This is a genomic window from Salipiger bermudensis, assembly GCF_020171625.1.
In the GTDB taxonomy this organism is placed as follows: Bacteria; Pseudomonadota; Alphaproteobacteria; order Rhodobacterales; family Rhodobacteraceae; genus Salipiger; species Salipiger bermudensis_B.
This window is the reverse complement of record NZ_JAIUZY010000005.1, coordinates 448,235-504,714: the sequence shown is the minus strand read 5'-3', so window position 1 is coordinate 504,714 and position 56,480 is coordinate 448,235. Positions and strand designations below refer to the sequence as shown.

The following is a 56,480-nucleotide window of genomic DNA, read 5'->3' as shown; positions in this document are numbered from 1 at the left end:
TGACCATCAGCCGGTAATTGAACCCGGCGGGCGGCGGATCGGTGACGAAGGGAAGCGCGATGCAGTTCCAGCCGAACGGGACCTCGGCGTTGGTGTTCTTCCAGATCCCCGGCAAGAGCTTCAGCGGCCCGAGGTCATCGTCGAAGGGTTTGGCGATCTCGATATGGCGAGTCTTCGCACGGCTCACGGCCTCTGCATTCAACATGGCTAAATTCCTCGAATAAATTGTGACGTCAAAAAATAAGCGGCGGGCAGAGCGAAAATGGGGGCCGCCGCCGTGGGTGTTTCTATCATAAAAATACAATTTCAGATAGAGACCACTAAACCATAGGCTGTGTCTCGCCGTCCCACAGGCGCCGCACGGCCCGGCGCAGACCGCCACGATCGCTGCGTCCTCACGCGCAAACGGGTTGCCGCAGCGGGAAAAGCGTTTCATATCCCGTGGCATGGCCAAGCAGCTCGATTATCATACCCTGCGCGAGATCTTCACCCGCTTTCACGAGGCCGAGCCCGAGCCCAAGGGCGAGCTCGACCACGTCAACGCCTACACGCTGGTGGTGGCGGTCGCGCTCTCCGCTCAGGCCACCGATGCCGGCGTCAACAAGGCAACGCGCGAGTTGTTCAAGATCGCCGACACGCCCGAGAAGATGCTCGCGCTCGGCGAAGAGGGCGTGATCGAGCACATCAAGACCATCGGCCTCTACCGCAACAAGGCCAAGAACGTCATCAAGCTGTCGAAGATCCTGCACGAGCAGTATGGCGGCGAGGTGCCGTGCTCGCGCGCCGCGCTCGAGAGCCTGCCCGGCGTCGGACGCAAGACCGCCAACGTTGTGTTAAACATGTGGTGGCATTACCCGGCGCAGGCGGTCGACACCCATATCTTCCGCGTCGGCAACCGCTCGGGCATCTGCCCCGGCAAAGATGTGGTGGCCGTGGAGCGCGCCATCGAAGACAACATTCCCGTGGATTTCCAGCATCACGCGCATCACTGGCTGATCCTGCACGGGCGATACACCTGCGTCGCGCGCAAGCCGAAATGTCAGGCCTGCCTGATCCGCGACCTCTGCCAGTTCGAGGACAAGACCGTATGACCCTGACCCCGCAGCATCCGACCAAGAAGTACCAGGTTCTTGGCATCGGCAACGCCATCGTCGACGTGCTGACCCGCTCGGATGACAGTTTCCTCGAGATGATGGGGATCGAGAAGGGCATCATGCAGCTGGTCGAGCGCGAGCGCGCCGAACAGCTTTACGGCGCCATGGAGAACCGCGTTCAGGCGGCCGGCGGCTCGGTGGCTAACTCTCTGGCGGGGCTTGGCAATCTCGGTCTGCGCACGGGCTTTTTCGGACGCGTGCGCGACGACGCGCTGGGGCGCTTCTACGCGGATGCGATGGAGAAGGGCGGCACCGATTTCGTCAACCCGCCGGTCGCGGGCGGCGAGCTGCCGACCTCGCGCTCGATGATCTTCGTCTCGCCCGACGGCGAGCGCTCGATGAACACCTATCTCGGCATCTCGGCCGAGCTTGGCCCCGAGGACGTCGCCGAGGAGATCGCCGGCCAGGCAGAGATCATCTTCCTCGAGGGGTATCTCTACGACAAGCCCAAGGGCAAGGAGGCGTTCCTGCGCGCCGCCCGCACCTGCCGCAAGGCCGGCGGCCTTGCCGGGATCGCGATCTCGGACCCGTTCTGCGTCGAACGCCACCGCGAGGACTTCCTGAGCCTGATCGCCAACGAGATGGATTATGTCATCGGCAACGAGGCCGAGATCCGCTCGCTCTATCAGGACGACAATCTCGACAAGGACCTCGCGCGGGTCGCCGAGGTCTGCCCGCTGGTGGTCTGCACCCGCTCGGGCGATGGCGTGAGCATCGTCAAGGATGGCGTGCGCACCGACGTGCCGGTCACGAAGGTGGTTCCGGTCGACGCCACCGGCGCGGGCGACCAGTTCGCCGCCGGCTTCCTGTACGGTCTCGCCACCGGCGCCGACATGGCAACCGCGGGCCGCATGGGCACCGTGGCCGCCTCCGAGGTCATCAGCCATATGGGGCCCCGCCCGGAGGCCGACCTGAAAGCCCTGTTTCGGAAGAACAACCTGATCTAAGGCGCTTTTTACGACCGGTTCACGCGGAGGCGCTTCGCTGAATCAACCTCTGGCTGTACCATCGCCCTATTGGACATCCCCTGTAGAGCGAGTGTTGCCATGTTTGTTATCCTGCGCGACGAAAACGCCCCGCTTCGCAATCGCGCCCCGCGCCACGCGGCCCCGCCGAGCGCGCCGGGCTTCGGGACCGGCAGCCTCGATGCGCCGATGGCGTCTCCGGTCCCGCCGGCACCCAAGCTCGAATGCGCCGAGCTGAGCGCACGGGATCTGCGTGACGTGAGCCGCGACCCGGGCGTGACCGCGGTGGCCCGCGAGATGCCGACCCGGCTGATCGAGCCGCAGCCGCTCGACGAGGTGCGCGCCGAGGAGGCCGAGGCGGCATGGGGAATCGCGGCGGTCGGCGCGGACGTGACGGCCTTCACCGGCGCCGGGGTGCGCGTGGCGGTGCTCGATACCGGCATCGACATTGGCCACCCGGCCTTTGCCGGTGTCTCCCTCCACACCCGCGATTTCGCCGGCTCGGGCATCGAGGATGCCAACGGCCACGGCACCCATTGCGCCGGCACGGTGTTCGGGCGCGATGTCGACGGCACCCGCATCGGCGTCGCGCGCGGCGTCACCGATGCGCTGATCGGCAAGGTTCTGGGTGACGACGGCAGCGGCACGTCGGACATGCTGTTTCGGGCGATCAAGTGGGCCTCTGACGAGCAGGCGCAGGTGATTTCCATGTCGCTCGGCTTCGACTTTCCGGGCCTTGTCGAGCGCCTTGTCGATCAGGGCTGGCCGACGCTGCTGGCGGGGTCCGCCGCGCTCGAGGCCTACCGCCAGAACCTGCGCATGTTCGATGCGCTGATGGACATGCTGCGCGCGCAGGCGGCGTTCTCGGGCGGCACGGTGGTCTGTGCCGCCGCCGGCAACGAGAGCCGGCGCAACATCGATCCGGAGTTCGAGGTTTCGGCCTCGCTGCCGGCCGCCGCCTTTGGCGTGGTCTCGGTGGGCGCGCTGGGACAGGGACCCGCCGGGCTGAACGTCGCCTCATTCTCGAACACCAACCCGACCGTGTCTGGCCCCGGGGTCAACGTGATCTCTGCGGCGATCGGCGGCGGGCTGCGGCCGCTCAACGGCACCTCGATGGCCTGCCCGCACGTGGCCGGCATCGCGGCGCTGTGGTGGGAGGCGCAGCGCGCCTCGGGCAACCCCGCCTTTGCCGGGGCGGTGCAGGCGCGGCTGCTGGCGACCTGCACCACCGCCCCCATCGACCCGGCGACCGATGCGCTGGATCGCGGCCAGGGGCTGGTGCAGGCGCCCGCCATGGCCATCGGCTAGGCGCGGGACAAGGGCGCCTCAGTGCGCCTCGGCCCAGCTTTTGCCCTGCCCGGCATCGACCACCAGCGGCACGTCGAGCTTCACCACCGGCTCGGCGGCGCCCTCCATGACCGTACGCGCGGCTGCGATGAGATCGTCCTCGGCGCCCTTCTCGACCTCGAAGATCAGTTCGTCATGCACCTGCAGCAGCATGGTCGCGGGTAGCGTCTCGATGGCCTCGGGCATCCGGATCATCGCGCGCCGGATGATGTCGGCGGCGGTGCCCTGGATCGGGGCGTTGATCGCGGCGCGCTTGGCAAAGCCCGCGCGCGGGCCCTTGGCGGCGATCTCGGGGGTGTGGATCACCCGGCCGAACAGTGTCTCGACGCGCTTGTGCTCCTTGGCGAAGGCCACGGTGTCGTCCATGTAGGTCCGGATACCCGGGAAGCGCTCGAAATAGCGGTCGATGAAGCCCTGTGCCTCGCTGCGCGGGATGCGCAGGTTGCGCGCCAGACCGAAGCCCGAGATGCCGTAGATGACACCGAAGTTGATTGCCTTGGCCTGCCGGCGGATCTCCGAGGTCATCTCGTCCATCGGCACGTTGAACATCTCGGACGCGGTCATGGCGTGGATGTCCTGACCGTCGCGGAAGGCCTGCTTGAGCGCATCGATATCGGCCATGTGGGCGAGGATGCGCAGCTCGATCTGCGAATAGTCGAGCGCCACGATGGTCTTGCCCTCGGGCGCGACGAAGGCCTCGCGGATGCGCCGCCCTTCCTCGGACCGCACCGGGATGTTCTGCAGGTTCGGATCGGTCGAGGACAGGCGCCCGGTGTTGGCCCCCGAGATCACGTAGGAGGTGTGAACCCGGCCCGTCTCCTTGTTGATGTGCTCCTGCAGGGCGTCGGTATAGGTCGACTTGAGCTTCGAGAGCTGGCGCCAGTCGAGCACCCGCGCCGGCAGCTCGTGCTCGGTGGCGAGATCCTCGAGCACGTCGGCGCCGGTGGCATAGGCGCCGGTCTTGCCCTTCTTGCCGCCCTCGAGGCCCATCTTGTCGAACAGGATCTCGCCAAGCTGCTTGGGGCTGCCCACGTTGAAGCTCTCGCCGGCCAGCTCGTGGATCTCGGCCTCGAGCGCCGCCATCTTCTGGCTGAAGGCGTTCGACATGCGCGAGAGCGTGTCACGGTCTACCTGCACGCCGGCCATCTCCATCTCGGCCAGCACCGGCACCAGCGGGCGCTCCATGGTCTCGTAGACCCGGGTGACGTGGTTGCGGTGCAGCTGCGGCTTGAGCAGGGTCCAGAGCCGCAGGGTGATGTCGGCATCCTCGGCGGCGTATTTGACCGCGTCCTCGATCGGCACCTGATCGAAGGTCTTCATCTTCTTGCCGGAGCCGAGAAGATCCTTGATCGGGATCGGCGTGTGCGACAGGTAGCGCTCCGAGAGCGCGTCCATGCCATGGCCGTGCAGGCCGGCATTCATCGCGTAGGACATCAGCATGGTGTCGTCGATCGGCGCGATCCGCACGCCGTAGCGGGCAAAGATCTTGGCGTCGTATTTCATGTTCTGCCCGATCTTCATCACCGCCGGGTCCTCGAGCAGCGGCTTGAGCAGATCCAGCGCCGCCTGCATCGGCATCTGCCCCTCGGCGAGATCACCGTCCCCGAACAGGCCGCCATCGCTGTCGCCGCGATGCGCCAGCGGGATGTAGCAGGCCTCGCCCGGTTCGGTGCAGAGCGAGATGCCGACGAGGTCGCAGGCCATCTCGTTGAGCCCCGTGGTCTCGGTGTCGACCGCGACCCAGCCGCGCTGGTGCGCCGCCGCGATGAACGGTGCGAGATCCTCGGCGGACTTCACCCAGAGGTAGTTGTCCGGCGTGATCGCCGGCATCTCGGGCGCGCCCTCCTCCGGCGGGTTGGCGCCTTCGGGGGCGGTATCGGGGATCACCGGCGCCTCGGCATCGAGCGAGTCCGCGATGCGTTTGGTGAGGCTGCGGAACTCCATCTCGGCGAGGAAGCCCAGCAGCACCTCCGGGTCGGGGTCCCTGACCTCGAGATCGTCGAGGCCGAAGTCCAGCGGAGTCTCGGCGTCGAGCTGCACCAGCCGCTTCGACAGCTCGATCTGCTCGCGCTTCTCGATCAGGGTCTGGCGGCGTTTCGGCTGCTTGATCTCCTCCGCCCGGTCGAGCAGCTCCTCGAGCGAGCCGAACTCGTTGATCAGCAAGGCGGCGGTCTTGATGCCGATGCCGGGCGCGCCCGGCACGTTGTCGACCGAATCGCCGGCCAGTGCCTGCACGTCGACCACACGGTCGGGATAGACGCCGAACTTCTCCAGCACGCCGTCGCGGTCGATGCGGCGGTTCTTCATGGCGTCGAGCATCTCGACCCCGTCGCCCACGAGCTGCATCAGGTCCTTGTCGGAACTGATGATCGTCACCCGCCCGCCGGCCTCGCGCGCCTGCCGCGCCAGCGTGGCGATGATGTCGTCGGCCTCAAAGCCCTCGAGCTCCTTGCAGGCGATGTTGAACGCCTCGGTGGCGCGCCGGGTCAGCGGGATCTGCGGCCGCAGATCCTCGGGCATGGCCTCGCGGTTGGCCTTGTAGAGATCGTAGAGATCGTTGCGGAAGGTGTGGCTGCCCTTGTCGAAGATCACTGCGACATGGGTCGGCGCCTCGGGGCCGGCGTTGTCCTCGACGTATTTCTGCAGCATGTTGCAGAAGCCCGAGACCGCGCCGATGGGCAGCCCGTCGGACTTGCGCGTCAGCGGCGGCAGGGCGTGATAGGCCCGGAAGATGAAAGCCGATCCATCGATCAGATGCAGGTGGCAGCCCTTGCCGAACTGGGTCATGGTCGCGTCTCCCTTGGCCGTGCGCCCGCTTGGTTTGCCACGGGCGCGCCCCGGCTTCCAGCGGTTATGCGGATCGGCGCGGCGCGCGCGCGGGCCTTGCCCGTGTCACGCCGGTAGATGTTCCTCCAAAAGAAGAAATGAGGGGGCGCTGCCCCCTCTTGGCCTGCGGCCAATTCACCCCCGAGGTATTTTTGAACCAAAGAAGCCAGAAGCGCCGCGCCCCCGGCTTCTCTTCGTCAAAAATACTCCCGCCGGAGGCAGGCCGACCGGTGCCGACAGGGCGCGTTCGGGCAAAGGCGCCGAGGGCTCCGGAGGCCGGCGCCGGCTCAGCCGCTGCCGATCAGCACGCCCGCGGTCAGCACCAGCGCGCCGCCGAGCACCACCTGCATCGACGCCCGCAGGAACGGCGTCTCCATGAACTTGTTCTGGATCCATGCAATCGCCCAAAGCTCGATGAAGACGATGATCCACGCGATGCTCGTGGCGGTCCAGAAATGCGGAATCAGGTAGGGCAGCGCGTGGCCGAGCCCGCCCACCGTGGTCATCACCCCCGACGCGATGCCGCGCTTGAGCGGCGAGCCGCGGCCCGACAGTTCGCCATCATCCGATGCCGCCTCGGTAAACCCCATTGAAATCCCCGCCCCCACCGAGGCCGCGAGCCCGACGAGGAAGGTCGTCCAGGTGTCCTGCGTGGCAAAGGCCGTCGCGAAGATCGGCGCCAGCGTCGAGACCGAGCCGTCCATCAGGCCCGCCAGGCCCGGCTGCACCCATGTCAGCACGAATTGCCGGTGCGCGAGCCGGTCCTCGTCGCTGCGGCTGTCGCTGTCGAGGTTCTCCGCGGTCAGCGCGGCGGCGCGGCTCTCATGGCCCGCCTCGGCGGCGGCGAGGTCGCCAAGCAGCTTGCGCGTTCCGGCGTCGGAGCTGCGATTCGCGGCCTCGAGATAGAACCGCGCCGCATCGCGCTCCATGACCTCGGCCTCCTCGCGGATGCGCTCGAGACCGAGGTTCTGCATCAGCCAGACCGGGCGGCGGGCGTAAAACCCCGCCACGTGCTCGCGCCGGATGAGCGGGATCACCTCGCCGAAGCGGATGCGGTGCGCCGAGATCAGCGCCTGTCGGTGGCCGTCCTCCTCCACCGCCATGCCGTCGAACACCCGTGCGCTGTCGGGGAAATCGGCGCGCAGCATCTCGGCGTAGCTGCGGTAGATCCGGGCGTCGTCCTCCTCGGACGAAATCGCCAGCGCGAGCACTTCCTGCTCGCTGAGATCCTTGAACTGGCGACGCTGGGTGAAGAAACGCATGGAAGAGCCTCACTTTGGAATGATTCTAAAGTAATCGAAAGCAGGCCGGATGCAATGCCCTTCCGCAGGCCCGGTGCGCTGCCTATCGCTGCAGGCCCCGGCGGGGGGGCCGCGCCAAGCTTGCCGGATCTGAACCCCGGGGGTTATGATCCATATCACCAGAGGAGACATTGGATGCCGGGCAACACGGCAAACGTCCGGCGCGGGCGCAAGTACGACCAGGTTTTGGAGGGCGCGCGCGAGATCTTCCTGCGCGACGGCTTCGAGGGCGCGAGCGTCGACGAGATCGCCAGGGCCGCCGGGGTGTCGAAGGCCACGCTCTACAGCTACTTTCCCGACAAGCGCCTGCTTTTCATGGAGATGGCGACCGCCCAGTGCGAGGCACAAGGGGCCGAGGTTCTGGTCGCGCTCGACAGAGACAAGCCGCCACGGGTCGTGCTGCCCTATATCGGTCGCGGTGTCCTCGACTTCCTGCTGTCGGACCTTGGCCAGAAGGTGTTCCGGATCTGCGCCGCCGAAGCCGACCGCTTCCCGGAGCTCGGCGCGCAGTTCTACGAGTGCGGCCCCCTGCTCGTCCGGCGCGAGCTGCACTCCTATCTCGCCGCCGCGATGGCGCGGGGAGAGGTCGAGATCGACGATCTCGGCCTTGCCGCCGAGCAGTTCATCGAGCTCTGCAAGGCCGATCTCTGGATCAAGCGGCTGTTCGGCATCCGGGACCAGTTCGCCGAGGACGAGATCACCCGCGTGATCGAGGCCGCGGTCGACACCTTCATGGCGCGCTTCGGCCCGTCCTGAGCCTCCCGCGCCGCCGTGGCGGTCCCGGTCACCGGCGCCGGGGCGTCAGTCCAGCCGGCGCACCAGAAGCTGGTTGCCCGGCCCGCGCTGGGTCTCGAACACCTTCAGATCCGAGACGAGGTCCGACAGCTTGCGCTTGCCGTAGCTGCGGGTGTCGAAATCGGGGTTCGCCGCGGTGATGAACTGGCCGAGCTGACCCAGCGTGTACCAGTCATCCTCCTGCTCGATGGCGTCCATCGCGGTGAAGATGAGGTTGCGCGCCTCCTCAAGCTTGCCGGTGGCGCGCGGCGTGCGATCCCCGGTCTTCTGCTCCGGCGCGCCGTCGAGGTTCTCGAGGAAGATGAACCGCTTGCAGGCCTTGCGGAAGGCGTCCGGCGTCTTCTGCATCCCCATGCCGTAGACGTCGAGGCCCTGCTCGCGGATTCGGCTGGCAAGGCGGGTGAAGTCGCTGTCGGAGCTGACCACCACGAAGCCGTCGAAGCGGCCGGTGTGCATCAGGTCCATGGCATCGATCACCAGCGAAATGTCGGAAGAGTTCTTGCCCACGGTGTTGGCGGGCGAGTGATGCGGCACCAGACCGAACTCGGCCGAGATCTTCGACCAGCCCGAGATCTGCTGGCTGGCGAAATCGCCGTAGACGCGCCGCACGCTGGCCTCGCCCAGCGAAGCGATCTCGTCGAAGATCGCCTTGGCGTATTTCGGAGAGGTGTTGTCGGCGTCGATCAGGACGGCGAGGAGGCGGGTGTCTTCGGCCACGGAAAATGCTCCTGAAATCAGTCCGTTTCGAGAGCCTTATACATGACCAGCGCGTCGACATAACCCTTTTCGGGGTGATGGAAGGCATCGGGCAGCCGACCGACGATCTCGAAGCCCGCACGCTGCCAGATGTCCACCGCGCGGGTGTTGGAGGAGATCACGAAGTTGAACTGCATGGCGCGGAAGCCGAGGCTGCGGGCGGTGTCGAGCGCGTGGGCCAGCATGGCACGGGCCACCCCCCTGCCGGACCGCGCCGGATCGGTGGCGAAGCCGCAATTGCAGACATGGCTGCCGCCGCCCTTCTGGTTGCGCACGATGTAGTAGCTGCCCGCCACGGCGCCATCGACCAGCGCCGAGAACACCCGGCGCTCGGGGCCGCACCAGTAGGCCAGCGCCTCGGCGCGCGGGATGTCGGCATCGATGGCATAGGTCTCGCCGGCCCGGAACACCGGCTCGAGGATGCGCCACAGCGCCGCGTCGTCGCCGGGAAGATACGGACGGATCGCCACCTCGGTCATCAGTAGCCGCCGTCGGTCTCGATATGGATGGTGTCACCGCAATGCTTGCAATGCACCGCGTCGGCATCATGCAGCGACAGGCCGCACGTGCGGCAGGTCTCGCGTACCTTGACGGGCCGGAACAGCACCTGCGCCAGCCGCAGGAACAGTGTCACGCCGCAGATCATCACCACCACCGAGATCATCCGGCCCAGCGATCCGGTCAGGGTGATGTCGCCGAAGCCCGTGGTGGTCAGCGCGGTGACGGTGAAATAGAGCGCGTCGGCATAGTTCTCGATCTGCGGGTTGGTGCGGTGCTGGGTGGCATAGACCAGCCCGGTCATGATGAAGATGAAGACCAGAAGATTGAGGCTTGCGCTGATCACGTCCTGATAGCGGCGGAAGAAGGGGAAATCCTCGCGCAGCCGCCGGAACAGCTGGTAGGTGTGCAGGAAGCGCAGGGTCCGCACCACCCGCAGGAAGCCCAGCCCCTCGCCGGCGAGCGGTGCGAGGAACGAGACGATCGAGACCATGTCGGCCAGCGTGACCGGACGGATCAGGAAGCGGAGCTTCTGCGGCTCGATCGCCAGCCGGGCGAGGAAATCCGCGAGGAAGACCACTCCGAACAGCATGTCGAACATCCCGACGACGCGGCCATGACTGCCGAACGAGGTGGCGACCACGTAAAGGATCGTGCCGATGTCGAAGGCCAGCACAGCGTAGCGGAAGCGGTGCGCCCGGTCGCTGTCGCCCTCGTAGAGCTCTCGCAAAGTGTCGACCGCCCGATTGGCCATGCCATTCAAATCCCTACCGCTTGTCCCCGCTATACCCATGCGGACGGGCACGGGGCAAGGCGCGTCATGGCAGGCGGCCCGGCGCGCGTGGCACGCGGGCGGCATTCGCTTCTGCGCGCGTGACACGCAGGCGGGAGGGAATCGGACCCGCGCACAGAACGCGCGGGTATCAAATCTGTCGGGAGGTCAGAACCGCTCGAGCAGACGCTCGAGATAGTCGAGCTCTTCCTGCGGGCGCTCGCCCTCGCCGGAGCGGCGGCGGATCTCGTCGAGCAACTCACGGGCGCGGCGGTAGACGTCTTCGTCCTGCACCATGCTCTCGTCGGTGCCGATATTGCCGTTGGCGCCGGCGTTGCGCCCCAGCGGGTCGCGCTGCTGGCCGGGCTCTCCGCCCTGCTGCTGCCCCTGCTGGCCGGGGCTCTGGCTCTGCTGCTGTTGCTGCGCCATCGCCTCGCCAAGGCTGCGCATTCCTTCTCGCAGCGCCTCCATCGCCTGGCTCTGCTGGTCGATGGCCCCGGCAAGATCGTCGCCACGCAGCGCCTCTTCGGCGCCGTCCATCGCCTCCTCGGCGCGGCGCAGCGCCTCGCGCGCGGCCTCGCCCGGATCGGTGCCGGCCCCGGGCAGGTTCTGGCGCTGGCGGTTCAGCTCGTCGCGCAGCTGCTGCTGGCGGCTGGCGAGGCTGTCCTCGAGCGACTGTTCGCCGCCCTGCCCCTGCTGACCTTGCTGCGGCCCCTGGCCCTGCCCCTGCTGCTGACCATCCTGACCCTGTTGGCCCTGCTGCCCCTGCGGCTCACCCTGCTGGCCCGGCTGCCCCTGCTGACCTTGGTTGAACTGGTCCTGCAACTCACGGAAGGCCTCGTCCGACAGACCCTGCTGCTCGCGCAGCGTCTCACCCAGACCTTCCATCGCCTGCTCCCCCGGAGACTGCCCCTGCTGCCCCTGGGTGACCTGCATGTTCTCCATCATCTCCTGAAGCTGGCGCAGGGCTTCCTGCGCCTCGGCCATGCGGCCCTCCTCCATCAGCTCCTGGATCCGGTCCATCATCCGCTGCAGATCGTTCTGGCTCATCTCCATGCTGTCCTGGGACTGCGCCATTTCGGGGTTCTGCTCGGACTGCTCCTGCGCCTGCCGCGAGAGCTGCCTGAGGTAGTCGTCCGTCGCGTCGCGCAGCTCCTGCATCAGCTCGGCGATCTCCTGCTCCGAGGCGCCGTTCTTCATCGCCTCGTTGAGCCGCTCCTGTGCCCGCTCGAGGCGTTCCAGCGCCGAAGCCAGATCGCCCTCCTCGAGGAGGATGGCGAGGTCCCACATCGCCTTGGCGATCTCGGCCTGCTGGTCCTCGCCCAGCGACGGCCCCGCCGCCTCGAGCTGGCGCAGGATGGTGCGCAGCCGCAGATAAGGCACCGCCGAGCGGAAGACCTCGTCGGGCAGGTGGCTGACGGCACGAATGATGCGGGTGATCTCGGGGATGTTGTCGCGGGTCCAGAGCAGCGCCTGGCGCTGCTCGATCACCGCCGCGGCCATCGGATCGAAGAAGCGCCGCCCCGGCAGGGTGATGGTCTCGACCTCGGATTGCCCGGTCTGGCCAGCCTCGTCCTCGACGCTGATGGTCAGGCGCACCGGCAGGTTGGCCCAGGGGTGCTCCGAGAAGTTCTCGACCAGCGTCTCGGTGAAGTCGGACCGGTCGCCGGCGATGGGCATCGGCAGCGGCACCTCGATGGCGGGGCGCGCTTCCGGCTCGGCGGAAAGCAGGTAGTCGCGCTCGACCGCGTCGAGGGCCAGCTCGATCCGCGCATGGCCCGCCACCACGCCATAATCGTCGCTGGCGGCAAAGGGGATCTGCGCCTCGCCCTCGTAGCTCGAGGAGATCTCGCCGTCGCGGCGCACGCTGGGGGCGGCATCGGCGGTGACGCTGACCTCCCAGGCCCGGCCCCCGGGGCCGTCGATCGCCAGCCGTCCCGACTGCAGCACGGCGAAATCCTGCGCCGTCTCCTGCGCCGCCTCGTCCGAGAGCGCCCGGCCCGAGACGCTTTCATCGACCGACAGCGCGCCCACCTCGCCATACATGCGCAGGGTGATCTGCGCGCCCTCGGGCACGCTCAGCCCCGGCGCGGTGATGTCGTTGAGATAGACCGACGGCAGGCGGGTGTAGCCCGGCGGCTCCATCCAGCCCTCCCACGCCGGCCCGGCGGCCAGATCGACGCCGCTCGGCCCCATCGCGGTCACCGACGAGACCCGCAGGAAAGAGCCGAAGACCAGCGCCGCGGCAAAGGCCAGAAGCGCCACGTAGCGCAATGCGAAGGGATCGGCCCTGGCGACCCGAAGGTCGGGCTCCACCGCTTTCGCCTCGGCCAGCCGCGCCCGCATCCGTTCCTGGTGCGCCCGCCAGACCGCCTGCGAGCCGGTGTCCGCCGCCCCGATCGCCTGATCGTCGAGCGCCGCCTGGATCGGATTGCCGCGCAGGCTGCCGTCGAGCCGCGCCATCGCCTCGATCCGCGAGGGCCACACCAGCATCCGCGCGCCGCGCCAGACCGCCCAGCCCAGGGCCGCCACGAACACGGCGCCCGCGGCCCAGACCCATTCCACCGGCACGAGATCCTGCACCCCCAGCATCAGCAGCCCCAGCGCCGCGATCAGCAGCGACCAGAGCGGCCAGAAGGCACGGGTGATGCGCTCCGCGCCCATCCCCCAGAGGGTGAGACGCAGCGGCCACTTGATGGGTTTCAGGATGTCCGGCGGCGATCCCGTCTCGGGCATGGAGGTCTCCTGCGGTCGGGACTGCAGGAGGGATGCCCTACAGCCACTCCGGAAGGCTATCGCGGTTTATGATTTCGTCAAAGCTCGGTCTCCGGCGGATGACAGCGAATTGATCGCCCTTCACCAGAACCTCCGGAATCAGCGCCCGCGTGTTGTACTCCGAAGACATCACCGCACCGTAAGCGCCGGCAGAGCGAAACGCCACGAGATCGCCCGCCCCCAGCGCCGGCATCATCCGGCCCTTGGCGAAGGTGTCGCCGGATTCGCAGACCGGGCCGACGATGTCGAACGGGCGCTGCTCCAGCCCGGCCTCGGGTTCGATGACCGGCACGATGTCGTGATGCGCCTCGTACATGGCCGGGCGGATCAGGTCGTTCATCGCCGCGTCAAGGATCAGGAAATCCCGCCCCTCGCCCTGCTTGAGATAGATCACCTCCGACACCAGGATGCCGGCATTGCCGACGATCAGCCGGCCCGGCTCGATCTCGATCTCGCAACCCAGATGGCCCAGCTCGCGCTCGATCATGGCGCCGTATTCCACCGGCAGGGGCGGCGCCTCGTTGCTGCGGGTGTAGGGAATCCCCAGCCCGCCGCCAAGGTCGAGCCGGGTGATCTCGTGCCCGTCGCCGCGCAACGCCTCGGTGAGCTCGGCGACCTTGCGATAGGCCATGGCGAAGGGCTCGAGCTCGGTGAGCTGCGAGCCGATATGCACGTCGATGCCAACGACCTTCAGCCCCGGCAGCGCCGCGGCCTCGGCATAGACCTCGCGCGCCCGGGCGATCGGGATGCCGAACTTGTTCTCGCTCTTGCCGGTGGCGATCTTGGCATGGGTCTTGGCGTCGACGTCGGGGTTCACCCGCACGGTGACCGGCGCCACCAGACCCAGCTCCGAGGCCACTTCCGAGATCACCCGCATCTCGGGCTCGCTCTCGATGTTGAACTGGCGCAGCCCGCCCTCGAGCGCGGTGCGGATCTCGGCGCGGGTCTTGCCCACGCCCGAGAACACGATGCGCTCGCCGGGCACGCCGGCGGCTTTCGCCCGGGCGTACTCGCCGCCCGAGACCACGTCCATCCCGGCGCCGGCCTCGGCCAGCGTCTTCAGGATGGCCTGGTTCGACGCCGCCTTCATGGCATAGCAGACAAGGTGCGGCCCCCAGGCCAGCGCCTCGTCGAACAGCCGGAAATGGCGCAGCAGCGTGGCGCTGGAATAGACATAGACCGGCGTGCCAACCGCGGCGGCGATCTCGGCCACCGGCACGTCCTCGGCATAGAGCTGCCCGTCACGATAGAGAAAATGGTCCATACCGGCCTCCTGCACTACACGCGCCGCCATAGCGCAGCCCGCACGCTTTCACCAGCCCCGGCCACGCCCCCGGCGCGCCCCCTCCGCCCCGCACAGCAACCCTGGCTTCTCTACGTCCCAAATACTCAAAATCCCGGCCGCACCACACGCGGCGCCCCAAGGCAGAGGCGTCACGCCCGCCACGGCCGCCGCGCCGGAGGCCAAAGGCCGCCGGCAAGACGACCTGCGCGCGCCCCGCAGGGCGCGCTCCGCAGCCTCAGACGGGCCGCGAGCGCAGCCAGAGATACAGCGGCAAGCCGCAGCTCACGCCGATCAGGAACGTGGCGGGAACCGCCCAGAGCGCCTCCCAGTTGCGCCGCACCGCGACCTCGGCCAGCACCCAGAGCGTCAGCACCGTGGCGCTGATCATCAGATCCCAGGTCAGGCCGGTGGTGGCGGCGTTGGCGAACCACGCGTCGATCAGGCTGCCGGGCGACCAGCCGTTCCGCGCCAGCCACGACACGAGATAGACCATCGGGTGCACCGCGCCCCAGAGCGCAAGTGCCAGCCAGAGGTGCCGCAGCCGCAGGCTCACCGGTTGGAGATCCCCACCGATGCGGTGCCCGAGATCGACACGCCCGGCGGCGGGGTCTCGGGCTCCGGCTCGGGCGCGATCGGTGCGCCGTCGGCGCCGCAGGCGGCAAGCACGGCGACGAGCCCGAGGCTCAGGATGACACGGCTCATGCAAGGATCTCCTTCCAGCGGGCCACCTGCTCGCGCACGCGCACAGGGGCGGTGCCGCCATGACTCAGGCGGCTCGCCACCGAGTTATGCACACCAAGAACGTCATAGATACCCCCGGTGATCGCACCGCTCACCGACTGCATCTCCTCGAGCGTCAGGTCCGGCAGGTCGCAGCCCTTGGCCTCGGCCATCGCCACCAGCGAGCCGGTGACGTGATGGGCGTCGCGGAACGGCAAGCCGGTCTCACGCACCAGCCAGTCGGCAAGGTCGGTCGCGGTCGAGAAACCCGCCGAGGCCGCCGCCTCGAGGGTGTCGACATTGGCCGACATGTCCTTGACCATGCCTTCCATCGCGGCCAGCGCAAGCATCAGGTTGTCGGCAGCGTCGAAGACCTGTTCCTTGTCTTCCTGCATGTCCTTGGAATAGGCCAGCGGCAGGCCCTTCATCACCGTCATCAGCGCCACGTTGGCGCCGAAGATGCGGCCGATCTTGGCGCGGATCAGCTCGGCGGCGTCGGGGTTCTTCTTCTGCGGCATGATCGAGGAGCCGGTGGAGAACCGGTCCGACAGCGTCACGAAGCGGAACTGGGCCGAGGACCAGATCACCAGCTCCTCTGCAAAGCGCGACAGGTGCATGGCGCAGATGCTCGCGGTGCTCAGGAAGTCGAGCGCGAAATCGCGGTCGGAGACCGCGTCGAGCGAGTTCTCGGTCGGCCGGTCGAACCCCAGCGCCTCGGCGGTCATGTGGCGGTCGATGGCAAAGCCGGTTCCGGCCAGCGCCGCCGCGCCCAGAGGGCATTCGTTCATCCGCTTGCGCGCGTCGCGCACCCGGGAGAGGTCGCGGGCGAACATCTCGACATAGGCCAGCATGTGGTGGCCCCAGGTCACCGGCTGCGCGGTCTGCAGGTGGGTGAAGCCCGGCATCACCCACGCGGCACCCGCCTCGGCCTGGTCGACCAGCGCCCGGATCAGCGCCAGCAGCCCCTGCTCGAACGCGTCGAACTGGTCGCGGGTCCAGAGTTTGAAATCGGTCGCCACCTGGTCGTTGCGGGAGCGCGCGGTGTGCAGGCGGCCTGCCGGCTCGCCGACGATCTCCTTGAGCCGGGCCTCCACGTTCATGTGGATGTCCTCGAGCGCGGTGGAGAATTCGAACCGCCCCTCCTCGATCTCTGACAGTACCGTGAGCAGACCTTCCCGAATGGTCTCGGCATCGCTATCACTGATGATGCCCGTGGCGGCCAGCATGGCGGCATGGGCCCGAGATCCGGCGATATCCTGCGCCGCGAGCCGCTTGTCGAACCCGATCGAGGCGTTGATCGCCTCCATGATCGCGTCTGGACCAGCGGCAAAGCGGCCGCCCCACATCTGGTTCGAGGACTTGTCGGACATGGCATCACTCCGGGAGGGATCATGAGAAAACTGGCGCTTGCGCTCCTCTATACCGCCACCGCGGCGCTTGCAAATCCGGCGCTTGCCGATCCCAGCGCCGCCGAGGCGCTGCGCGACGGCGACATGAAGAAGCTGAACTTCCACTCCGAGGCCAAGCCCTCCGGGACGGCCGCCTTCGAGACCTTCGGCGGGGAGCCCCTCGCGTTGTCGGACTGGCAGGGCAAATGGGTGCTGGTGAACTTCTGGGCCACTTGGTGCGCGCCCTGCCGCAAGGAGATGCCGGCGCTGGCGGCGCTGCAGGACGCGCTTGGCGGCGAGCGCTTCGAGGTCGTGACCATCGCCACCGGGCGCAACCCGCCGCCGGCGATGGAGGCGTTCTTCGAGGAGATCGGCGTCGACAGCCTGCCGCTGCACCGCGATCCCGGCTCGGCGCTGGCGCGCGAGATGGGCGTGCTCGGCCTGCCGATCACGGTGATCCTGAACCCCGAGGGCGAAGAGGTCGCGCGGCTGCGCGGCGACGCGGACTGGGATTCCGAAAGCGCCCATGCGGTGATCGGCGCGCTGATCGGCCCGGAGAGCTGACGGCTGGCGCGGGCAGTGCGGGATATGCTTCGGCCCGCCCGCCCCCACGGGCGCCGAGTGACCGTCAAAAGACCATCGCGGGCGCGCCGGATGCGCCGCCTCAGCGACAGTAGGAGCCGCTGCGGTAGCGCGCGGTGTCGAAATGCAGGTGGTCTCGGTGATAGCCGTCCGAGCCCGGCCCGAGCACCGTGCCGAACCGCCCGCAGGCGGTGCGGTGCATCTGCTTCAGCGCGCGCCCCTTCGCCCCACCGCCCCAGTCGCGCAGCACGCTGATCTCGGAGCCGTCGCGCAGCATGACGCCCGCGATGTCGATGGCGCGGCCCTTGCCGTGTTCGCTGACCTTGCCGCCGGGGCGGTTGTTGCGGGTCCGGCAGGCGTAATGCGCCGCCACCCGCAGCCCCGCGACGCCGCCGCCCTGGCTGCCGACGGCGGGCTTCAGCCCCTCCTCGATCCAGCGCTTCAGGGTCCTGGCGGTGGTGCAGTCCACCAGCGCCTGCTGGCTCAGCGAGACCCCAGCGACCGACCGCAGCTTCACCGCGTTGTCGATGCCGCAGGCGGGAATACGGCCCGGAACGAAGCCCACCTCCTGCCCCTGGATCGCCAGATCGCCGCAGACCGCGCCGCGGGCGCGCTCCCGCCGCCGTGCCATCGCCTTTTCGACCAGCGCTTTCGGCCGCACCAGCGGCCGCACCGACAGCGCAATGGCCTGCGGTGAGCGCGCCGCAAAGGCCTTGACCAGAGCGCTGCCTGCGGTGGACACGTCGGGCGTGACTGCCGGCTCCTCGACAGCGCGCGGGTCCTGCGCCGGCGCGGCGGCGGGCGCCGACGGGCGCGCCTCCGGCCGGAGGCGCGACAGCGTGCCATCGGGCGCGGCGGTGACGACGACGGAAGGCCTGGGCGCCGGAGCCGCCTGCGCGACGGCCTGCCGGGCCAGCGGGCGCGGCGAGTGGTCGGGAGCGGAGGCCGGGGCCTGCGACGCAAGTGTCAGAAGACAGATCAGCGTCCCGAGGCCCCGCATCCTCATTCCTTCCGGATCCGGCCGAAGTCCGGCGCGTCGGTGTCCTGCCCGGCCTGCAGGATGCCGCGCCGGATCTCGCGCGTATGGGTGAAGTAGTCGAACAACGTGTCGCCGTCGCCGGTGCGGATCGCCCGTTGCAGGGCGAAAAGCTCTTCGGTGAAGCGGCCGAGGATCTCGAGCGAGGCTTCCTTGTTGGTCAGGAAGACGTCGCGCCACATGGTCGGGTCCGAGGCCGCGATGCGGGTGAAATCCCGGAAGCCCGCGGCGGAGAACTTGATCACCTCCTGGTCCGAGACCCGGCGCAGATCGTCGGCGACGCCCACCATGGTGTAGGCGATGAGGTGCGGCACGTGGCTCACCACGGCGCAGACGAGATCATGATGCGCCGGCTCCATGCGCTGGGTGTTGGCGCCCAGCGCCTGCCAGTAGGTCTCGAGCGCGGCGGTGGCCTCCTCCGAGGCGTCCTGCGGCACGATCAGGCACCAGCGGTTGTCGTAGAGCGAGGCAAAGCCCGATTCGGGGCCGGAATGCTCGGTGCCCGCCATCGGGTGGGCCGGAACGAAGTGCACGCCCTCGGGGATGTGCGGGCCGACCTCGTCGATCACCGCCTTCTTGACCGAGCCCACGTCGGTCACGGTGGCACCGGGCTTGAGATGCGGCGCGATGGCCTCGGCGACGGCGCCCATGGCGCCCACCGGCACCGCCAGAACGATCAGGTCAGCATCCTTCACCGCCTCTTCGGCGCTGTCGCAGACCGTGTCGCACAGGCCGATGCGGCGCGCGGTCTCGCGCGTTTCGCTGCTGCGGGCATAGCCCGACACATGCGCCGTCATGCCGGCCCGCTTCATCGCCCAGTACATCGAGGACGCGATCAGGCCGAGGCCGATCAGGGCGACCTTGCCGTAGCTCATCGGGCACCTGCCTTGAACAGCCCGATGCAATGCGCCACCCGGCGGCACGACGCCTCGTCGCCGACGGTGATGCGCAGCGCCGCCGGCAGCTTGTAGCCGGTGACCCGGCGCACGATGACGCCCTGGCTCTGCAGGTAGGTGTCGCAGGCCGCGGCTTCGTCGGGGCTGGTGAAGCGCGCCAGCACGAAATTCGCCGTCGAGGAATCCGAGGGCACGCCATGCTCGGCCAGCGCCTCGGCCAGCCAGGCGCGCAGGCGGGAATTGTCCTCGCGACTCTTCTCCACATGCGCGGTGTCGCGGATCGCCGCCTCGGCGGCGACGAGCGCCACGTTCGACAGGTTGAAGGGCTGGCGGATGCGGGTCAGCACGTCGATGATCTGTTTCGGCCCGTAGCCCCAGCCGACGCGCATTCCGCCCAGCCCGTAGAGCTTGGAGAAGGTGCGGGTCATCACCACATTGCCGCGCGATTCGACGAGCTGCGCGCCGCCATCGTAGCCCTCGACATATTCGGCATAGGCACCGTCGAGCACGAGGATCGCCTGCGGCGGCAGGTTCTCGGCCAGACGCTCGATCTCGGCCAGACCGATCATCGTGCCGGTCGGGTTGTTGGGGTTGGCGATGAACACCAGCTTGGTGCGGTCGTTGCAGGCGGCGAGGATGTTGTCGACCGAGACCACGCGCTCGGTCTCGGCCACCTCGACCGGTGTCGCGCCGACCGCGTGGGCGAGGATCCTGTACATCGCGAAGCCATGCTCGGTGTGGATCACCTCGTCGCCCTCGCCGGCATAGGCGTGGCACAGGAACTGCAGCACCTCGTCGGAGCCCACGCCGCAGATGATGCGGTCGGCATCGAGCCCGTGCACCTCGGCGATGGCGGCGCGCAGCTCGGCATGGTCGGTCGAGGGGTAGCGATGCATCTCGTGGACGACGCGCTTCACCGCCTCCTGCGCGGCGGGAGACGGGCCGAACGGGTTCTCGTTCGAGCTCAGCTTGACGACGTTCGACACGCCCGCGACGCTGGATTTCCCGCCCTCGTAGAGCGCGATGTCCATGATCCCGGGCTGCGGTTCGATACCAGCCATGATGCCACCTTACAGATACTGCCGCGCCCTTCTAGCCCGCGCCATGCGCCATGGCCAGCCTAGACCAGAGCTGCGGCGCGGTGCCGCAAAATCTTTGGCCAAAGATTTTGACTTCGTCGGGGGGCGCGAAGAATTTTCGTCCAAAAATTCTTGGGCGGCGGGATCACACCACGACGGCGCGGCGCTCCTGCTCGCCGACCTCGAAGACCCGCTTGTAGCGCGCGATCTCGCTCTCGGGGCCCATCGCCTTGTTGGGGTTGTCCGACAGTTTCACCGTGGGCCGGCCATTGGCGCTGACCGCCTTGCACACGAGGCTGAACGGCGCCAGCCGGTCATCGGGCGTGAGGCCGCGGAAATCATTGGTCAGCAGCGTGCCCCAGCCGAACGAGACCCGCACCCGGCCCGCGAACTTGCGGGACAGCTCGAGGATCTTGTCCTCGTCGAGCCCGTCCGAGAAGATCACCAGCTTCTGGGTCGGATCCTCGCCGCGGGTCTTCCACCACGCGATCGCCGTTTCAGCGCCGCGCTCGGGGTCGCCGCTGTCGATGCGGATGCCGGTCCATCCCGCCAGCCAGTCCGGGGCGCGCTCGAGGAACCCCTCGGTGCCGTAGGTGTCGGGCAGGATGATGCGCAGGTTGCCCTCGTGCTCGTCGTGCCAGTCGGCCAGCACGTCATAGGGCGCGCGGGCCAGCGCCGCGTCATCCTCGGCCAGCGCGGCATAGACCATCGGCAGCTCGTGCGCGTTGGTACCGATGGCCTCGAGATCGCGGTTCTTCGCGATCAGGCAGTTCGAGGTGCCGGTGAAGCGATCGCCCAGCCCTTCGCTCATCGCCTGCACGCACCAGTCCTGCCAGAGGAAGCTGTGCCGGCGGCGGGTGCCGAAATCGGCGATCTTGAGGCCGGGCTGGTCGCGCAGGCGCTCGATCTTCTCCCAGAGCTTGGCGGTGGCGCGGGCATAGAGCACCTGAAGCTCGAATTTCTTCATGTCGTCGAGCACGGCGCGGCTGCGCAGTTCCATCAGCACCGCCAGCGCCGGGATCTCCCACAGCATGACCTCGGGCCACGAGCCCTCGAAGGTCAGCTCGTACTGGTCCCCGACGCGCTCGAGGAAATAGGGCGGCAGGCGCAGGTTCTCGAACCACTCCATGAAGTCGGGGCGGAACATCTGGCGCTTGCCGTAAAACGTGTTGCCGCGCAGCCAGGTGCTCTCGCCCCGGGTCAGCGACAGCGAGCGGATGTGGTCGAGCTGCTCGCGCAGTTCCCCCTCGTCGATCAGCTTGGCGAGCGGCACGTGGTGCGAGCGGTTGATCAGGCTGAAGGTCACCTGCACGTCGGGGCGGTTGTGAAACACCGACTGGCACATCAGCAGCTTGTAGAAATCGGTGTCGATCAACGAGCGGACGATCGGGTCGATCTTCCACTTATGGTTCCAGACTCGGGTGGCGATTTCCACGGGCGTTTCCTCGTTCGCAACGTCGACGCCCCTGATACGCCATCCTTGGCGAGGGGGCCAAGCGCTTTCTCGGACGGGATTTTCCGCCCCGAAAGCCGGTTCAGGCCAGCGTGACGCCGGCCTCCTGCATCCCTTTGCGCGCCGCCGCCAGCGAGCCGTCGAGATCGATGCCGCGGCAGGCGGCTTCGTGCACCGTCACCTCGAAGCCGAGCCTCGCGGCATCGAGTGCCGAGAAGTTGACGCAGAAATCGGTCGCCAGCCCCACCAGCGTCAGCCGCTCGATGCCGCGCGTGCGCAGGTAGCCCTCGAGCCCGGTCGGGGTCTCGTGGTCGTTCTCGAAGAAGGCCGAATAGCTGTCGATGCCGGCGCGAAAGCCCTTGCGGATGATCAGCTCGGCGCGGTCGGTGGCGAGCTGCGGGTGGAACGCTGCGCCCATCGAGCCCTGCACGCAATGGTCGGGCCAGAGCACCTGCGGACCGTAGGGCATCTCGGTCATCTCGAGCGGCACCTTGCCCGGGTGCTGGCTGGCAAAGGAGGAATGCCCCGCCGGGTGCCAGTCCTGGGTCAGGATCACCGCGTCGAACTCGGCCATCATGGCGTTGATCGGGGCGACGATCTCGTCTCCCCCGGTCACGGCGAGCGCGCCCCCGGGGCAGAAGTCGTTCTGGACATCGATCACGACGAGCGCGTGCATGGCGGAGACTCCCTTTGGTTTCGGGCCGACCCTGACCCCGCCCGGAGGCAGGGTCAAGGCGGGCCGATGCCCTCACTCCACCCCCCGCGACGGCGCGTTTTGTCCTTCGAAGGGAGGTGCCACCGCGCCCCGGACGACCTTGGCGCCGCCCCCTCTGGCCCTGCCAGCCCGGGCCGAGCGCGGCGACGCGTCACCTCGCATGTGACAGACGCGTGGATCGCCTCGGTTTTCGCCGGGAACCCCGCCGTTTGTCCGGACCCGCCTGCGCGGGCGGGGGCGCGCCATCCTGTCCGCTTGCGCGCGACACGGGCTTGGGCCTATGTCTGCGCCCATGTTTACCGTCTGCGCCCTCTACCACTTCACCCGCTTCGACGATCCGGACGCGCTGCGCGCGCCGCTGCTCGAGCTCTGCCGCGCCCGGCAGGTCACCGGCACGCTTCTGCTCGCCGGCGAAGGCATCAACGGCACCATCGCCGGGCCCCGTGACGGCATCGACGCGGTGCTGGCGCATCTGCGCGCCCTGCCCGGCTGCGAGGCGCTCGAGTGGAAACTCTCGACGGCGCAGGAGCGCCCCTTCGCGCGGATGAAGGTCCGGCTGAAGCGCGAGATCGTCACCATGGGGCAGCCCGATGTCGATCCCCGCGCCCGGGTCGGCCATTATGTCGAGCCCGCCGACTGGAACGCGCTGATCCGCGCGCCGGATGTGGCGGTGATCGACACCCGCAACGACTACGAGGTCGCCATCGGCACCTTCGAGGGCGCGGTCGATCCGCAAACCGAGAGCTTCCGCGATTTCCCGGAATGGTGGGAGAAGAACAAGGATCGCTTTCACAACAAGCGCATCGCGATGTTCTGCACCGGCGGGATCCGCTGCGAGAAATCCACCAACTGGCTGATGAGCCAGGGGGTCGAGGAGGTCTACCACCTCAAGGGCGGGATCCTGAAATACCTCGAGGAGGTGCCGGCGGAGGACAGCAGCTGGCAGGGCAGCTGCTTCGTCTTCGACGGGCGCGTCTCGGTCGAGCATGGTCTGCGCGAGGGGCCGCACCTGCTGTGCCACGCCTGCCGCCGCCCGATCCTGCCCGCGGATCGCGCGCGCCCCGAGTACGAGCACGGCGTCTCCTGCCATCTTTGCATCGACGAGACGTCGGACGAGGACAAGGCCCGCTTCCGCGAACGCCAGAAACAGATCGCGCTGGCCCGCGCCCGAGGCGAGCGCCACCTGCACGCGGATGTGCCCGACGACGCGCCCGAGTTCTGAGCCTGCGACGCTAGAAGTAGCTGCGCACCAGCGCCCCGGCGAGCAGTGACCAGCCATCGGCGATCACGAAGAAGGCGAGCTTGAACGGCAGCGACACGATCGCCGGCGGCACCATCATCATGCCCATCGACATCAGGATCGCGGCCACCACGAGGTCGATGATCAGGAACGGCAGGAAGATCAGGAAGCCGACCTGGAAGGCGCGCGCGATCTCGGACAGCATGAAGCTGGGGATCAGCAGCGACAGCGGCGCTTCGGGCCGCAGTGTCTCGCCCGAAGCATCGGGGCGCAGGTCGGCCATGCTCGCGAAGGTGGAGACGTCGGTGCGCCCGGCCATGAAGCCGCGGAACGGCCCCAGCGTGCGCGCCACACCCTCTTCGACGCTGATCTCCTCGTCGATCAGCGGCCTGAGACCGTCCTGCCAGGCGGCGGTGAAGGTCGGCTCCATGACGAAATAGGTGAGGAACAGCGCCAGGCTGACGATCAGCATGTTGGGCGGCGACTGTTGCAGCCCAACCGCCTGCCGCAGGATCGCGAGCACGGTCACGAGGAAAGGAAAGCAGGTCACCATGATCGCGATGCCGGGCGCGAGGCTCAGCAGCGTGATCAGCGCGATGAGCTGGAGCGAGGTCGCGGTGAGCGAGCCGCCTTCGCCGAGGTCGAGCCGCAGCTCTTGCGCCGTGGCTGCGCCGGCGAAGGCGATGAAGATCAGCGCCGAAAGGGCCGCGCGCCGCATCCTTCAGGTCGGGCTCCGGAAATCCACGACCTCGGTCAGCCGCACCGCGAGCTGCCCGTTCTCGCCGCCATCGACCACCTCGAGCGCGCCGATGCCGATCAGCCGGTCGCCGACATAGAGCTCGACCGGATCCTCGAGCCGCTTGTCCAACGTCAGCACCGAGCCGGCACCGAGCTTGAGAAGGTCCCGCACCAGCGGTCTGGCCCGCCCGACCGAGACGGTGATTTCGATCGGCACGGCGGTGAAGGGCGTTGCCCCCTCAGGGCGTGCGGTTTCGCTCTGCTCAGCCATGCGCGGCCTTCCTCCGGTTGTCCTGCACGAATCCCTGCACCGCCTCGGCGACCTCGCGGGCGAGACCTCCGAGGTCGACCTGTGTCTCGCTGTCGCCGAAGCGGATGTCGGCCTGGCCCTCGGCCAGCGTCGGATCCTCGACAACGCTCAGCGGGAAGCCGAAATCCTCTTCGATCAAGGGCGCCACGGCCTCTTGCCCGCCCGGCGCCACCGCGATGACCACGTCGAGCCGGCCGATGTCGGCGGCCATGGCGCGAAGCTGTTCGCTCAGGTGCAGCCCGAGCGTCTGGTGAATCGTGGCCGGGAGCAGCTTGGCGACGACCTCTTCCAGCAGCGGCGAGATGGCGTGCAGAACCTGATTGCAGGCTTCGTGGTAGGTGAAGGACAAATCCTGCAGGTTCTGCGCGAAATCGCTCGAGATACGCGACTGGTCGTCGGTCTGGGCCTTGATCGCGTCGTCCCAGCCGGCGCGATAGCCGCCATCGAACCCTTCGAGCTTCGCGGCCTCGAGGGCGCCATCGTCCGGCACCGCGACCGCAGGGCCGGCGCCCGCCCGCGGTGCGCCGAAATCCTCCAGAAATGCCGCCAGTCCGGTCATTGCACCTCCTCCGCGCGATCTTCGCTGTCGTCGAGCCAGCTGCGCAGGATCTCGACCGTCTCGCTCTTGCGCTCTTCGATCAGGCCGCGCAGGCGGTCGACCGGGTCTTCCTCGGCCGGGCTGTCGAAATCGACCATGCCCATGCCGCCGAAATCGCCGCCGCCGCCCAGCGCCGGCAGTCCGCCGAAATCATCGTCCTCGATCTCGCCATCGAGCGCCACCCCGCCCGCCTCGCTCGCGCCTCCGGGCAGTGCCAGCGCGCCGTCACTCGCGCCGGGGAGCGCCGCCTGCGCCGGAGCGGCGAGGATCGGGCGCACCACGAACAGCCCGAGGATCAGCGCCACCATCGCGAGCACCCCGATCTGGATCAGCGTCATCGGATCGAGCGACATGGAGAACCACCCCGGCTCGACCGGGCCGGTGCCCAGCCCTTCGGGCCGTTCGAACGGCATCGAGCGGATGGTGATCGCGTCGCCGCGCGCCTCCTCAAAGCCGACCGCCGAGGCGACCAGATCGCGCAGCGCCGCAAGCTCCTCCTCGGGCAACGGCACGAACTCTTCCGCGCCGTCGGCGCCCGGGGCCAGTGTGCCGTTCACCAGCACGGCCACGGTCAGGCGCTTGATGGCACCGGGCACGCGGGTGACCTCGCGCATGGTTTCGGAAACCTCGTAATTCACCCGCTCGCGCGTTTCACTGCTCTGGCTTTGCGAGCTGTCGCCGCCGCCGGCCTCGCCATCCGGCAGGTTGGAGGCGACCGTCACATCGCCGCCGCCGCTGTCCTGGGAACTGCTGCTCTCTTCCTCGGTATCGGTCGAGATCACCACCCGGCCTTCGGGATCGAACTGCCGCTGGCGGATGGTCTCGCTTTCGGTGACGGTGTCGACGCTGACCTCGACCACCGCATTGCCGAGGCCCACCCGCGCCTCGACCAGACGCTGCACCCGGTCGCGCAGCAGCGCGGCGCGATCCTCGGCCGTCGGCCCGGCGCCGCTGTCGTCCTCCGCCCCGATGAGACCGCCCTTGCCGTCGATCACTGCCACATCCTCGGGCATCAGACCCGGCACCGCCGAGGCCACGAGGTATTTCAGCGCCCGGGCCTGCACCGGCGACAGAACGTCGCCATTGGTGGTGACCGAGATCGAGGCCGACGGCGAGACATCGCGCTGGAAGGGATTCGCGGTGGAATTGGCGATATGGACCCGCGCGGTGGCGATATGGGGGCTGGCAACGATGGTGCGCGCCAGTTCCCCTTCCTTGGCGCGCCAGTAGGCGGCATCGAACATCTGCGAGGTGGTGCCGAAGCCCGAGAGCCCGTCGAGCAGTTCGTAGCCTTGGTTGGAATTGGCCGGCAGCCCCTCGCTCGCCAGCGTCATGCGCAGGGAATCGCGCTGCATGTCCGGCACCAGGATCGCACCGCCGCGCACCTCGTAGGGTATGCCGCGCGCCTCCAGCGCCGCGACGACCTCGCCGGCGGCGCCTTGTTCAAGGCCGGCATAGAGCAGCGACATCGACGGCTGAGAGGCCATGCGGCCGAGCGCCAGCACCGCGGCGATGGTCGCCAGCGTCGCCGCGATCACCAGCACCCGCCGGCGCGCCCCCAAAGACCCCCAGATTGTCGCAAGCTGCTGCAAGACCATCCTCCGTTCCGACCGTTCTGCCCGGTGCGCTCATCTTTGGAGCATCAGACTTAACAATCGGTTAGTTCCTGTGCGGCTATACCCATGACGGATTGAAAGAGAGGTCCGTCATGACCGACGCCACGGCCGACGCCCCCGCCGAGGACGAGGGCACGCCGAAGAAAAAGGGATCGAAGCTGCCGATGCTGATCGGGTTGGTGCTGGCGCTTGCCGGCGGCGGCGGTGGGTTCTTTGCGGCCTGGTCCGGCCTGTTGCCGTTCGGGGGCGGCCATGCGCCGGCCGAGGCCGCCGATGGCGACGGCGCGCACGGCGAAGCCGGGGACCATGGCGGCGAGTCCGCGCTGCCGCTGCCCGGCGCCGACGTCGCGTTCGTCGAGCTGGAGCCGCTGGTCATCTCGATGGGCACGATGGCCGATCTGCACCACCTGCGGTTCCGCGCCAGCCTCGAGGTTCCGCCGCAATACGTGGCCGAGGTCGAAACCCTCGCACCGCGGGTGATCGACGTGCTTAACAGCTATCTCCGGGCGCTGCGCCCCTCCGATGTCGCGGCTCCGGGGGCGCTGATCCGCCTGCGCTCGCAGATGCTGCGGCGGATCCAGATGGTCGCGGGCGAGGACCGCATACACGACCTGCTGGTGATGGAATTCGTGCTGAACTGAAGGGGGACCGTATGAACCTGATCGCCGATATCCTACTTGCCGCCGGGGCGCTCGGCGCCGGCTTCTACTGCTTTGTCCTGTCGCGCCGCCTATCGCGCTTCACCAATCTCGAGAACGGCGTCGGCGGGGCCGTGGCGGTGCTGTCTGCGCAGGTCGACGATCTCACCCGCACGCTCGGAGAGGCGCAGGGCACGGCGGGCGAATCGACCGCCCGGCTCGAGTCGCTCACCGTGCGCGCAGAGGATGCCGCGAAACGGCTCGAACTGATGCTCGCTTCGTTGCATGACCTTCCGGAACAGCCCCCGCCGCCGCCCCGCAAGGACGAAGAGCCGAGGTTTGTCCGCCATACGGAGGGCTCGCGATGATGTTTGCCCGGAAGACACCCAAGGCGCCCCGGACCCGCCGCGGCATGGGCGTGCTCGCGGTGATCGGGGCGCTGCTGATCGCCTCGGCGCTGGCCCGCATCGGGATGCAGGCGGGGGCCGCGCTGGCGCTCGAAAACACCGAGCCCGCACCCGAGGCCGTCGCGATGCAGGATCCGACAATTGGCGCAGAGGCCGAGACTGCGTCTGCGGGCTGCCCGGTCGCTTCGGATATCGGGCCCATTCTCGAGGCGCTCAAGACCCGCGAAGACCGTGTGAGCAAGCGCGAATCGGATCTGCGGGCGCGGATGCAGGCCCTGTCGGTGGCAGAGGCCGAGATCGATCGCAGGATGAGCGCCATGGAAGACGCCGAGCGCCGCTTGCGCGAGACGCTGGCCATTGCCAAGACCGCCGCCGAGGAGGACGTGGCCCAGTTGACGCAGGTCTATGCCACGATGAAGCCCAAGCAGGCCGCGGCCCTGTTCGAGGAGATGGAGCCGGATTTCGCCGCCGGTTTCCTCGGGCGGATGCGCCCCGATGCGGCGGCGGCCATCATGGCCGGGCTCAGCCCGCAAAAGGCCTACACGATCAGCGTCATGCTGGCCGGACGCAACGCCGCGGCGCCTCGAGAATGAGGCGTACCGGCCCGGCATCGAAGGCGGCAGCGGCAACCGCGCTGTCGGGAAAGCAACAGATCGGCGGGTGGGTTCGCCGCAGGGGGTAAGACAATGCGGCTGGAGGCTTCGACCGAAAGCCGGGACATCCTGCGCCGCGACGCGCTCTCTGGGTGCGCGGCGCGCGCGGTCATCGGATGCGGCGGCTTGGAGGCGCCGGACGCCAGCCTGCAACCGCCATATCCCGGCACTGGCCAGACGAAGGCGCCCGGAAGGCCACCGCCCGCGTCGGACCCTCACTCCGGATCGACGTGGTGAGCCGCTCAAGACCGCTCCAACTGGCGGTGCCGGTCGCAAGCGCGGCACCACGCGTGGCGCGTTTCTCCCGGCAGGGAGGTTTGCTTCTGAACCATTGTCAGGCTGACCGAACGTCAAGGCCGTCGGGTTTGACCATTGTCCGCTGCCGGGTTACATTCCGGCGGTATTATATGTGCTTCCCACGCCATTGTGACAATTTCCTGTGGAAACACATCATTGCTTTCAGGTTGGGGGTGATGAGAATAGCCCCGCTGTCCTAATGAGATCCGAGTACTGCCCATGATTACCCGCCGCAACTTCGTCGCCAGCGCCACGGCCGGCCTCGCGCTCGCCACCGCAGCGCCCGCCCTCGCTTTCGAGGTCGAACCGAAATTCCGGCCCCAGCAGGTCGGCATCAAGAATACCCTGCCGCCGGGTCAGATCCTGATCCTGCCCCGCGCGCACTTCCTGTACTACGTCACCGCACCGGGTCAGGCGATCCGCTACGGCGTCGGCGTCGGTCGTGCCGGGCTCGAGTTCACGGGTGACGCGATCATCCAGGTGAAGAAGGAATGGCCGACCTGGCGCCCGACCAACGAGATGATCGAGCGCGAGCCGCAGGCCTACAGCAAGTTCATCGACAACGACTATGTCCAGCCCGGCGGCCCGGGCAACCCGCTCGGCGCCCGCGCGCTGTATCTGTTCCAGAACGGGCGCGACACATATTACCGCATCCACGGCACCACCGCGCCGGAAACGATCGGTCGCTCGGTCTCGAATGGCTGCATCCGCATGTTGAACGAGCACGTGATCGACCTCTACAACCGGGTGCCGGTCGGCACGCCGGTGACGGTGCTCTGACCGCCGAAGATCCGATCACGACGACCCTGCAAGCGGCGCGCCTTCGGGCGCGCCGTTTTGCGTTGTAGCACCTAGGGTTGTGCCCCTACTGAAATGGCTCGGATATGGCCGCGCCCGAGCCACATTCCAGCCGGATTTGCAGCGCTACATGCCCTTGCGCCAAGGTAATCAGTTCCAGTGTTCAAAGGGTGTCAAATGGCAGTAATCGGAATTCTCGTCGGCAGCATTCTTGGCCTGATCGGCGCCCTCACAAGCTGGCTCGCGCTTGATGTGCCCTTCAATTCCGCCGTCGTGCTCTACTTTGCCACCGCCCTCAGTTTCGGCCTGCTGCCGTCGCTCTCGACCGGTGCGCGCGGCGACGATGACGAACAGGCGCTTGCGGCGACCACGGCGCAGTAAGCCACTGTCCGGACGGCGCGCGGCCATGGTCGGCGAAGGTCAGTCGCCGCTATGAACCTGCGAAATCAGCTCTTCGACCGAGGGCCCCATCGCGTCGACGATCAGAGCCACGCCGTCGGCGTTTGGATGGATGCCGTCTCCCTGCATCATGCCCGCCGCATCCTGCGGCGTGCCACCCTCGGGCACGAGGCCACGGAAGAAATCCGGAAAATACAGCGTATCGTATTGTTCGGCGAGCTCGGGGTAGATCGCATCGAACCCCGCCTTGTAGTCGGCGCCATAGTTTCCGGGCGCGCTCATCCCCACCATCAGGACCTCGATCTCCTGCGCCTCGGCCACCTCGAGAATGCCGTCGAGATTGGCGCGCGCAGTCTCTGGTGGCAGCCCGCGCAGCAGGTCGTTGCCGCCCAGCGCCACGATCATCCCCTCGATCTCCGGCGTCAGCGACCATTCGACCCGCGACAACCCGCCGGCGGTGGTGTCGCCCGAGACGCCGCCATTCACCAGCTGCACGTCATGGCCGCGCTCGGCCAGCCACGCCTGCATCTGCGGCACGAAGCCCTCGCCCTGGGCCAGCCCATAGCCCTGCGTGAGGCTGTCCCCCAGTGCCAGAATATGCACCGTTTCAGCGCGCGCCGGCAGCGCCGCCACCGTGCCTAGCACCAACGTGACGGCCAGCGGCTTGCTGCGCCAAGCACGCAGCCCATATGTAAGCGAACGCATCATTTTCCCGGACGCTCCTTCATGCCTGATCCAGTCATTGCCCTGAAAGATGTCACACTCAGCCTGCGCGGCAATGCCGGAATGGTGGAAATCCTCCACGGCATCTCGCTCGAGGTGGCGAAGGGCGAAACGCTGGCGCTGGTCGGGCCGTCGGGCAGCGGCAAGTCCTCGCTGCTGATGGTGATGGGCGGGCTCGAGAGCGCAAGCTCCGGCGCGGTCTCGGTGCTGGGCAGCGATCTGACGGCGATGGACGAGGACCGGCTGGCGCGCTTTCGCCGCGATCACATGGGCGTCGTGTTCCAGAGCTTCAACCTGATCCCCACCATGACCGCGCTGGAAAACGTCGCCACCCCGCTGGAGCTTGCCGGTGACAAGGCGGCCTTCGACAAGGCCGCGGCCGAGCTCGAGGCGGTGGGGCTGGGCCACCGTGCCGACCATTACCCGGCGCAGATGTCAGGTGGCGAGCAACAGCGCGTGGCGCTGGCCCGCGCCTCGGCGCCGCGCCCCGACATCCTGCTGGCCGACGAGCCGACCGGCAATCTCGACGGCAAGACCGGCGACGCGATCATGGACCTGCTCTTTGGACTGCGCGACCGCCACGGCGCCACGCTGGTGCTCGTCACCCACTCCAACACCCTCGCGCAACGCTGCGACCGGGTGGTGCGGCTGACCGACGGTAGCGTCGCCGGCGAGGTGGCGAGGGCGGCCAAATGAGCCTTGCCATCTCGGCCCGCTTCGCCCGCCGCGAGCTGCGCGGCGGCCTGCGCGGCTTTCGCATCTTCCTCGCCTGCCTGACCCTTGGCGTCGCCGCCATCGCCGGCGTCGGCTCGGTGCGCTCGGCGATTCAGGCCGGGCTGGCCGATCAGGGCGCCATCCTGCTGGGCGGCGACGCGCAGGCGGAATTCACCTATCGCTTCGCCTCCGAGGAGGAGCGTGCCTGGCTCGCAGGGATCTCGACGGCGCTGTCCGAGATCACCGATTTCCGCTCCATGGCGGTGGTCGACACCGAGGCCGGCTCGGAACGCGGGCTCACGCAGATCAAGTCCGTCGATGACGGCTATCCGCTGCTGGGCGAGATGGTGCTCGACCCGCCGATGCCGCTGGCGAAGGCGCTCGACGGGGCCGAGCATCCCGGGGCGGTGATGGCGCCGGTGCTGGCCGACCGGCTGGGCCTCGCCCCCGGCGACAGCTTCCGCCTCGGCACGCAGGACTTCACCCTCAGCGCCACCATCGTCAAGGAGCCCGACGACGCCGGCGACGGCTTCGGCCTTGGTCCGCGCACGCTGGTGCGCACCGCAGACCTCGAGGGCTCGGGCCTGCTCGCACCCGGTTCCCTGTTCGAAACCGAGTACCGGATGCGGCTGCCCGAGGGCGCCGATCTCGATGCGCTGAAGGCGCAGGCCGTGGAGCGTTTCCGCGACACCGGCATCCGCTGGCGGGACGCCCGCAACGGCGCGCCCGGCGTGGCGCGCTTCGTCGACCGGCTGGGCAGCTTCCTCGTGCTGGTCGGGCTCTCGGGCCTCGCGGTGGGGGGCATCGGCGTCTCGGCGGCGGTGCGGTCCTACCTCGCGCGCAAGACGCCGGTGATCGCCACGCTGCGCACCCTCGGCGCCAGCCGGGCCGTGATCTTCCAGACCTATTTCCTGCAAATCGGCGCGCTGAGCCTGCTGGGCATCGCGCTCGGGCTGATCCTCGGCGCCGGGGTGCCGCTGATCTTCGCCCCGCTCATCACCCAGTCGCTGCCGATCCCGGTGCTCTTCACGCTCTACCCCGGCCCCCTGGCCGAAGCGGCGATCTACGGCGTGCTGACGGCGCTGCTCTTCACGCTCTGGCCGCTCGCCCGCACCGAGGAGGTGCGTGCCGCGGCCCTGTTCCGCGATGCGCTCGATAGCGCCCGCGCCCTGCCGGCCGCGCGATACCTCGTCGCCACCGCCCTGCTGATCGCGCTGCTCGTCGGCGTGGCGATGCTGTTCTCCGGCGATCCGCGCATTACGCTGTGGACCGCTGGTGGCATCTTCGGCGCGCTGCTGATCCTAACCGTCGCCGCCACCGGCATCCGCGCGATCGCCCGCCGCGCCACCGGCGCCGCCCGTGGCCGCCCGGTCTGGCGCTGGGCGCTCGGCGCCATCGGCGGCCCGCGCGAGACCGCGGCCTCGGTCGTTCTGTCGCTGGGGCTGGGACTGTCGGTGCTCGCCGCCATCGGCCAGATCGACGGCAACCTGCGCGCCGCGATCAACCGAGACCTGCCCGAGATTGCGCCGTCGTATTTCTTCGTCGACATCCAGCCGGGCCAGATCGACGGCTATCTCGCCCGGCTCGAGGGCGACGACGCGGTGACCCGGGTCGACACCGCCCCCATGCTGCGTGGCGTGATCACCGAGATCAACGGCGTCGACGCGCAACAGGTGGCGGGCGATCACTGGGTGGTGCGCGGCGATCGTGGCATCACCTATGCCGCGCAACCCGACTCGCGCACCATCCTCACCGAGGGCGAATGGTGGCCCGAGGACTACGACGGCCCGCCGCAGATCAGCTTTGCCCGCGAAGAGGCCGAGGAGATCGGCCTGTCGCTGGGCGACGAGATCACCTTCAACGTGCTGGGCCGCGACATCACCGCCACCATCACCAGCTTCCGCGATGTGGATTTCTCCACCGCCGGGATCGGCTTCGTGATGACCCTGAACCCCGCCGCCCTGCAGGGCGCCCCGCACACCTTCATCTCGACGGTCTATGCCGAGCCCGAGGCCGAGGCGCAGATCCTGCGCGATCTCGCCTCCAGCTATCCCAACATCACCGCGATCCGCGTCAAGGACGCCATCGACCGGGTGGCCGAGCTGCTCGAGGGCGTCGGAAGTGCCATCCGTTGGGGCGCGGTGGCGACCCTGCTCACCGGCTTCCTGGTGCTGATCGGCGCGGCGGCGGCGGGCGAAGGCGCGCGCACCTACGAGGCGGCGGTGCTCAAGACGCTGGGCGCCAGCCGCGCCCGCATCCTGCAGAGCTTCGCGTTGCGCTCGGCGCTGCTCGGCGCCGGGGCCGGGGTGGTGGCGCTCGGGGCGGGCATCCTCGGCGGCTGGGGGATCAGCCGGTTCATCATGGAGACCACCTTCACCGTGATGTGGCCCTCTGCGCTCGGCATCATCGCCGGCGGCGTCATCGCCACGCTGTTGGCCGGGCTCGGCTTCGCCTGGCGGCCACTTTCCGCCCGTCCGGCCCGGGTCCTGCGGGCGCGCGAATAGCCCGGCTTGCACCCCTCTGCTTAGGCTGGCACAGCCTGACGCGACCCCTGGCTGACAAAGGACCCGACCGATGAGCGACACCCTCCCGATGCCGGTCTCGACCCTGAGCAAGGCGCAGCGCAGCTCGATCCTCAACCTCGTGCGCCGCGCCGCCCGGGCCGAGATCCTGCCCCGCTTCCGCAATCTCGAGCGCAGCGAGATCGACCAGAAGAAAAGCCATCAAGACCTGGTGACCGAGGCCGACCGCGCCGCCGAGCGAATGATCGCGCGCGGCCTGCTGGCGCTGTTTCCCAATGCGCTGATCATCGGCGAGGAGAACGTGGCCGAGCACCCCGAGGTGCTCGACAAGGTCGCCGAGGCCGAGCTTGCCTTCACCATCGACCCGGTCGACGGCACGTGGAACTACGCCCACGGGCTCGCCACCTTCGGCGTCATCGTCTCGGCGCTGCGCTTCGGCACCCCGGTCTTCGGGCTGATCTACGATCCCGTCATGGACGACGTGGTGCTGGGCGAGACCGGCGGCCCGGCCGAGCTGGTCATGCCCAAACGCCGCAAGCGCCGCACGCTCTCGGTCTCCGCGGGCGGCCCGGTCGAGGCGCTGCAGGGTTACCTGCCGCTCTACATGCTGCCCGCCGACAAGCAGGGCGAGATGGCCGCCCTGCTGCCGCGCTTCGAGCGCGTGCTGTCGCTGCGATGCTCGGCGCACGAGATGCGCATGCTGGCACAGGGCCACGTGGATTTCGTGCTCTCCGCCGCGCTCACGCCGTGGGACCACGCCGCGGGCGCCCTGCTCTGCCAATGCGCCGGCGGCCATGTCGCCATGCTCGACGGCTCCGAGTACAACGCCTCCAAGCGCGACGGCTACCTGCTCTGCGCCTCCGACCCCGCCACATGGGGCCGCATCCGCGACACCTTCGCCTTTCTCCTCGACCTGCCCAACCCCTGACCGCCCCTCCCCGTCAAAGACCGGCGCCCATGCTTCTTCTGGCCCAAAATATCCCGGGGAGCGCGAGGGGCCGGCCCCTCGCTCCGGCACCGAACACGCCGGGCGACGCCAAAGGACAAACACAGCCCCTCCCAATACAGGCGGCGCTGCCCCCCAAACCGGAGAGCGGCGCCCCTGCTTCTTCTGGCTAGAAATATCCCGGGGAGCGCGAGGGGCTGGCCCCTCGCTCCGGCGCCGAACACGCGGAGCGACGCCAAGGGACAAACACAGCCCCTCCCAAACCAAAACGCCCCGCCCTCCGAACCGGAGAGCGGGGCCCCTGTCTTCTTCTGGCCGCAAGTATCCCGGGGAGCGTGAGGGGCTGGCCCCTCACTCCCGGTCTCTCACAACCTACTCCGCCGCTTCGGCATAGTCGCTCATCGGCGGGCAGGTGCACACGAGATGCCGGTCGCCATAGGCATTGTCGACGCGGTTGACCGGGGGCCAGTACTTGTCGACCCGGAACGCGCCGGGCGGGAAGCAGCCCTGTTCGCGCGAATAGGGTCGGTCCCAGTCGCGCACGAGGTCTTCCATCGTGTGCGGGGCGTGCTTCAGCGGGTTGGCCTCGGCATCGATGCGGCCTTCCTCGATGTCGCGGATCTCCTCGCGGATCGCCAGCATGGCGTCGCAGAACCGGTCGAGCTCGGCCTTGGTCTCCGATTCCGTCGGCTCCACCATCAGCGTGCCGGCCACCGGCCAGCTCATGGTCGGCGCGTGGAAGCCGCAATCGACGAGGCGCTTGGCGATGTCCTCTACCGTGACCCCGGCGGATTTCTCGAACGGACGCACATCGATGATGCATTCATGCGCCACCCGGCCCTGCGGCCCGGTATAGAGGATCTCGTACGCCCCCGAGAGCCGCGCGGCGATGTAGTTGGCGCTCAGGATCGCCGCCCGCGTCGCCTGCGTCAGCCCCTCGCCGCCCATCATCAGGATGTAGCCCCACGAGATCGGCAGCAGCGAGGGCGAGCCGAAGGCCGCGGCCGAGACCGGCCCCGCGACGCCGCCGTTGAGCGGGTCCGACGGCAGGTGCGGCACAAGGTGGTCCTTGACGCCGATCGGACCCATGCCGGGGCCGCCGCCGCCATGCGGAATGCAGAAGGTCTTGTGCAGGTTGAGGTGGCTCACGTCGCCGCCCAGATCGCCCGGGCGCGACAGCCCGACCATGGCGTTCATGTTGGCGCCGTCGATATAGACCTGCCCGCCATGCTCGTGGGTGATGGCGCAGACCTCCTTCACCGTCTCCTCGAAAACCCCGTGGGTCGAGGGGTAGGTGATCATGCAGGCCGCCAGCGTGTCGCTGTGCGCCTCGGCCTTTTCGCGGAAATCGGCGAGGTCGATGGAGCCCTGTGCGTCGCATTTCACCGGCACCACTTTCCAGCCGACCATCTGCGCCGAGGCCGGGTTGGTGCCGTGCGCGTTGACCGGGATCAGGCAGACATTGCGCTGGCCCTCGCCGCGCGCCGTCTGCCACGAGGCGATGGTCAGCAGGCCGGCATATTCGCCCTGCGCGCCCGAGTTCGGCTGCATCGAGAAATCGTCATAGCCGGTGATGGCACAGAACTTCTGCGACAGGTCCGCGATCATCTCGGCGTAGCCCTTGGCCTGATCGGCCGGGGCATAGGGGTGCAGCTCGGCGAACTCGCGCCAGCTCACCGGCATCATCTCGGCTGCGGCGTTGAGCTTCATGGTGCACGAGCCCAGCGGGATCATCGCCCGGTCGAGCGCCAGATCGCGGTCGGCAAGACGGCGCATGTAGCGCATCATCTCGGTCTCGGCGCGGTTCATGTGGAACACCTCGTGGGTGAGGTAATCGCTCTGGCGCAGCAGCGCGTCGGGCAGGCGGTACGCCTCCTCTCCCTCGTCCTTGCGCACCAGACCGAAGGCGCGCCAGACCGCCTCGATCTGCGCCGGGCGGGTGGCCTCGTCCAGCGTGATGCCGATCTTGGTCTTGCCGACGCGGCGCAGGTTGATGCCCTCCTTCACCGCCGCCTGCAGAATGCCTTTCTGCAGCAGCCCGACCTCGACGGTCAGCGTGTCGAAGAACGCCTCGGGCTGTACCTCGTAGCCCGCATCCTCGAGCCCCTTGGCCAGCCGCGCGGTCTTGAGATGGATGCGCTGCGCAATCGCCTTGAGCCCGCTCGGCCCGTGGAACACCGCGTAAAAGCCCGCCATCACCGCCAGCAGCGCCTGCGCGGTGCAGACATTCGAGGTCGCCTTTTCGCGTCGGATGTGCTGCTCGCGGGTCTGCAGGGCAAGGCGGTAGGCGCGGTTGCCCAGCGCGTCGACCGACACACCGACGATACGCCCCGGCATGGCGCGCTTGTAGGCGTCCTTGGTGGCCATGTAGGCGGCGTGCGGGCCGCCATAGCCCAGCGGCACGCCGAAGCGCTGGGTCGAGCCCACCGCGATATCGGCCCCCATCGCGCCCGGCTCCTTGACCAGACACAGCGCCATGATGTCGGCGGCGACGATGCCGATCGCACGGGCCTCGTGCAGCGCCTCCATCTCGGCTGAGAGATCGCGCAGCGCGCCATGGGTGCCGGGATACTGGAAGATCGCCCCGAACACCTTGTCGGCCTCGAGCGCCTCCGGCGCGCCGACGATCACCTCGATGCCCAGCGGCGCGGCGCGGGTTTGCATCACCGCGATGTTCTGCGGATGGCAGTTCTCGTCCACGAAGAAGGCGCCGGCCTTCGACTTGGCCACCCGCTTGGCCATGGTCATCGCCTCGGCGCAGGCGGTGGCCTCGTCGAGCAGCGAGGCGTTGGCGATCTCCAGCCCGGTCAGGTCCGAGACCATGGTCTGGTAGTTCAGCAAGGCCTCGAGCCGGCCCTGCGAAATCTCGGGCTGGTAAGGGGTGTAGGCGGTGTACCAGGCCGGGTTCTCGAAGATGTTGCGCTGGATCGCCGGCGGGGTGATCGTGTTGTGATAGCCCTGCCCGATCAGCGAGGTCAGCACCTTGTTCTTCTCGGCCACCTCCTGCAGGCGCCAGAGCATCTCGCGCTCCGACAGCGGCGCGCCGAAATCGAGCGGCTCGGCCTGACGGATGCCCTCCGGCACGGTCTGCGCGATCAGCGCGTCGAGGTCCGACACCCCCAGCGCCGCGAACATCTCGTCCATCTCGGCGGGCGACGGGCCGATATGGCGACGGTTGGCAAAGTCATAGGGCTGGTAGTCAGTGGGCGTGAAGGCCATCTCTCACCTCTTGCAGCGCGGCGGACAGGGCGCACCGCTGTGCTTCTCTACGTTTCTAATACTCAAAATCCGACCGTGCCCGTCCCGCGCAGGCGCCGGGACGGGGTCGGGATCTCGTCTTTCGGGCGACCGCACCGCCAGCCGCCACGGAGGACGGCCGGCGCGCCGCATCAGCCGACGAACTTCTTGTAGGCGGCCTCGTCCATCAGCTCGTCGAGCACCGAGAGGTCCTCGATCTTGAGCTTGAAGAACCACGCATCGCCCTCGGGGTCCTCGTTGACCTTGCCGGGATCGTCGACCAGAGCGTCGTTGACCTCGGCAATCTCGCCATCGACCGGGGCGAGGATGTCGGAGGCGGCCTTGACCGACTCGATCACCACCACTTCGTCATCCTTGCTGACCGTGGTGCCGGCGTCAGGCAGTTCGACGAAGACCACATCGCCAAGCTGCTCGGCGGCGTGGCTGGTGATCCCCACCACGACCAGATCGTCCTCGACGCGCAGCCATTCATGTTCTTCGGTGAATTTCATCTCGCTGGTTCCCTTTTGTCAGCGCTTGTAGCTTTGTTTCACGTGCGGCAGCGTCACCACTTCGACCGGCAGACGCTTGCCGCGCACTTCTCCGTAAAGACGCGTGCCCGGCACGGAGCGTTCCGCCGGAACATACCCCATCGCCACCGGGCCGCCCACCGTCGGCCCGAATCCGCCCGAGGTGATGCGCCCGACAGCCTCGCCGCCGGTGTCGGTGTCGTAAAGATCGATGCCTTCGCGCATCGGCGCGCGGCCCTCGGGCTTCAGCCCGACCCGGACGCTCGGCGCGCCGGTGGCGATCTCCGGCAGGATGATATCGGCGCCCGGGAAGCCCCCGGCGCGCGCGCCATCGGCGCGGCGCACCTTCTGGATCGCCCAGAGCAGGTTGGCCGCCGCCGGTGTCGTGGTGGTGTCGATGTCGTGGCCGTAAAGGCAAAGCCCCGCCTCGAGCCGCAGCGAATCCCGCGCGCCCAAACCGATCGGCTCGACCGCCTCCTGCGCCAGCAGCGCCTCGGCCAGCGCCACGGCGTCCCCCTCCCGCACCGAGATCTCGTAGCCGTCCTCGCCGGTGTAGCCCGAGCGCGAGACCCACGCCTCGGCCCCCATCAGCTCGACCGTGGCGACGTCCATGAAGCGCATCTCGGCCACCGCCGGGTTCAGCGCCGACAGCGCCGCCTCGGCGCCCGGCCCCTGCAGCGCCAGCAGCGCCCGGTCCTCGATATACTCGACACGCACGCCAGCCGGCTCGAGCCCGGCGCGCAGCCGCGCGACATCGGCCTCCTTGCAGGCGGCGTTGACCACGAGGAACAGGTGATCGCCGCGATTGGCGATCATCAGGTCATCCTCGATGCCGCCCTGATCGTTGGTGAAGAGCCCGTAGCGCTGCCGGCCCTCGGCCAGCCCCGCCACCGACACCGGCACCAGAGTCTCGAGCGCCAGCGCCACCGCTTGCGGATCGTCGCCGTGCAGGATCACCTGCCCCATGTGGCTCACGTCGAAGAGCCCGGCCGCGGCACGGGTGTGCAGGTGCTCTTTCATCACGCCGAGTTTGTACTGAACCGGCATCTCGTAGCCGGCAAACGGCACCATCTTCGCGCCGAGCGCGAGGTGCAGGTCATGTAGTGGCGTGCGTTTCAACTCGTCCATGCGGTCTCACATCCCTCTTGCCCGGATGTGGCGCGTGGCGCAGCCCCGGACATTTCAAGGCGCAGGACGGCCCTGCGCGCGAAATGCCCCCTCTGTCCGTCAGCCTGAGATCGTTATCCCTTCGGCGGGCGCGCTGTCACGCGCCACTCTCCAGAGTTCTGCCTCCGCAAAGGTCCGTGGGCCTGAGAGTTTCCGGGGCGGTTGCTCCTTCGGCACCGGCGATGCCGGTTCTCCCTCTGCGGTCGGTCTCAGGTTACGATGTTTGTCATTGCGCCGCAAGGACCGGAGGCACCTTGGCCATCGCGCAGCGCCCCTGTGGCGCGAGAATGTCCATTAAAGGGGCATTGTCGCACACCAGCGTGTCGAGCGTGATCGGATCGAGCGTTGCGTAGAAGGCATGGGCGGCGTCGCTGAGCGCGATCTTCAGCCGGCAGGCCTCGGTCAGCGGGCAGGTGTTGTCGACATCGGCGAAGCACTCGGCCAGCGGCACCGGCGCCTCGAGCGCGCGGAACACGTCACCGATCCGGATCTGGCTGGCCGGGCGGGACAGCTCGAGCCCGCCGTTGCGCCCGCGCTGGGTGTGCAGGTAGCCTAGCTGCGCCAACTGGTTGATCACCTGGGCGAGGTGGTTTTCAGAGGCGTTGCATCGCCTGGCAATCTCGGATTTGGTCACCAGACGGCCGGTGTTGGCCGCGCAATGCATCAGGACCCGAATGGCGATGTTGGTTCTTTTTGTGACGCGCACGGCCCGCCCTCCATTTTCAAAGGATGCCGGCGTTATACATGGCTTGGGAAATATCGATTTGACGTACATCAATCCGGGACCCGTAAAACTGGTATGAGCAGCGCTTTTTTCTTCGGTTACGGGTCCCTCGTGAACCGTCTGACCCACGGCTTCGCCCCCACCCACACCGCCCGTGCCCGCGGCTGGCGCCGGGCCTGGCGCTGGACCGAGGCGCGCGACGTGGCCTTTCTCACCGCGGTTCCCGACCCCGACTGCGAGATCGAGGGGCTGATCGCCCCGGTGCCGCCGGATGGCTGGGCGGCGCTCGACCTGCGCGAGCACGCCTATGACCGGCTCGACGCGCTGCACAGCGTCACTCACGAAGCCCCCGGCGTCGAACAGCTGGCGATATATGCCATCCCGCCCGAGCGCATCTTTGCGCCCGACGCGCGGCACCCGGTGCTGCTCAGCTATCTCGACGTGGTGGTGCAGGGCTACCTGGCCGAGTTCGGCGCCCACGGGGCCGACCGGTTCTTTGCCACCACCACCGGATGGGAGGCCCCGATCCTCGACGACCGCGCCGATCCGCGCTACCCGCGCGCCCAGCGTCTAAGCGATGACGAACGGTGCTTTGTCGATGACCGTCTGGCCGGGCTCGGCGCCCGCAAGGTGGCGGCATGATGATCTCGAAAACCCTGCTGCTGCTGCGCCGCGTGGCGCGCAACCTCACGGCGCGGGTCCTGTTCGGCGCGCTGCTGGCCTTTGCCATGGCCTTCCTCTCGCCGCTCTTCGAGCCGCTGCTGCCGGATGAGTGGGAGATCAAGATCGGCCCCGAAGCGGTGATCCCGATCCTCAACATCCTCGCCACGACGATGCTCACGGTGACCACCTTCTCGCTGTCGGTGATGGTGCAGGCCTACCAGGCCGCCGCCAGCCAGGCGACGCCCCGCGCCTACCGGCTGCACCTGTCGGACACCACGACCCACACGGTTCTGTCGGTGTTCACCGGGGCGTTCCTCTATTCGCTGACCGCGCTGGTGATGTTCCGCGCCGGGCTGTACGCGGACAACGCCGCGGTGGTGATCCTTGGGGTGACGGTGCTGGTGATCGTGGCGATCGTCGTCTCGATCCTGCGCTGGATCGAGCATCTGAGCACGCTGGGCAGCATGGACGACACGCTTCAGATGGTCGATCGGCAGGCCCGCGACCCGCTCTATCGCGCCCTCAGTCGCCCGGCGCTCGGCGGGTTGCCCGTGGCGCCGGATGCCGAAATCCCCGAGGCCGCGTGGCCCCTGCCCGCGCCCTCGAGCGGCTATCTGCAATTCATCAACATGGAGGCGCTGAACGACGCGCTGGCCGCGAGCGATGCCTCGATCACCCTGCGCGCCTCACCCGGCGCGCATATGCTCAAGGGCGTCCCGCTCGGCTGGGTGCTGGGCGACATCGAGGACCGCGAGGCGTTGAGTAATTGCTTCACCTTCGGCGATATGCGCACCGCCGAGCAGGACGCCCGCTTCGGCGTGGTGGTGCTGAACGAGACCGCGGTGCGGGCGCTGTCCCCGGGGATCAATGACCCCGGCACCGCCGTCGACGTGGTGCACCGGCTGGCGCGGCTGTTCTCCGAGGCCGAGCCTCCCAAGACCCGACCGCCGGAGTTCCCCCGCATCGAGGCCCCGGCGCTGACCGCGACCCAGTTGATGGAAGACGGGTTCGAGCCACTGATCCGCGCCGGCGCCGGCCACCCGGAGGTGATCGGCACGGTGCTCGACACGCTGGCCAAGCTCGAACATGCCGAATGGCGCGACCTCGCCGCGGCGGCGCGGCGCACCCGCGCCTACGCGCTGCATCACGCGCAGGAAAACATCGTGGTGCAAGAGGATCGCGACGCGCTGGCGCGTCGCGTCTGAGGCTCAGCCCTTGGCGAGCTTGCGCGCCGGGATGGTCTGCAACAGCGGCAGCACGTCGGCCATCTCGGGCCCGCGCTCGCGCCCGGTGAGCGCCTTGCGCAGCGGCATGAACAGGCCCTTGCCCTTGCGGCCGGTCTGCTCTTTCACCGCCTTGGTCCATTCCCCCCAGCTTTCCTGGGTGAGCGGGCCTTCGGGCAGGATCGCCATCGCCTCGGCGATGAAGTCACGGTCCTCGTCGGCGACCACCGGCTCGGCACCGTCGCGGAACAGCTCCCACCAGCCGGCAAGATCCTTGCGGGTCTCGATGTTCTCGCGCGTGACGCTCCAGAACAGCTCGGCCTTGTCCGCCGGCACGCCCAGGGCGGTGATCTCGTCGGCCACCGCCGACAGCGGCAGGCCATGCAACTTGCGCGCGGTCAGGGGGTAGAGGTCGTTGACGTCGAACTTGGTCGGCGCCGAGCCGAACTGCGACAGGTCGAAGCCCTCGGCGATCTCCTCGAGCGACAGGCGCAGCTCCACCGGCTGGCTCGAACCGAGCCGCGCCATCAGCGACAGCAGCGCCTCCGGCTCGACGCCGCTTTCGCGCAGGTCACGGATCGACAGCACGCCAAGACGCTTCGACAGCGACTCGCCCTGCGGGCCTGTGAGCAGCGAGTGGTGGGCAAAGCTCGGGACGGTGCCGCCGAGCGCGTTGATGATCTGGATCTGGGTCGCGGTGTTGGTCACATGGTCCGAGCCGCGCACCACATGGGTCACGCCCATCTCGGTGTCGTCGACCACCGAGGCCAGCGTGTAGAGGATCTGGCCGTCGCCGCGGATCAGCACCGGGTCCGAGACCGAGGCGGCGTCGATCGAGATGTCGCCGAGGATGCCGTCGGTCCACTCGATGCGCTCCTGATCGAGCTTGAAGCGCCAGACACCGTCGCCACGCTCGGCCCGCAGGGCGGCCTTCTCGTCGTCGGACAGCGCAAGCGCGGCACGGTCGTAGACCGGCGGCTTGCCCATGTTGAGCTGCTTCTTGCGCTTCAGGTCAAGCTCGGTCGGAGTTTCCCATGCCTCGTAGAAGCGGCCGATCCCGCGCAGCTGGTCGGCGGCGGCGTGGTAGCGGTCGAGCCGCTCGCTCTGCCGCTCGATCCGGTCCCATGTCAGGCCCAGCCACTCGAGGTCGCGCTTGATGCCGTCGACATATTCTTCCTTGCTGCGCTCGGGATCGGTGTCGTCGATGCGCAGAATGAACGTCCCGCCGGCCTTACGGGCGATCAGGTAGTTGAACAGTGCCGTGCGAAGGTTGCCCACATGGATGTGGCCGGTGGGCGAAGGGGCAAAACGGGTGACGGTCATGGGAGGCTCCTGCTTACGCCGACGGCACTTCCCACAAGCGCGGTCATTTGTCCAGTTCGAGGCTCTTGGCGAACCGCCGGTTGAGTGACATGGTCCTGCCATGACCGACATTCTGACCGTCACTCTGAACCCCGCGCTCGACCTGACCACGACCGCCGACCGCGTCGTCGCCGGACCCAAGCTGCGCTGTGATCCCCTGACCGTGGATCCCGGTGGCGGCGGCATCAACGTGGCCCGCGTGGTCGCGGCGCTTGGCGGACAGGCCCGCGCCTTCGTGGCCCTCGGCGGCCCGAGCGGGATGCGGCTCGAGGCGGCGATGGCCGAACAGGGCATTCCGCTGGTGCGGATGCAGGCCCCGGGCGACACGCGCGAAAGCATGGCCGTGCACGATCGCGAGACCGGCCAGCAGTATCGCTTCGTCATGCCCGGCCCGCTCTGGACCGAGGCACAGGTGAGCGAGGCGCTCGCGGCGATCGCGGAGGCGGTGCCCGATGGCGGCATCGTGGTGCTGAGCGGCAGCCAGCCGCCCGGCGTCTCGGCGGTCTTCGCGACGCAACTCTGCACGGCGCTGGCCGCGCGCAACCCCATGGTGATCGTCGACACCTCCGGCCCGGCGCTGGAGCACCTGTCGAAGGGCACCACCCCGGCCCCCGCGGTGCTGCGCATGGACACCGAAGAGGCCGAGGGGCTTGCCGGCCGTCCGCTGGTGACCCGGCGCGAGTCGGCGGAGTTCGCCGCCGAGCTGGTGGCGCGCGGGGCCGCCGAGCGAGTCATCGTGGCGCGCGGCGCGGATGGCTCGGTGATGGCCGGGCCGGACGGGCTGGTGCAGGTGAGCGCCGCCGATGTCGCGGTCGTGTCCGCCGTCGGCGCGGGCGACAGCTTTGTCGGGGCCTTTGCCTATGGCCTCGCCTCCGGCCTGAGCGGCCCCGAGGCGCTGGCGCTTGGCGCGGCCGCCGCAAGCGCGACCGTCACCACCCCTGCCACATCGCTATGCACGCACGAGATGGTCTTGGCCCACCTGCCGCAATGCGGTGCGAGCCTGATCGAGGACTGAGGCCTCCGGCGCCGCTGCGACGGAGGCCCCACGCTCATGCCACCTTTGCGGCCTCGGCCGGCTGGATGTTCAGCCGAACCATGGTCTGGTTCAGCAGCATATAGGCGATCTCGCCAAAGGTGGCAGGGCCGGTGAAGCTGCCCGTGGTTTTCGACTCCAGCTCTCCGTAGAGGTAGTTGAGGATGCAGTTGCACGACAGCTCGCGACTGCCCTCGCCCTGCGCCCGCGCGGCGAATTCGGTGGCATAATCGCCCGGCAGCCGCGCGATGCGGTAGCTCACCCCTTCGATCACCGGGGCGTAGAAGCTCACCGGCTTGCCCGGCTCGACCGACTGGAACGAGACGTTGATCATCGCGCCGGCGAAATTCGCCAAGAGCGGGCAGCGCTGATCCGCGCCCTTCTCCGAAAGGTAGCTCGCGAAATCGACCTCTTCGCCATTGACCAGCGCGGTCTTCACCGAGAAGCCGGTGCTGGCAAAGGTGATCTCGTCGGCGGTCTGGTCGGGCTCGAAGAGGGTCAGGATGTCGATATCCGCGACCTGCGTGGGGGGCAGTTTCACATGCAGCACCATCGCGCCTTCTTCGAAGGCCATGCCGCGCGCGCCGTCGAACACCTTGGGCTTGGCTGTTTCGAGATCGTCGAGATGCACGCCGGTGACCCAGCCCATCAGGGGCTGGTCGAACACCCCCGCGTAGCTGCTGCCGTGAATGGCAAACGACTCGTGCGCATTGCTGAAGGCCGGGATCAGGATCACCGACAGGCCGTTGTCGAAGCGGTTCATCGTCAGGCTCGGGAGATCCTCGCCGGCATAGAGCACAGGGCGCGCCTCTTGGGCCGCGTCGATCTCGGTCACGAAGAGGTTATCGCGATCCACCCGCCCGCCGGTATCGGTCATGAAATAGACCGAGGTGCCGCCGATCCAGCACCCTTTGGGCAGTTGCGACAGCGCCGCCTCGGATCCGGCGACGACCAGCACCTTGCCGGCCTCGATCAGGGCGGCGGCCTCGGTCACGCTCATCATTGCATTCTTCATGGCCAGTCCTTTCAGAAGAGGGCGATGTCCTTCGCCGCAAAGGCATTTTTCGCGCAATAGTCGCGCAGCTCGGCGATCTTGGAGCCGAGCGCCGCGGGCTGTGTCCGGACTTCGCGCCGGAGCCGCGTGACCAGCAGCTTCGTTGCGAGCACGGCGCCGGACAGGTCGCTCTCGGAGGTGAGAACGCGGCGCCAGCAGGGGTTGGTGGTGTCAGGAATCATCGGCATCTCCGTCTTGAGGTGCCGCTGCTTAGCCCGGGGTGTCTTAACGGGATGCAAAGCCGGAACTGGCAAGACACCCCCGCCGGTCTATCTTCCGCACACCAACTGGAGGGAGACACAGACATGACGGAACAGACGACATTCAGCCGCCGCGCCGCCCTTGCCGGTGCCGTGGCCATGCCCTTCGTCGCGGCCGGCGCCGCGCCGCTGCGAGCGCAGGTGGCCAAGCAGGGGCCGATGGTGCCCAGGGTCAACCGCGTCATGCTTGGCGATTTCGAGGTCAATGCGCTGATGGCCGGCACCGCCACGCGCGAGGATCCGCATTCGATCTTCGGCCTGAACGCCTCGGACGAGGAATTCGCCGACGCCGCCGAGGCCGCGAACATCCCCACCGACAAGGCGCAGTTCTTCTTCACGCCGACGCTGGTCAACACCGGCAACGAGCTGATCCTGTTCGACACCGGTCTCGACCCCGAGGGCATCGTCGCCGCGGTCGAGGCGGCGGGCTACGCGCCCGGCGATGTGAGCCACGTGGTCATCACCCACATGCATGGCGATCACGTCGGCGGCCTCACCGGCGGCGACGGTCCGACCTTCGCCAACGCCCAGCACGTGACCGGGCAGGCCGAGTACGACCACTGGTCCGGCGTCGCCAACGACACCTTCACCAACAAGATCGAGCCCCTGGCCGAGCAGTTCAGCTTCATCGGCAACGGCGAGAGCGTCGCATCGGGCATCACCTCGGTGATGACCCCGGGCCACACCCCGGGCCACATGAGCTACATGCTCGAGAGCGGCGGCAAGCAGCTGATGTTGATCGCCGATCTGGCCAATCACTACGTGTTCTCGCTGGCCCATCCCGATTGGGAAGTCAGCTTCGACACCGACAAGGAAGCCGCCGCGCAGACCCGCCGCAAGACGCTCGACATGCTGGCCGCAGACAAGATCCCGTTCATCGGCTACCACATGCCGTTCCCGGCCCTCGGCTATGCCGAGACCCGCGACGACGGCTTCCGCTACGTGCCGCACAGCTACCAGCTGATGCTCTGACCCCTCCGCCGCGCCCGACCAAATGGGCGCGGCGCCGACCTGCCGGGCAGTCGCGGCGGTCGCACAAGTCTCAGCTCGGGCCATGCTTCGACCTGTGCGGGCGCCCCCGGCGCTGATCGCCCCTATCTGGCGCGCCCCTAGCCAGCACCACACAACAGTTTCGGTTGAACGCGACCAACAGCAAAACCTCAGCGCACGCGCACCCGCGGGCGTTGACCGAGAAGTGCTGCGCTCCCCCAAGCCACCAAAGCATCATGTCGAAGCCATGTTTGCGCCGCATCCATAGGTCCATTTCCCATTAACTTTGATTGAGATTCGACCAGCGGAGCGAGACACAGTGCTAGGCACCCTAATGCAGGGCATTTTCGAGACCCAAACCAACTTCATCGCCGCCGCCGCGGGGGTCTGCGTGATCACCGCCGGAATGCTCGTGCTCCTGATGCGCAACAGCGCGTACGCCACCCGCGACCAGCGCTGTCTTGTGGCGGTCTGGGTAGCGCTGGTCGCCGGGGTCGGCGTCTGGACCACGCATTTCGTCGCCATGATCGGCTACCGCCCGGATGCGGCGCTGACCTACGATCTGCCGCTCACCGCGATCTCGATCCTCGTCGGCGTGGGGCTGGTCGGCCTGCCGATGGCGGCAAGCCTCTTCGTCGAAAGCGAACACAAGCGCGTCGGGCTCGGTGTCGTGGCCGGGCTTGGCGTCGCAGCCATGCACCTGACCGGGATGTCGGCGCTTGAGAACTGCCTCGCGATCTATAACCCGCTGACCCTCCTGATCGGCATCACCGCCGGCATCGCGGGGTTCGTGCTTGCCATGCTGCAGGAGGGCGACGACCTGCGCAGCCAGCTGCGCAAGGGGCTCGGCATGGTCGCCGGGGTGTGCGCGCTGCACTTCATCGCCATGGGCAGCGTCTCGATCGATCTGATCGACGGCATCGCCTACGGGATTGGCGGCTCGTTCATGTCCACCCTCGTCGCCACCATCTCGCTCGGGGTGTTCGCGGTGACGGTGATCGCCACGATGGGCTGTCGCCGGTCGCTCGCGATGCGCCGCGCCGGCTACTGGGGCGAATCGGAGTTCGATCGGCTATAATCACGCCAGGTCTGTCGCCGCGACCGCAGTGGCGATATACCTTCCTCATTCTGGTCAAATTTTTCTGGTCTATTATTCTGAGTAGTAATGCGCGCCGAATCCCTGTTTAAGAGACCCAGGGACCGGCGCGCCTGTAAACGGGTTGGTCGATAATGGTTTTCAAGGTTCTGGTCGTCTATGGGGCGCTGCGCGATCTGCGGAGGGCAAAATCATGACCACGATTGAACGGCGCAAGTTCCGTCGCAGGAACCGCGACACCGTCGACGACGGCCCCGAAGAGCCCCCCATCGAGCCGCTGGAATCCCGCGGTCGACGCCTCGAGCGCCGGCGCGCCGAGGACCAGGCTGCCCTCGCCGAGGAAACCGCGCTCGCCGCCGAAGAGGCCGCGCGGCGCAACGCCGAGGACGAGGCCCGCCTGCAGGCGAAGCGCGAGGCCGAGGCGCGCGCGGACGCGCAGCGCCAGGCCAGCGCCAACCGCGAGGAAATCCGCAAGCGGCTGCGCGTGCATGAGGGCGACAAGGTCAGCGCACCGGCCTCCGTCGCAGCGCCGTCCGCGCCCGAACCCTCGCCCGAAGCGGAGCCTCGAAGCCCGGCGCGCAAGCCGACGCCGCTTTGGCACCGGCTGCAGGAGTTCAGCGTCAACCGGCGTCATCTCGAGCGGAACCGCATCATCACGGCAGAACGTCAGGACCCGGCCCACGCCGCGTTCGACGTGCTACGCACGCGTCTGCTGCAGGCGCTGGACGCGCGCGGCTGGACGCGGGTGGCGATCACCTCGCCGACCAAGGATTGCGGCAAGACCTTCACCGCGGCGAACCTCGCGATCAGCCTGTCGCGGCAGCAGAATTGCCGCACGATGCTCGTCGATTGCGATTTGCGCCGCCCCTCGCTGCACAAGGTGATGGGAGTGAAGAACCCCGGCGCGATGGGCGACGTGCTGCGCGGCCTCGTGCCGCCGGAAGATCACTTCATCCGCATGGGCGAGAACGAGATCCACGCCGGTCGCAACATCGCCTTCGGCTTCAATGGCACCGCCGAGCCCTATGCGTCGGAGCTTCTGCAAGCGCCGCAGAGCCGCAGCGTGCTGAGGCACATCGAGGACGCCTTCGCGCCCGACGTGATGCTCTTCGACCTGCCGCCGGCGCTTTACTATGATGATGTCATGGCCTTCGGCGGCCAGTTCGACGGGGTGATCCTCGTCGTCGGTGGCGGGATCACCACCGAGAAGGATATCCGCGAAACCCAGCGCCGCCTCGGCGACGACGTGCCCTTGCTCGGCACCGTGCTCAACAAGGCCGAAGGCAGCAAGATCCGCCAGTATACCTATTGATCGTTCGTCAGGGGCCGCGCCGGTTATAGCCCGGCCTCAGCGTCGCTGAGGGGCCGGTTCCGGCCCGGCCCCTGCGACGATCAGGACCGGGCCACGCTGGGCAGGAACCTGTCCAGAAGGCCGTGCCACGGCAGAACCTCGGTGACGACGCGGTAAAGCAGCAGCGTCAGCGCCACGATCAGCCCGACCGCGGTGACAGACCGCAGCTGTCGGCTGCGACGGTCGCGGCGCGCCTCGACCACCGGGATCGACACCACCGGCTGCAGGCCGAGCACGCGCTCGAGCTGCGCCGCGCTGCGGATCGCCGGGTTCAGAAGCTCCAGCACGAAACCGAGTGCGACACCGGCGAGGACGCTGGCCATGACACCGGCCATAACGATCTTCTTGCGGCCGCTGGAGGCCGAAACCTCGGGCACGAGCGCGGATTCCAGCACCTCGAAGCGGTCCGTCTGCTGGCGATCCTCGAGCATCTGGCCCATCTCGGCATCGGCCTTGCGACGGGTGATGACGCTGTACTGATCCTTGAGCCGGTCGAGATCGCGCTCGAGGGCCGAAAGCTCGCGCTCGACCTCGGGGGCCTGCAGCAGCGTTTCGTTGATATCGCTGATGCGTTGCTCGATCAGGCTCTGCTGCTCGCGCATCAGGCCAAGCTGACGGGCCAGCACTTCCTCGCGCTGACGCGTGGAATTGCCCTCCATCTCGACGATGCTGCGCGCCAGGGTGAGCTGGCTGTCCTCGAGCGTGGTGAGCTGCGTGCGCAGCGCGCTTGTGCCGCTCGGCAGGGCGTCGGCATTCTCGCGCTTGAAGGTGGCGATCTTCGCCTCCATCGCCTCGATCTCGGTCTCGACCCGGGCCTCTTCGCTTTCGAAGAAGGCCAGCGTGTCACGCGCGCTGCTCAGGCTGCGGTCGCGCGACTGGTTGATGACCTGATGCATCATCTCGTTGGCGATGTCGGCCGCTTTCTGCGGATCGGGAAGCACGACGCTGATGCGCAGGCCCGAGGGCATCTCCTGCTGAGCGAGGAAGCTGTTGTTGTTGGCGCGGATCTCTTCGATCGAGACGGCCTGACGCATCTGAAACAGGCGCTGACCGATGGGCATCCCGGCGGCTCCGGAGAACAGATCATGCTGTTCCATCAGGCTGACGAGATTGTCGCGCGACATCAGGCGCTGTTCGATCAGACGCACCCGACGCGAGGCATCCTGTGTCTGGGCCGAGGCCCCGGCGAGAGAGTCGGGCATCTGGCCCTCCTCGATCTGCACCACGGCGGTCGCTTCATACACCTTGACCTGGTTGAGAGCGACCCAGACGGAGGCAACGCTACCAAGAACGGTTACTAGCAAAATCAACAGAGCGCGGCGCTTGAGTGCGGACAGCACTTCGCCGATCGACTGGAACTGGTTCATCTCGTTACTCCGGCAACGTCTGGCCCCCACCCTACGCTCGGAAAAAGCGCTGGACCCGACCGACCCAATTCGGACCAAAACACGTCGGGGTCATGCCACTTTCAAGCCGTAAGCTACCAAAGCTGCCCCAATTTGGCCACGTTCAAATGGTCGCAGAATAGAAACAATTCGTCTCCACATCGAGAAACGGGACCACATTCTCGCCTTAATATCGGGGTTTTTGGCCTTTACTCGCGCATAGGCAGAGCGATATCACGTGTTTCGCGACCAGAAGCTGCCACATTGGCAAAGCCGCGCCGCGCCCGAGCCCGACATTTTTCGCCATATTCATGCGCCCGATTTGCAGATTCGCCCGCATTGCGTCGAAGCCGAACAGCGCGCCGGTCACCGGGTACTGCGCCTTGTAGGTGGCCTCCTTGGCGCTGAAGATCCGGGTCGCGGCGCGAGTCTCGGGCAGCGGCGCCAGGGCGCCCAGCTCCTCCGGGGAGGCGATCTCGGGCACAAGCTCCGCCGCCATCGGGCGGTCGGGCTCGAGATCGACGCCGATCATCTCCCAGTCATCCCGGCGCCCGACCACCGCAAGGCAGACCGGCCCGGCATGGCTGATGCTGCCGATCACCCCCGCGGGCCAGACAGGCGCCCGGTCGGGCCGGGCGGGAATGGCGGAGGGCGGGAGGCCGAGCCGCGCCATGGCGGCACGCGCGGCGCTGCGCCCGCCGGCGAATTCCGCGACGCGCGTGGGGATCGCCTTCGCGACGGCGGCGCGCTCCTCGGGGAAGAGCAGGTCGGGATCGTGGGTCGCCTCGCGCACGGCCCAGCCCAGCCCGTCCGGGAAGCGGACCGTGCGGAGCGCCTGTCTCAGCGCCGCCGCATCCATCAGATCAGCCGCTGCGCCGCGCCCGCATCTCGCGGCGGCGCGCCATGGCGTCGGAGCGCGCCTGCGCCCGGTCATTGGCGACGGGCGCGGGCGCTTCGGGTGCGGGCGCGGGGACAGCCGGCGCCGCAGCTACAGCAGGTTGGGGTTGCGCCGCCGGAGCGCGCTTCGGCGCGGCGGCCTTGGCGGCCTCGGGGTCGACCAGCCCCGCCACCCGGGCGGTCAGGTCGGCCAGCACCGGGAAGCGGAAGATGTCGGTGATCGACAGCCCCTTCGCGCCGAGCTCGTCGCGGATCGTGCGGTGCGCCTGCACCGCCAGCAGCGAGTGGCCTCCGAGGTCGAAGAAATTGTCGCGCCCGGTGATCCCGGCCACACCCAGCACCGAGGACCAGATCTCGGCGATCCGCGCCTCGACCTGCGCGCTGCCCGGCCCTGCCGCACGCGCCACCACCGGCGCCGCGGCGGGTTTGCCTTCGGGGGCCGGGCTGGCGGCGGGTTTCGGGGCAAGCACCTTGGCCATCGGCTTGGGCAGCGCCTTGCGATCGACCTTCTTGTTGGGCGTCAGCGGGAAGCTCTCGAGCCGCATCAGGTGCGCGGGCACCATGAAGCCCGGAAGATCCGCGCCCATCGCCGCCTTCATCGCCGCCTCGTCCAGCGGCGCCTCGGACCTGTAATAGCCCACGAGCCGGATATCGCCCGGCTGATCCTCACGCGCCACGACCACCGCCTGCGTCACGCCCGGCTGTGCCTCCATCGCCGCCTCGATCTCGCCAAGCTCGATCCGGAAGCCGCGGATCTTCACCTGATGATCGACGCGCCCGATGAAATCGATGCGCCCGTCCATGCGGCGGCGCACCAGATCGCCGGTGCGATACATCCGCCCGGCATGGAACGGGTTCGGCACGAAGCGCTCGGCGGTCAGGTCCTCGCGGCCCCAGTAGCCGCGGGTCACGCCCTCGCCGCCGATCCACAGCTCACCCGGCTGGCCCACGCCCACCGGGCGCATGTCCTCGTCGAGCACGTAGAGCTGCTGATTGGCCAGCGGCAGGCCGATATTGACCACGCCGTCCCCGCGCCCGGCGGCTTCGGTCGAGGACCAGATCGTGGTCTCGGTGGGGCCGTACATGTTGGTGACGCTGGCCTCGGTGATCTTGCCGAACTCCTGCACCAGCGCCCCGGGCAGTGGCTCGCCGCCAAGGAACAGGTGCTGCACCTTCGACAGCGCATAGCGCGCCTCGTCGTTCATCGCGATCATCCGCGCCATCGAGGGCGTGCATTGCAGATGCGTCACCTCGTGGCGCAGGATCTGCGCCGCGATGGAGAAATCCCCCGCATCGAGCTCGGGCGCCACGTTGGCCCCCTGTACCACCTGCGCCAGCGGCCGCAGCCCCTCGAGGACGCGCTCGGTCTCGAGGCCGTAGTCGATGAGGCAGGCGATCTCGCCCACGCCGATGCGCTTGAGTTCCTCGGCGCGTGTCAGCGCATCCTCGACGGTGCCGAACAGGCCGCTGTCGTTGAAGTAGCGCTCGAAGGCGAAGTCGAGGATCGCATCGAGCTCCTCGGGGGTGAGGATCTCGAGATCGAGCTCGAACGGGTTGTTGAGCCCCTGAGGCCGCTTGAACGCCGGGAAGGCCCAGGCGTACTGCTTGATCAGCCCGGCGGCCGAGCGCAGGTAATCCTTCATCGGCTCGCGGGCGACCTCGCGCGCCTCCTCGCGGGTGGCGGCGACGAAGCTGTGCAGCATCAGCGTGACGGTGAAGTCCGCCGGATCGTGCCCCGCATCGCGCAGCGCGCCGTGATAGAGCCGGATCTTGTCAGCCACCTCGTCGATCGACTGGCCGAGCAGGTGGGTGAGCACGTTGCAGCCCAGCCGCCCCGCCTCTTTCCAGGTCTCGGGGTTGCCGGCGGTGGTCACCCAGACCGGCAGCTCGGTCGAGACCGGGCGCGGCTGCGTCACCACCTCGTGCAGCGAGCCGTCCTTGCGCGGGAAGGCGACCGGCTCGCCACGCCAGAGGCGGCGCACTTGCTCGATATTGTCGAGCATGGCGGGCTTGTTGTTCGGCGGCGTGTTCTCGGGGCGCAGCACGAAATCGTCCGGCTGCCAGCCCGAGGCGATGGCCAGCCCCGCGCGCCCGTTGGTGAGGTTGTCGATCACCGCCCATTCCTCGGCGATGCGCGACGGATGGTGCAGCGGCGCCACCACCGAGCCCGCGCGCACCGCGATGTTCTGCGTCACCGCTGCGACGGCAGCCCCGGTGACCGAGGGGTTGGGATAGGGCCCGCCGAAGGCGTGGAAGTGCCGCTCCGGGGTCCAGACCGCGCAGAAGCCGTTCTGATCGGCGAACTTGGCGCCTTCGAGCAGCAGCCGATACTTGTCGCGGCCCGCGCCGTCATCGTTGCCCCAGTAATAGATCGAGAACTGCATCGAGCGATCCGACAGCGGCATCGGCCCGTTCGAGATCAGCCCCCGGTCCTCGTCCGAGGTCAGCACCACCTTGAAGCCGCGCGCGGTGGTATAGAACAGCTCGAGCACCGAGATATCGAAGCTGAGCGACGTCACCGCGAGCCACGTGCCCGCCGGGTCGTGCGGCACGTTCGCATCCATGCCGAGATAGAAGTTCAGCACGTTGCGATGCTCGATCATCACGCCCTTGGGCGTGCCGGTCGAGCCGCTGGTGTAGATCAGGTAGGCCAGATCCTCCGGCCCGCTCGCCGGGTCGGGATTGCCGGTCGGCGCCTGCGGCAGGCGCGGGTCGGCGTCGATCACCAGCAGCTCGGCCGTGTGCTCGGGCAAGTCGCCCTTCAGCGCCGATTGCGTCACGATCACCGGCGCGCCGCTGTCGGCGATGTAATGGCGCAGGCGGTCCGCCGGGTAGGACGGATCGAGCGGCAGGTAGGCGCCGCCCGCCTTCAGGATGCCGAGCGCGCCGACCATCAGGTCGACCGACCGGCGGCAGAAGAGCCCGACGACCGAACCCGCCGCCACGCCCATGCCGCGCAGCACACGCGCCGCCTGATTGGCGCGGGCATTGAGCTGGGCATAGGTCAGGCTCTGATCCTCGAAGACCAGCGCCACCGCGTCGGGGGTCTTGGCGACCTGCGCCTCGAACGCCGCCTGCATGGTCAGGCCGCGGTCATGCGCCTGTGCGGTGACGTTCCAGAGGTTGAGCACCATGTCTCGCTCGGCCTCGGGCAGCACCGGCAGGCTGGCAAGGTCGGACTGGTTCTGCGCCTCGCGCGCCATCAGGTCGAACCGCGCGGCAAGGAGCTCGGCCTGCGCCTGCGGAATGCGTCCGGTATCGGCGTGCAGCGTGGCGCCGCCCTCGGTCAGTTCGAGGGTGATCGCGGTGCCGTCGATCGGGCCGGCCCCAAAGCTCAGGCCGATATCCGGGACCGGCGGCGCGCCGGTGAGTTGCGGCTCACGGGCCGGCAGGTCGGAGGCAAAGCCCTTGCGTTTGCGAAGCTCGGCCAGCTCCGCCTCGAGACGCTGCGCCAGCGCCTCCACGGTGCCCGCAGCTTCGACCCGCAGAGGCACCCACGGCGCGATGACCCCGGTCTCGGCCAACGCGGCAAGCGCGGTGTCGGCATAGGCCAGATCGCAGACCTCGTGCCCGTCGAGCCGTGCCGTGAAGGCGCTGGCGATGACCTGCGCCTGCACCGCATCGCCCAACACCAGAGGCCGCGAGACCACCTCGCCACCCGCCTTGCCCAGCCCCTGAAGCTCTGCCGGGGACAGCTCGGTCAGGCGCTTGCGCCAATGGCCCTCATGCGGTGCGACCTGCGCCACCGCCTCGGCGATGGCGGCCCGGTCGTCGCCCGGCACGAGGTCCAGCGCCTCGCCCGGCTTGCCGACCTGCGCCACCCGCGCAGGCGTGCCGCAGGGATGGGCGAAATGCGCCATCCTCAGTGCGCCGCTGCCGCAGGCCACCGTCAGGTGATCGTCGGTCGCCTCGAGCACCGCGCCGGGCGTGCCGCTGCCCTCGACCGCGCGGGCCTCGCCGACCAGCCAGAACCCGCCACGCGCCCGCAGCTTCGGCGCCGAGAGGGGGTTGGCGTAGCCGCCGTGGTCCAGCGCCCGCACCAGCCGCGCCAGCTCGGTCGCGGGGCGGGTGAAGTCGAGCAGCCCGTGCGCCGAGGGCCGGTCGGCCAGCGCGTGGTAGCTGCGCAGCGACAGGTCCTGCGGAAAGCGGCGCAGCCCGTGCTCGAGCTGCTCCATCAGGTCGCCGAAACTGTCGCTCGCGGCTTCGTAGGCCTTGGTGTTGAGCGTCAGAGCGGTGTCGGACGGCGCGATGTCGAAGCCGCGCGATACGAGGATGTCGCCCTCGTCGACGCCGCCCTCGATCATGTGCCATGTCACGCCATGGCGGCTCTCGCCCTCGATCAGCGCCCAGACCGGGGCGTTGAGCCCGGCATGGCGCGGCAGCGGGCCGTCGTGGAAGTTGATCGCGCCCTTGCCGGGCAGGGCCAGCACCGCCGCGGGGATGATGTCGAGATTGGCGATGGACAGCAGCCAGTCGAACTCCAGACCGTCAAGCCGCTCGGCCAGCCCCTTGCCGGGCGCGACGACCGTCAGCCCCCGGCCCGTCGCCCAGTCGGCGATATCCGGA

At 68.3% G+C, this 56,480-nt stretch carries 51 protein-coding genes and 1 riboswitch (2 of these 52 running past the window's edge); of the genes, 20 read left to right on the top strand and 31 right to left on the bottom strand.

Annotation, left to right across the window (positions count from 1 at the left end; translation table 11 throughout):
- A protein-coding gene (locus LCM15_RS11755; RefSeq protein WP_224856572.1) for a heme-binding protein crosses the window boundary here: on the bottom strand, positions 1-205 show its 5' portion. 911 nt of this gene lie to the left of the window's left edge; 205 of the gene's 1,116 nt are visible here — the first part of the coding sequence; its start codon is at positions 203-205; its stop codon lies beyond the left edge, outside the window.
- Positions 206-446: 241 nt separating this feature from the next.
- Here LCM15_RS11755 and nth point away from each other — a divergent pair, with 241 nt between their 5' ends.
- The 3 genes from nth to LCM15_RS11740 all read left to right on the top strand — a co-directional run bounded on the left by nth (position 447) and on the right by LCM15_RS11740 (position 3,427).
- Positions 447-1,091 (top strand): endonuclease III, encoded by a 645-nt coding sequence (gene nth, locus LCM15_RS11750; protein WP_224856570.1) that lies wholly within the window; start codon positions 447-449, stop codon positions 1,089-1,091.
- The gene (locus tag LCM15_RS11745) at positions 1,088-2,101 is read left to right on the top strand and encodes an adenosine kinase (protein ID WP_224856568.1); all 1,014 of its coding nucleotides are present in this window, start codon (positions 1,088-1,090) and stop codon (positions 2,099-2,101) included. The genes nth and LCM15_RS11745 overlap by 4 nt, the downstream gene beginning before the upstream one ends.
- A gap of 99 nt (positions 2,102-2,200) precedes the next feature.
- Positions 2,201-3,427: a S8 family peptidase gene (locus tag LCM15_RS11740; RefSeq protein ID WP_224856566.1), complete on the top strand. Its 1,227-nt coding sequence runs from the start codon at positions 2,201-2,203 to the stop codon at positions 3,425-3,427.
- An 18-nt stretch (positions 3,428-3,445) separates the two neighbouring features.
- On the opposite strand, the gene polA is transcribed toward LCM15_RS11740, so the two are convergent.
- The gene (polA, locus tag LCM15_RS11735; protein ID WP_224856564.1) at positions 3,446-6,253 is read right to left on the bottom strand and encodes a DNA polymerase I; all 2,808 of its coding nucleotides are present in this window, start codon (positions 6,251-6,253) and stop codon (positions 3,446-3,448) included.
- A gap of 326 nt (positions 6,254-6,579) precedes the next feature.
- Positions 6,580-7,554, bottom strand: coding sequence for an iron exporter MbfA (mbfA, locus tag LCM15_RS11730; protein WP_224856562.1), 975 nt, complete (start codon positions 7,552-7,554; stop codon positions 6,580-6,582).
- 174 nt (positions 7,555-7,728) lie between these two features.
- Between mbfA and LCM15_RS11725 the strand changes: the two genes are divergently transcribed.
- Entirely contained in the window at positions 7,729-8,349 is a 621-nt protein-coding gene (locus LCM15_RS11725; protein ID WP_224856560.1) for a TetR/AcrR family transcriptional regulator, read from the top strand.
- Between the two features lie 45 nt (positions 8,350-8,394).
- On the opposite strand, the gene LCM15_RS11720 is transcribed toward LCM15_RS11725, so the two are convergent.
- The 8 genes from LCM15_RS11720 to argH all read right to left on the bottom strand — a co-directional run bounded on the left by LCM15_RS11720 (position 8,395) and on the right by argH (position 16,564).
- Positions 8,395-9,105, bottom strand: a complete 711-nt coding sequence (locus LCM15_RS11720) for an NYN domain-containing protein (RefSeq protein ID WP_224856558.1) — start codon at positions 9,103-9,105, stop codon at positions 8,395-8,397.
- Between the two features lie 17 nt (positions 9,106-9,122).
- A complete protein-coding gene (locus LCM15_RS11715) occupies positions 9,123-9,623 on the bottom strand; it encodes a GNAT family N-acetyltransferase (protein WP_224856556.1) in 501 nt (166 codons plus the stop codon).
- The gene (locus tag LCM15_RS11710) at positions 9,623-10,396 is read right to left on the bottom strand and encodes a potassium channel family protein (protein WP_224856555.1); all 774 of its coding nucleotides are present in this window, start codon (positions 10,394-10,396) and stop codon (positions 9,623-9,625) included. The genes LCM15_RS11715 and LCM15_RS11710 overlap by 1 nt, the downstream gene beginning before the upstream one ends.
- Positions 10,397-10,582: 186 nt before the next feature.
- Entirely contained in the window at positions 10,583-13,150 is a 2,568-nt protein-coding gene (locus tag LCM15_RS11705) for a TIGR02302 family protein (RefSeq protein WP_224856553.1), read from the bottom strand.
- A 37-nt stretch (positions 13,151-13,187) separates the two neighbouring features.
- The gene (lysA, locus tag LCM15_RS11700) at positions 13,188-14,453 is read right to left on the bottom strand and encodes a diaminopimelate decarboxylase (protein WP_224856551.1); all 1,266 of its coding nucleotides are present in this window, start codon (positions 14,451-14,453) and stop codon (positions 13,188-13,190) included.
- Positions 14,454-14,709: 256 nt separating this feature from the next.
- A complete protein-coding gene (locus LCM15_RS11695; protein WP_224856549.1) occupies positions 14,710-15,027 on the bottom strand; it encodes a DUF2834 domain-containing protein in 318 nt (105 codons plus the stop codon).
- Positions 15,024-15,176, bottom strand: a complete 153-nt coding sequence (locus LCM15_RS11690) for an argininosuccinate lyase (RefSeq protein WP_224856547.1) — start codon at positions 15,174-15,176, stop codon at positions 15,024-15,026. Before LCM15_RS11690 ends, LCM15_RS11695 begins: the two co-directional genes overlap by 4 nt.
- Positions 15,173-16,564 (bottom strand): argininosuccinate lyase, encoded by a 1,392-nt coding sequence (argH, locus tag LCM15_RS11685; RefSeq protein WP_224856545.1) that lies wholly within the window; start codon positions 16,562-16,564, stop codon positions 15,173-15,175. Before argH ends, LCM15_RS11690 begins: the two co-directional genes overlap by 4 nt.
- 21 nt (positions 16,565-16,585) lie before the next feature.
- Here argH and LCM15_RS11680 point away from each other — a divergent pair, with 21 nt between their 5' ends.
- The gene (locus LCM15_RS11680) at positions 16,586-17,146 is read left to right on the top strand and encodes a TlpA disulfide reductase family protein (RefSeq protein WP_224856543.1); all 561 of its coding nucleotides are present in this window, start codon (positions 16,586-16,588) and stop codon (positions 17,144-17,146) included.
- A 100-nt stretch (positions 17,147-17,246) separates the two neighbouring features.
- Here LCM15_RS11680 and LCM15_RS11675 read toward each other — a convergent pair whose 3' ends face one another.
- The 5 genes from LCM15_RS11675 to pncA form a co-directional block, all read right to left on the bottom strand.
- Positions 17,247-18,164 carry an extensin family protein gene (locus tag LCM15_RS11675; protein ID WP_224856541.1) on the bottom strand — a complete coding sequence of 306 codons (918 nt, stop codon included), beginning with the start codon at positions 18,162-18,164 and terminating at the stop codon, positions 17,247-17,249.
- A 2-nt stretch (positions 18,165-18,166) separates the two neighbouring features.
- Complete coding sequence (locus tag LCM15_RS11670) at positions 18,167-19,075, bottom strand: prephenate/arogenate dehydrogenase family protein (RefSeq protein ID WP_224856539.1); 909 nt, start codon at positions 19,073-19,075, stop codon at positions 18,167-18,169.
- Positions 19,072-20,157: a histidinol-phosphate transaminase gene (gene hisC / locus LCM15_RS11665; RefSeq protein WP_263619606.1), complete on the bottom strand. Its 1,086-nt coding sequence runs from the start codon at positions 20,155-20,157 to the stop codon at positions 19,072-19,074. The genes LCM15_RS11670 and hisC overlap by 4 nt, the downstream gene beginning before the upstream one ends.
- Positions 20,158-20,320: 163 nt before the next feature.
- A complete protein-coding gene (gene pncB / locus LCM15_RS11660; protein ID WP_224856537.1) occupies positions 20,321-21,610 on the bottom strand; it encodes a nicotinate phosphoribosyltransferase in 1,290 nt (429 codons plus the stop codon).
- Positions 21,611-21,710: 100 nt separating this feature from the next.
- Positions 21,711-22,304: a bifunctional nicotinamidase/pyrazinamidase gene (gene pncA, locus LCM15_RS11655; RefSeq protein ID WP_224856535.1), complete on the bottom strand. Its 594-nt coding sequence runs from the start codon at positions 22,302-22,304 to the stop codon at positions 21,711-21,713.
- A gap of 331 nt (positions 22,305-22,635) precedes the next feature.
- On the opposite strand from pncA, the gene LCM15_RS11650 reads away from it, so the two are divergent.
- Positions 22,636-23,565 (top strand): rhodanese-related sulfurtransferase, encoded by a 930-nt coding sequence (locus LCM15_RS11650; RefSeq protein WP_224856678.1) that lies wholly within the window; start codon positions 22,636-22,638, stop codon positions 23,563-23,565.
- A 10-nt stretch (positions 23,566-23,575) separates the two neighbouring features.
- Here the strand turns inward: LCM15_RS11650 and fliP are convergent, their stop codons facing one another.
- Genes fliP through fliF form a run of 4 tightly spaced genes read right to left on the bottom strand, consistent with a single transcriptional unit; the run spans position 23,576 to position 26,827 of the window.
- The gene (gene fliP, locus LCM15_RS11645; protein ID WP_224856534.1) at positions 23,576-24,301 is read right to left on the bottom strand and encodes a flagellar type III secretion system pore protein FliP; all 726 of its coding nucleotides are present in this window, start codon (positions 24,299-24,301) and stop codon (positions 23,576-23,578) included.
- Between the two features lie 3 nt (positions 24,302-24,304).
- Positions 24,305-24,592 carry a FliM/FliN family flagellar motor switch protein gene (locus tag LCM15_RS11640; RefSeq protein ID WP_007796007.1) on the bottom strand — a complete coding sequence of 96 codons (288 nt, stop codon included), beginning with the start codon at positions 24,590-24,592 and terminating at the stop codon, positions 24,305-24,307.
- On the bottom strand, positions 24,585-25,190 hold the full coding sequence (locus LCM15_RS11635) for an ABC transporter ATP-binding protein (RefSeq protein WP_224856532.1): 606 nt from the start codon (positions 25,188-25,190) through the stop codon (positions 24,585-24,587). The genes LCM15_RS11640 and LCM15_RS11635 overlap by 8 nt, the downstream gene beginning before the upstream one ends.
- Positions 25,187-26,827, bottom strand: a complete 1,641-nt coding sequence (gene fliF, locus LCM15_RS11630) for a flagellar basal-body MS-ring/collar protein FliF (RefSeq protein WP_224856530.1) — start codon at positions 26,825-26,827, stop codon at positions 25,187-25,189. Before fliF ends, LCM15_RS11635 begins: the two co-directional genes overlap by 4 nt.
- Positions 26,828-26,937: 110 nt before the next feature.
- Between fliF and fliL the strand changes: the two genes are divergently transcribed.
- From fliL to LCM15_RS11605, 5 genes are all read left to right on the top strand, one after another.
- On the top strand, positions 26,938-27,486 hold the full coding sequence (gene fliL / locus LCM15_RS11625; protein WP_224856528.1) for a flagellar basal body-associated protein FliL: 549 nt from the start codon (positions 26,938-26,940) through the stop codon (positions 27,484-27,486).
- An 11-nt stretch (positions 27,487-27,497) separates the two neighbouring features.
- Entirely contained in the window at positions 27,498-27,851 is a 354-nt protein-coding gene (locus LCM15_RS11620; protein ID WP_224856526.1) for a hypothetical protein, read from the top strand.
- Entirely contained in the window at positions 27,848-28,483 is a 636-nt protein-coding gene (locus tag LCM15_RS11615) for a MotE family protein (RefSeq protein WP_224856524.1), read from the top strand. Before LCM15_RS11620 ends, LCM15_RS11615 begins: the two co-directional genes overlap by 4 nt.
- Before the next feature lie 576 nt (positions 28,484-29,059).
- A complete protein-coding gene (locus LCM15_RS11610; protein ID WP_224856522.1) occupies positions 29,060-29,620 on the top strand; it encodes a L,D-transpeptidase in 561 nt (186 codons plus the stop codon).
- A gap of 195 nt (positions 29,621-29,815) precedes the next feature.
- The gene (locus tag LCM15_RS11605; protein WP_224856521.1) at positions 29,816-30,019 is read left to right on the top strand and encodes a hypothetical protein; all 204 of its coding nucleotides are present in this window, start codon (positions 29,816-29,818) and stop codon (positions 30,017-30,019) included.
- A gap of 39 nt (positions 30,020-30,058) precedes the next feature.
- Here the strand turns inward: LCM15_RS11605 and LCM15_RS11600 are convergent, their stop codons facing one another.
- The gene (locus LCM15_RS11600) at positions 30,059-30,745 is read right to left on the bottom strand and encodes an arylesterase (protein WP_224856519.1); all 687 of its coding nucleotides are present in this window, start codon (positions 30,743-30,745) and stop codon (positions 30,059-30,061) included.
- 18 nt (positions 30,746-30,763) lie between these two features.
- Here LCM15_RS11600 and LCM15_RS11595 point away from each other — a divergent pair, with 18 nt between their 5' ends.
- The 3 genes from LCM15_RS11595 to LCM15_RS11585 all read left to right on the top strand — a co-directional run bounded on the left by LCM15_RS11595 (position 30,764) and on the right by LCM15_RS11585 (position 34,924).
- A complete protein-coding gene (locus LCM15_RS11595; protein WP_224856517.1) occupies positions 30,764-31,456 on the top strand; it encodes an ABC transporter ATP-binding protein in 693 nt (230 codons plus the stop codon).
- On the top strand, positions 31,453-33,978 hold the full coding sequence (locus LCM15_RS11590; RefSeq protein ID WP_224856515.1) for an ABC transporter permease: 2,526 nt from the start codon (positions 31,453-31,455) through the stop codon (positions 33,976-33,978). Before LCM15_RS11595 ends, LCM15_RS11590 begins: the two co-directional genes overlap by 4 nt.
- 70 nt (positions 33,979-34,048) lie before the next feature.
- Complete coding sequence (locus LCM15_RS11585) at positions 34,049-34,924, top strand: inositol monophosphatase family protein (RefSeq protein ID WP_224856514.1); 876 nt, start codon at positions 34,049-34,051, stop codon at positions 34,922-34,924.
- A gap of 390 nt (positions 34,925-35,314) precedes the next feature.
- On the opposite strand, the gene gcvP is transcribed toward LCM15_RS11585, so the two are convergent.
- From gcvP to LCM15_RS11565, 4 genes are all read right to left on the bottom strand, one after another.
- On the bottom strand, positions 35,315-38,161 hold the full coding sequence (gene gcvP, locus LCM15_RS11580) for an aminomethyl-transferring glycine dehydrogenase (protein ID WP_224856512.1): 2,847 nt from the start codon (positions 38,159-38,161) through the stop codon (positions 35,315-35,317).
- A gap of 170 nt (positions 38,162-38,331) precedes the next feature.
- Positions 38,332-38,691 (bottom strand): glycine cleavage system protein GcvH, encoded by a 360-nt coding sequence (gcvH, locus tag LCM15_RS11575; protein WP_224856510.1) that lies wholly within the window; start codon positions 38,689-38,691, stop codon positions 38,332-38,334.
- Positions 38,692-38,709: 18 nt separating this feature from the next.
- On the bottom strand, positions 38,710-39,837 hold the full coding sequence (gene gcvT / locus LCM15_RS11570; RefSeq protein ID WP_224856508.1) for a glycine cleavage system aminomethyltransferase GcvT: 1,128 nt from the start codon (positions 39,835-39,837) through the stop codon (positions 38,710-38,712).
- Between the two features lie 160 nt (positions 39,838-39,997).
- Positions 39,998-40,083: riboswitch (glycine riboswitch) on the bottom strand.
- Positions 40,084-40,102: 19 nt separating this feature from the next.
- Positions 40,103-40,582, bottom strand: a complete 480-nt coding sequence (locus LCM15_RS11565) for an RrF2 family transcriptional regulator (RefSeq protein ID WP_224856506.1) — start codon at positions 40,580-40,582, stop codon at positions 40,103-40,105.
- Between the two features lie 93 nt (positions 40,583-40,675).
- On the opposite strand from LCM15_RS11565, the gene LCM15_RS11560 reads away from it, so the two are divergent.
- Entirely contained in the window at positions 40,676-41,242 is a 567-nt protein-coding gene (locus tag LCM15_RS11560) for a gamma-glutamylcyclotransferase (protein WP_224856504.1), read from the top strand.
- A complete protein-coding gene (locus tag LCM15_RS11555; RefSeq protein ID WP_224856502.1) occupies positions 41,239-42,468 on the top strand; it encodes a DUF2254 domain-containing protein in 1,230 nt (409 codons plus the stop codon). Before LCM15_RS11560 ends, LCM15_RS11555 begins: the two co-directional genes overlap by 4 nt.
- A 3-nt stretch (positions 42,469-42,471) precedes the next feature.
- On the opposite strand, the gene gltX is transcribed toward LCM15_RS11555, so the two are convergent.
- Complete coding sequence (gene gltX, locus LCM15_RS11550; protein WP_224856500.1) at positions 42,472-43,809, bottom strand: glutamate--tRNA ligase; 1,338 nt, start codon at positions 43,807-43,809, stop codon at positions 42,472-42,474.
- A gap of 100 nt (positions 43,810-43,909) precedes the next feature.
- Between gltX and LCM15_RS11545 the strand changes: the two genes are divergently transcribed.
- Positions 43,910-44,863, top strand: a complete 954-nt coding sequence (locus LCM15_RS11545) for a 1-phosphofructokinase family hexose kinase (protein WP_224856498.1) — start codon at positions 43,910-43,912, stop codon at positions 44,861-44,863.
- 34 nt (positions 44,864-44,897) lie between these two features.
- Here the strand turns inward: LCM15_RS11545 and LCM15_RS11540 are convergent, their stop codons facing one another.
- Positions 44,898-45,896, bottom strand: coding sequence for a DUF6976 family protein (locus LCM15_RS11540; protein ID WP_224856496.1), 999 nt, complete (start codon positions 45,894-45,896; stop codon positions 44,898-44,900).
- Between the two features lie 11 nt (positions 45,897-45,907).
- On the bottom strand, positions 45,908-46,117 hold the full coding sequence (locus LCM15_RS11535) for a hypothetical protein (RefSeq protein ID WP_224856494.1): 210 nt from the start codon (positions 46,115-46,117) through the stop codon (positions 45,908-45,910).
- A 123-nt stretch (positions 46,118-46,240) separates the two neighbouring features.
- Here LCM15_RS11535 and LCM15_RS11530 point away from each other — a divergent pair, with 123 nt between their 5' ends.
- The 3 genes from LCM15_RS11530 (at position 46,241) to LCM15_RS11520 (ending at position 49,593) form a co-directional block, all read left to right on the top strand.
- On the top strand, positions 46,241-47,167 hold the full coding sequence (locus LCM15_RS11530; protein ID WP_224856492.1) for an MBL fold metallo-hydrolase: 927 nt from the start codon (positions 46,241-46,243) through the stop codon (positions 47,165-47,167).
- A gap of 337 nt (positions 47,168-47,504) precedes the next feature.
- The gene (locus LCM15_RS11525) at positions 47,505-48,263 is read left to right on the top strand and encodes an MHYT domain-containing protein (protein ID WP_224856490.1); all 759 of its coding nucleotides are present in this window, start codon (positions 47,505-47,507) and stop codon (positions 48,261-48,263) included.
- Between the two features lie 211 nt (positions 48,264-48,474).
- A complete protein-coding gene (locus LCM15_RS11520; RefSeq protein ID WP_224856488.1) occupies positions 48,475-49,593 on the top strand; it encodes an exopolysaccharide biosynthesis protein in 1,119 nt (372 codons plus the stop codon).
- 80 nt (positions 49,594-49,673) lie between these two features.
- Here LCM15_RS11520 and LCM15_RS11515 read toward each other — a convergent pair whose 3' ends face one another.
- The 3 genes from LCM15_RS11515 to LCM15_RS11505 all read right to left on the bottom strand — a co-directional run.
- Positions 49,674-50,999: a GumC family protein gene (locus tag LCM15_RS11515; RefSeq protein WP_224856486.1), complete on the bottom strand. Its 1,326-nt coding sequence runs from the start codon at positions 50,997-50,999 to the stop codon at positions 49,674-49,676.
- Between the two features lie 205 nt (positions 51,000-51,204).
- On the bottom strand, positions 51,205-51,876 hold the full coding sequence (locus tag LCM15_RS11510) for a 4'-phosphopantetheinyl transferase family protein (RefSeq protein WP_224856485.1): 672 nt from the start codon (positions 51,874-51,876) through the stop codon (positions 51,205-51,207).
- Between the two features lie 4 nt (positions 51,877-51,880).
- A protein-coding gene (locus tag LCM15_RS11505) for a MupA/Atu3671 family FMN-dependent luciferase-like monooxygenase (RefSeq protein WP_224856483.1) crosses the window boundary here: on the bottom strand, positions 51,881-56,480 show its 3' portion. Its footprint extends 107 nt past the window's final position; only the last 4,600 of its 4,707 coding nucleotides appear in the window; its start codon lies off the right edge, out of view; it ends in the stop codon at positions 51,881-51,883.

Coding starts and splice junctions, on each gene's coding strand:
- nth (WP_224856570.1), top strand. CDS start 447: ATGGCCAAGCAGCTCGATTATCATACCCTGCGCGAGATCTTCACCCGC.
- LCM15_RS11745 (WP_224856568.1), top strand. CDS start 1,088: ATGACCCTGACCCCGCAGCATCCGACCAAGAAGTACCAGGTTCTTGGC.
- LCM15_RS11740 (WP_224856566.1), top strand. CDS start 2,201: ATGTTTGTTATCCTGCGCGACGAAAACGCCCCGCTTCGCAATCGCGCC.
- polA (WP_224856564.1), bottom strand. CDS start 6,253: ATGACCCAGTTCGGCAAGGGCTGCCACCTGCATCTGATCGATGGATCG.
- mbfA (WP_224856562.1), bottom strand. CDS start 7,554: ATGCGTTTCTTCACCCAGCGTCGCCAGTTCAAGGATCTCAGCGAGCAG.
- LCM15_RS11725 (WP_224856560.1), top strand. CDS start 7,729: ATGCCGGGCAACACGGCAAACGTCCGGCGCGGGCGCAAGTACGACCAG.
- LCM15_RS11715 (WP_224856556.1), bottom strand. CDS start 9,623: ATGACCGAGGTGGCGATCCGTCCGTATCTTCCCGGCGACGACGCGGCG.
- LCM15_RS11710 (WP_224856555.1), bottom strand. CDS start 10,396: ATGGCCAATCGGGCGGTCGACACTTTGCGAGAGCTCTACGAGGGCGAC.
- LCM15_RS11705 (WP_224856553.1), bottom strand. CDS start 13,150: ATGCCCGAGACGGGATCGCCGCCGGACATCCTGAAACCCATCAAGTGG.
- lysA (WP_224856551.1), bottom strand. CDS start 14,453: ATGGACCATTTTCTCTATCGTGACGGGCAGCTCTATGCCGAGGACGTG.
- LCM15_RS11690 (WP_224856547.1), bottom strand. CDS start 15,176: ATGAGCCGTGTCATCCTGAGCCTCGGGCTCGTCGCCGTGCTTGCCGCC.
- argH (WP_224856545.1), bottom strand. CDS start 16,564: ATGTCCGACAAGTCCTCGAACCAGATGTGGGGCGGCCGCTTTGCCGCT.
- LCM15_RS11680 (WP_224856543.1), top strand. CDS start 16,586: ATGAGAAAACTGGCGCTTGCGCTCCTCTATACCGCCACCGCGGCGCTT.
- LCM15_RS11675 (WP_224856541.1), bottom strand. CDS start 18,164: ATGCGGGGCCTCGGGACGCTGATCTGTCTTCTGACACTTGCGTCGCAG.
- LCM15_RS11670 (WP_224856539.1), bottom strand. CDS start 19,075: ATGAGCTACGGCAAGGTCGCCCTGATCGGCCTCGGCCTGATCGCGTCC.
- hisC (WP_263619606.1), bottom strand. CDS start 20,157: ATGGCTGGTATCGAACCGCAGCCCGGGATCATGGACATCGCGCTCTAC.
- pncA (WP_224856535.1), bottom strand. CDS start 22,304: ATGCACGCGCTCGTCGTGATCGATGTCCAGAACGACTTCTGCCCCGGG.
- LCM15_RS11650 (WP_224856678.1), top strand. CDS start 22,636: ATGTTTACCGTCTGCGCCCTCTACCACTTCACCCGCTTCGACGATCCG.
- fliP (WP_224856534.1), bottom strand. CDS start 24,301: ATGCGGCGCGCGGCCCTTTCGGCGCTGATCTTCATCGCCTTCGCCGGC.
- LCM15_RS11640 (WP_007796007.1), bottom strand. CDS start 24,592: ATGGCTGAGCAGAGCGAAACCGCACGCCCTGAGGGGGCAACGCCCTTC.
- LCM15_RS11635 (WP_224856532.1), bottom strand. CDS start 25,190: ATGACCGGACTGGCGGCATTTCTGGAGGATTTCGGCGCACCGCGGGCG.
- fliF (WP_224856530.1), bottom strand. CDS start 26,827: ATGGTCTTGCAGCAGCTTGCGACAATCTGGGGGTCTTTGGGGGCGCGC.
- fliL (WP_224856528.1), top strand. CDS start 26,938: ATGACCGACGCCACGGCCGACGCCCCCGCCGAGGACGAGGGCACGCCG.
- LCM15_RS11620 (WP_224856526.1), top strand. CDS start 27,498: ATGAACCTGATCGCCGATATCCTACTTGCCGCCGGGGCGCTCGGCGCC.
- LCM15_RS11615 (WP_224856524.1), top strand. CDS start 27,848: ATGATGTTTGCCCGGAAGACACCCAAGGCGCCCCGGACCCGCCGCGGC.
- LCM15_RS11610 (WP_224856522.1), top strand. CDS start 29,060: ATGATTACCCGCCGCAACTTCGTCGCCAGCGCCACGGCCGGCCTCGCG.
- LCM15_RS11605 (WP_224856521.1), top strand. CDS start 29,816: ATGGCAGTAATCGGAATTCTCGTCGGCAGCATTCTTGGCCTGATCGGC.
- LCM15_RS11600 (WP_224856519.1), bottom strand. CDS start 30,745: ATGATGCGTTCGCTTACATATGGGCTGCGTGCTTGGCGCAGCAAGCCG.
- LCM15_RS11595 (WP_224856517.1), top strand. CDS start 30,764: ATGCCTGATCCAGTCATTGCCCTGAAAGATGTCACACTCAGCCTGCGC.
- LCM15_RS11590 (WP_224856515.1), top strand. CDS start 31,453: ATGAGCCTTGCCATCTCGGCCCGCTTCGCCCGCCGCGAGCTGCGCGGC.
- LCM15_RS11585 (WP_224856514.1), top strand. CDS start 34,049: ATGAGCGACACCCTCCCGATGCCGGTCTCGACCCTGAGCAAGGCGCAG.
- gcvP (WP_224856512.1), bottom strand. CDS start 38,161: ATGGCCTTCACGCCCACTGACTACCAGCCCTATGACTTTGCCAACCGT.
- gcvH (WP_224856510.1), bottom strand. CDS start 38,691: ATGAAATTCACCGAAGAACATGAATGGCTGCGCGTCGAGGACGATCTG.
- gcvT (WP_224856508.1), bottom strand. CDS start 39,837: ATGGACGAGTTGAAACGCACGCCACTACATGACCTGCACCTCGCGCTC.
- LCM15_RS11560 (WP_224856504.1), top strand. CDS start 40,676: ATGAGCAGCGCTTTTTTCTTCGGTTACGGGTCCCTCGTGAACCGTCTG.
- LCM15_RS11555 (WP_224856502.1), top strand. CDS start 41,239: ATGATGATCTCGAAAACCCTGCTGCTGCTGCGCCGCGTGGCGCGCAAC.
- gltX (WP_224856500.1), bottom strand. CDS start 43,809: ATGACCGTCACCCGTTTTGCCCCTTCGCCCACCGGCCACATCCATGTG.
- LCM15_RS11545 (WP_224856498.1), top strand. CDS start 43,910: ATGACCGACATTCTGACCGTCACTCTGAACCCCGCGCTCGACCTGACC.
- LCM15_RS11540 (WP_224856496.1), bottom strand. CDS start 45,896: ATGAAGAATGCAATGATGAGCGTGACCGAGGCCGCCGCCCTGATCGAG.
- LCM15_RS11535 (WP_224856494.1), bottom strand. CDS start 46,117: ATGATTCCTGACACCACCAACCCCTGCTGGCGCCGCGTTCTCACCTCC.
- LCM15_RS11530 (WP_224856492.1), top strand. CDS start 46,241: ATGACGGAACAGACGACATTCAGCCGCCGCGCCGCCCTTGCCGGTGCC.
- LCM15_RS11520 (WP_224856488.1), top strand. CDS start 48,475: ATGACCACGATTGAACGGCGCAAGTTCCGTCGCAGGAACCGCGACACC.
- LCM15_RS11515 (WP_224856486.1), bottom strand. CDS start 50,999: ATGAACCAGTTCCAGTCGATCGGCGAAGTGCTGTCCGCACTCAAGCGC.
- LCM15_RS11510 (WP_224856485.1), bottom strand. CDS start 51,876: ATGGATGCGGCGGCGCTGAGACAGGCGCTCCGCACGGTCCGCTTCCCG.